We start from the raw sequence: 57,671 nt of genomic DNA, 5'->3' as shown, positions 1-57,671 counted from the left end.
ACCCGCGACATCCCCAGTTTCTGCCGCTTTATGGATCACACCCTGGTCGCCAGCGAGACAGAGCAGGCCCCCTACCGCTATCTGATCCGAAAGGGTCAATAAGCCCCCGTACCGGAGCACTCCATGACAACCATTACCCGAATCGGCACTACCCAGCGTTGGTCAGACGTGGTCATCCACAATGGCACCCTCTACGTGGTGGAAGTGCCCGTCAGCGACGAGGCCGACATCCACCAGCAGACCCGCGAAGTGCTGGCAAGCCTGCAGCGCCTGCTGGAAGCCAACGGCTCCGGCGTAGACAAAATTCTGATGGCCAATATCTATCTGAAAGACATTCAGGATATCGCTGCCTTCAACGAGCAGTGGGATGCCTGGATCCCGGCAGGCACCGCGCCGGTTCGCGCCTGCGTACAAGCCCGCCTCGCCCACGAAGGCTACAAGGTCGAAGTGCAGCTGACTGCGGCAGTCTAAGAGGCACTTATCCCCTCATCCCCGCCCCTTCTCCCACGAGAGGAGAAGGGAGCAAACAACAAGGCGTCATTGCTCGCAACGGCTCCAATAGAAAGGCCCCGCCATCACTGGCGGGGCCTTTTCGTTACCGAAACCTGAGCGACTTAGGCGGTCGGGGTCAGGGTAATGGTCACGCGGCGGTTCTGGGCTTTGCCAGCGGCGGTGCTGTTGGTAGCAACCGGCTGATCCGGGCCTACGCCGGTGGTGGAGATGCGGCTACCTGCTACGCCCTGACCAATCAGCTGGGCGGCAACGGCATCGGCACGATCGCGGGAGAGCTTCATGTTCAGATCGCGGGAACCGGTGCTGTCGGTGTGACCGACCACGTTCAGGCGGGTCTTGTCGAACTCGGCAACCACCATGGCCACGCCGGAGAGGGTGTTGGCACCGGCCGCTTTCAGCTGGGAGCTGGAGCTGTCGAAGGTCACGTTGTTCGGCATGTTGAGGATCAGCTCATTGCCATTGCGGGTCACGCTGACGCCGGTGCCCTGCAGCTTCTCGCGCAGCTTGGCTTCCTGCACGTCCATGTAGTAGCCGATACCGCCACCCAGCGCCGCGCCGGCAGCAACGCCGGTCAGGATGCCCTTCTTGCGGTCACCCTTGCTGGAGGAGAGCGCACCTACGGCCGCACCGGCTGCGGCGCCAGCCAGCGCGCCCCAGGCACCTTTGGAGGTCTGGGATTCACCTGTGTAGGGGTTGGTGGTACAGCCGCTCAGGGCAACGGTCAGTGCCAGAGCAGGCACCAGGATCTTGGCTCGCATGAAAAAACCTCTGTGAAAACAATCCGGCACCATGCCGGGGGCCGGATTGTAACGCGCTGGCACGCCATTGTCTGACGCAAGCCTGAACAGACGGCGAGAGTGGTGTTTTTTTGGCCAATCGGCGGGTCGTCAGCGCGGTAACTGACACTCGGCGTGGCAAGGACAGCTGACCAGATGATCGTTCACCATCCCCACCGCCTGCATAAAGGCGTAACAGATGGTGCTGCCGACGAAGTTGAAGCCGAGCTTCTTGAGCGCTTTCGACATGGCATCCGACTCCGGTGAGGTCGCAGGAATGTCGCCGTTGCCCTGCCGCTGGTTGACGATGGGGGCGCCGCCAACAAAGCCCCACAGGTAGTCGGCGAAGTCGATCCCCTGCTCCTGCAACGCCAGATAAGCGCGGGCATTTCTGATGATCGACTGCACCTTGAGCCGGTTGCGGATGATGCCGGTGTCCTGCATCAGCCGCTCTACATCCTGCTCGTCGAACCGGGCAATCTGCACCGGATCAAAGTCCGCATAGGCGCGGTAGTAGCTTTCGGTGCGCTTGAGGATGGTGATCCACGACAGCCCCGCCTGCTGGCCGTCGAGGCAGAGCTTGGCAAACAGCTCACGGGCGTCATAGACCGGCCTGCCCCACTGTTTGTCATGGTATTCAATATATTCCGGGTCCTTGGTCACCCAGGCGCAGCGCAGTTCCATTTCCTCTCCCTCGTTATTTCAGCGGGTTGCCCGACCCTGCCCACTCTGCAGGCGGCACTGCTCACATCATATACCGGACATCCCGCCCGACCAGCCAGGGCGCAGCACCATCCCGCGAATCCGCTGCAATTTCGCCTATTATCCGACCATGCCAGACGGTATACTCCCTCGGTTCACATTCAGCAAATCTTGCTCTGATTTTCACTTCGCGCGAAAAAAATTATGCAAAAATTCGATGTCAAAACCTTTCAGGGCCTGATCCTGCAGCTGCAGGACTATTGGTCCCGCCAGGGCTGTACCATCATTCAGCCGCTGGATATGGAAGTGGGTGCCGGTACTTCCCACCCCATGACCTGTCTGCGTGCCCTGGGCCCGGAGCCCATCGCCTGCGCTTACGTGCAACCGTCCCGCCGTCCGACTGACGGCCGCTACGGTGAAAACCCGAACCGCCTGCAGCACTACTACCAGTTCCAGGTGATCATCAAGCCTTCCCCCGACAACATTCAGGAACTCTATCTGGGCTCCCTGAAAGAGCTGGGCATGGACCCTGAAATCCACGACATCCGCTTCGTGGAAGACAACTGGGAAAACCCGACTCTGGGTGCCTGGGGTCTGGGTTGGGAAGTGTGGCTGAACGGCATGGAAGTGACCCAGTTCACCTACTTCCAGCAAGTTGGCGGCCTCGAGTGCAAGCCGGTCACCGGCGAGATCACCTACGGTCTCGAGCGTCTGGCCATGTACATTCAGGGCGTGGACAGCGTCTACGATCTGGTCTGGTCTGACGGCCCGCTGGGCAAGACCACCTACGGCGACGTGTTCCACCAGAACGAAGTGGAGCAATCCACCTACAACTTCGAACACGCCGATGTGGAGTTCCTGTTCCACTGCTTCGAGCAGTACGAGAAGGAAGCCCAGAACCTGCTGGCACTGGAAAAACCGCTGCCGCTGCCTGCCTACGAGCGCATCCTCAAAGCTGCTCACTCCTTCAACCTGCTGGATGCCCGCAAGGCCATCTCGGTCACCGAGCGTCAGCGCTACATCCTGCGCATTCGCACCCTGACCAAGGCCGTGGCAGAGGCATACTACGCCTCCCGCGAAGCGCTGGGCTTCCCTATGTGTCAGCGCAGTGAGAACAAGCAAGGTTAAGGAACGGACATGGCACAACATACATTTCTGGTAGAGATCGGTACTGCTGAGCTGCCGCCCAAAGCCCTGCGCTCCCTGGCCGAAGCCTTTGCCGACAACTTCAAAGCCGAACTGACCAAGGCCGATCTGGCCTTTGGCGACGTCGAGTGGTTTGCCTCACCGCGCCGTCTGGCGCTGAAGGTAAGCGAGCTGGCCGGCGAACAGCCGAGCAAGAGCGTCGAGAAGCGCGGCCCGGCCGTGGCACAGGCGTTCGATGCCGAAGGCAAGCCGACCAAGGCAGCCGAAGGCTGGGCCCGTGGCAACGGCATCACCGTTGAACAGGCCGAGCGTCTGGTCACCGACAAGGGCGAGTGGCTGGTTCACACCGCCAAGGTCGAAGGCCGTCCGGCCAAAGAATTGCTGGGCGAGCTGGTCGCCTCCGCACTGGCCAAACTGCCGATCCCGAAAATGATGCGCTGGGGCGACAAGACCATCCAGTTCGTGCGTCCGGTCTTCACCGTGACCCTGCTGCTGGATGGCGAGCTGGTTCCCGCCCACATTCTGGGTATCGACTCTGCCCGCACCATCCGCGGCCACCGCTTTATGGGCGAGAGCGAGTTCACCATCGACAACGCCAGCCAGTACCCGCAGATCCTGCAGGAGCGCGGCATGGTGATTGCCGACTTCATGGCGCGCAAGGCCAAGATCAAGGCTGACGTCGAAGCGGCCGCTGCCGCCTTCGGTGGCGTGGCTGATCTGGACGACGCCCTGCTGGAAGAAGTGACCGCACTGGTCGAGTGGCCTGTGGTGCTGACCGCCAACTTCGAAGAGAAGTTCCTGGCCGTGCCGGCTGAAGCGCTGGTTCACACCATGAAGGGTGACCAGAAGTACTTCCCGGTCTACGACAAGAACGGCAAGCTGCTGCCGAAGTTCATCTTCGTCACCAACATCGAGTCCAAAGACCCGAGCCAGATCATCAGCGGCAACGAGAAGGTGGTTCGCCCCCGTCTCTCTGACGCCGAGTTCTTCTTCAAGACCGACCTCAAGCAGACCCTGGCCTCCCGCCTGCCGCGCCTTGAAACCGTGCTGTTCCAGCAACAGCTGGGCACCGTCAAGGCCAAGGTCGAGCGCATCGAAACCGTCGCCGGCTTTATCGCCGAGCGTATCGGCGCCGATGTCACTCAGGCCAAGCGTGCCGGTCTGCTCTCCAAGTGTGATCTCATGACCAACATGGTCGGCGAGTTCACCGACACCCAGGGTGTCATGGGGATGCACTACGCCCGTCACGATGGCGAAGACGAAGCGGTTGCCGTGGCCCTCAACGAGCAGTACATGCCGCGCTTTGCCGGCGATGCCCTGCCGTCCGGTCTGGTTGCCTGCGCCGTTGCGCTGGCCGACAAGTTCGACACCCTGGCCGGTATCTTCGGCATCGGCATGCTGCCGAAGGGTGACAAGGATCCGTTCGCCCTGCGTCGCGCCGCCATCGGTGCCCTGCGCATCATGACCGAGAAGCAGCTGGACTTGGATCTGGTTGAACTGGTTGAAGAAGCGGTACGCGTCTACGGCGACAAGCTGACCAACAAAACCGTCGTCACCGACGTGGTCGACTTTATGCTGGGCCGCTTCCGCGCCGCCTATCAGGACGAAGGCATCGGTGCCGACGTGGTGCTGGCCGTACTGGCCCGCCGCCCGACCCGTCCGCTCGACTTCGATCGTCGCGTCAAGGCCGTCAGCCACTTCCGCACGCTGGATGCCGCACTGGCACTGGCTGCCGCCAACAAGCGCGTGAGCAACATTCTGGCCAAGGTCGAAGGCGAACTGCCGACCGCCGTCAAACCGGAACTGCTGGTCGATGCCGCCGAGAAGGCGCTGGCTACCCAGGTTGCCGAACTGCAAGCCGAACTGGCCCCGCTGTTCGCTGCCGGTGACTATCAGGCTGCCCTCACCCGTCTGGCCGCCCTGCGCGAGCCGGTCGATACCTTCTTTAACGAAGTGATGGTGATGGCCGACGACGAAGCCCTCAAGGCCAACCGTCTGGCACTGCTGAACAACCTGCGCAACCTGTTCCTGCAAGTGGCGGATATCTCCCTGCTGCAGTAATTGCGGTTTGTTAGCAATATCTCAAATTGGCGCCGAAAGGCGCCTTTTTTATTGCATTAATTGCTCGTTGGCGTATAAAAAAGTATTTCCTTCACTCATGGACTTAATCATGAAAATAAAACCAAACTTTATATCTATCCCCCCTGAAGATCCATTTAAGTTTGATAGCATTGATTTAAAAGATAGTATACAAAATATTTCTGCTCTTCTTCAAAAAATATCTAGCCCTATAACGTTCTCAATTAATTCTCCTTGGGGAACAGGAAAAACGACCTTCATCAACATGCTAAAAGCTGACTTACAATTAGCTCAATGCAGCACAGTACTATTCAGTGCATGGCACACTGATTTTGCAGGTGATCCATTATTAGCCTTTTTGGGTGAAATTGATAGTCAACTACACAAAGGCTCAGTTGAGCATAATCCCGCATGGAGCCTCACCAAAAGCGCTGGTGAGATATTATTAAAAAAAGGCATTCCTGCTGCGTTAAAAATTATGACTATGGGAGTTCTGGATACAAAAGATTTTGTCGAAGAAGCAATGGGGGAGCTTGCTAAAGATGCATCCTCCAGCACAATCGAAAAATATGAATCTGAAAAGGATCAAATTATAATATTTAAAAATGGTCTTTCTCAAACAATTCAAGAAGCACATAATGGAAAGCTATTCATATTCATAGATGAGCTTGACAGATGCAGGCCAACATATGCAGTTGAATTGCTGGAGAGAATCAAACACTTATTTGATATCGAAGGGCTCATATTCATTATTGCCATGGATAAAGAACAATTATCACATAGTGTAAGATCTATTTATGGAGAGGGTTTTGAGTCAATCGGATATCTTAAGAGATTTATTGACATTGAGTATCAACTTCCGAAGCCTAATCTAAAGAAATTTATTAATGGTTTATATCATAATCTAGAGCTGGAAGAGTACTTTCAGGCGAGAGGGAAACACTCTGGGGACAAAACAGACTGGGTTAACTTGTCAGATACGATTTCTTTCCTATCAGAGATAAAAAAACTATCATTAAGAGACATTGAGCAGTTATTTACAAAGATAACTCTAGTATTAAACTTAACCCCACCTAACTATCACCTTTACCCCGCATTAACCGCTTTTCTAGTCGTAGCTCATGAGTATCACTATCATGAATATAAAAATGCTTTAGAAAGTAAAAAGTATCCAAGTGGAATGATAGAAATCCTCTATGAGATTGTCCCAAAAGATGAACGGCTCGACAAGTACAAGGGCGAATGTGCGTTCATTGAAGCAAATCTAATGAATTCATACTTCAATATGGAGTCTCTTTCTAGTGAGAACTCTAATGAAATTGAGAACCGCCACACCAGCAATATTAGCAGTGGCAATGCCCAAGAAAAAAACTATTCAAATCGTGTAATGCAAATAAGCAATCGTTTCCATGACACAATAGATGTCAGTTACATTACAAAAAAAATTGAATTATTGAGCAGGTTCACTTTCTAAAAAATATGATCTCGTAGGTTCAATTAGCCGTCAGGCATAATCGGACATTCGCGTAAATCAACTCTCCCACCATAACGGCCAGCCGCACTTCCCCCTCCAGCTGGCCGATCCTGTTTCACGGCAACAGCCGTAATCAAAGCCTCTCGATCGTTCGATTACGCTGCGCTAATCGAACCTACAGGGGGGTAATGAGCTGTTATCATTTGAGACAGAGCCCAGCGCCGCCACGCCCAAGAGGAAAGTCATGGATATACCTGCCGCCCCGTCCCCCGCCATCTGCCAGCTGTGTCAGGAGAAAGCAGATCTCGACTTCGACTTCACCATGGCCTTTCAGCCCATCATCGATTGCAGCCAGCGCACCATCTTCGGCTACGAGGCGCTGGTGCGGGGGCTCAACAACGAGCCGGCGCAGAGCGTGATTGCCCGGGTCAACGATGGCAATCGCTACCGCTTCGACCAGCTGTGCCGGATCAAGGCCATCGCACTGGCCGCCCGGCTCGATATGCGGGGCATGCTCAGCATCAACTTTCTGCCCAATGCGGTCTACCGCCCGGAGCGCTGCATCCGCACCACCCTGCAGGCAGCCCGCGAGCATCTCTTTCCCATCGAGCAGATCATGTTCGAGCTGACCGAGGTGGAGCAGGTGCAGGATAGCCAGCATCTTCGCGGCATCGTCGATCACTATCAGGCGCTCGGCTTCAAGACGGCGATCGATGACTTTGGCGCCGGTTACTCAGGCCTCAACCTGCTGGCCGATTTTCACCCCAATATCGTCAAGCTCGATATGCACCTGCTGCGCGGCATCGACCAGGACCCAACCCGACAAGCCATAGTCCGCCACTGTCTGGCGCTGTTTGCGGAGCTGCAGATCACCCCGCAGGCGGAGGGGATCGAGACCCGCGAAGAGATGACCTGCCTGCGGGAGATGGGCGTCAGCCTGATGCAGGGCTATCTGTTTGCCCGTCCCGGCTTCGAAACCCTGCCCGAGGTGGATTTCGCCAGCCTCTAAGCCATATCGGCCTGCCCTGCCCCCCTCAACCCACTCCCGCCTGAATAAGAAAACGGACACCCGAGGGTGTCCGTTTTTATGTCATATCACCTTGCCCCGAGGGGCTGTGTGCTGACGGTTTACAGATAGCTCTCATCGACGCCGATATGAGCCAGCGCAGCCAGTTCGAGCGGTGTCAGCTGGCTGGCGGAGTCGATCATGGTCGGCTCGCCACGGGCGGACCCGGGCAGTTGCAGCCGCTCCTTGAGCGCATCGGTCAGGCTGCCCACCAGATTGCCCATGCGGGTCAGGCGGGAGACCAGCACGGCCTCAGGGCTGCTTTCGCTATCGGCAAAGCCGGAGACCTGAGCCACCGCGAAGTCGCAGATAGCCCTGGCCCGATCACCAAAAGCCCCTTCCAGCTGTTGCAGCACCTGCCGTGCCTCGCTGTCGCCGAGACGCCCCAGCTCCGCCTGCATATGGCCGGTGTCAAAGCGCAGTCGCGCCCCGGCATCGAGCCGTTCCTCTCGCGGCTTGAGCGCGGTATGGTCCACCCACGCCTGCTCGGTCTGACCGGCAAACTGCATCAGGCCGCCCAGCACCAACCGCTGGTTGGGACGCGCCGAGGCGAGGCTGTCGAGGGCATGACCAAGAGAAGAGCCCTTGGCGTCGCTGCCGCTGGCCAGCGAGAGCGCCAGAGTGCGCAGGGTTTGCAGGTCGCCGCGGGTCTGCAACTTGGCCATGTGGGAACTGTTGATGGAGCCATCGGCAATGTGTTGATGCAGGGCGTTGAGATCGCTGCTGCTCAGGGTCACCTCGGTCGAGGTTTGATCCCGCAGCAGGTAGCTGGCCTGATAGCTGATAAGATCCAGCGCCAGCTTGTAGCCGGTGGCCGGGGTCTGCCGCGCCATGGCGACCTGTTCGCGAGCAGCCCCTGTGCTCTCACCGCTTTGGACGGGTGCCGCATCCGCAGTGGTGGTCGCACTTTGCGCCGGTTCGCCAGCGATTTCAGCCTTGACGGCCCGCTGCAGGTCGGCTACTTCACCCATCGCGGTGTGCAGCTGGCTCATCGCCTCCTGCAGCAGTTCGGAGGTGGCGCTGGCGAGCAGGTCGGTCACCTTGCCCCCGACAGTGCCCCACTGCTGGAGCGGGATACCGGCGATGGGGCGGGCCAGCAGCCCGGCAGCCAATTCCCGGAGTTGCGGCTGCTGGGAGCCGACGACAACAGCCTGCAACGCGGTGCAGAGCGAGCGCAGTGGGCCGTTGCCGGTCGCCAGAGTGGCGTGCTCCTTGCCCAGTTGTTCGGCGGCGATGTTGTTCAACACGTCCGCCTTGGCAAAGCCACCCAGCGAGCTACCAAATGCAGCTTGTTTCATCAGACGCTGAAGATCCTCGGGGGAAGCTGCGGTTTGCGCCTTCGGCGCAGCGGCACTCTTGCCACTCCCCAGCAGGTTGCCAATCCACTCTTTGATGGCCACAAACGGACGGGCCAGTTGGGCCCCCAATCGCGAGAGCAGCCCCTGCCCTTTCTGCGGTTCGCTGCGGTTGCCCAGCAAGATCGCATCTTGCCCGGTAGCGACCTGACGCGCCTCCAGCTGGCCCATCCGGCCAACCCCTGTGGTTGCATCACTGTGGTGAGCGACGGCCTGTGTGCCGACGGTGTTTGCTTGAATCTGCATGATGATTGTCTTCTTGTGATGTTTCGCCGCCAGTCTAGGAGAGGCCATCAACAGGGACTATCGGGATTGGTCGCGATTTTTGTACTGAGCGCGGTGCGCTATCTCGCTGACCGAAAAGCTAAAAAAAGAGAGCCACCATTAACAGTGCCGCTGGCAGTGACCTGCTCTAATGGCGCCATCATCAATCTGGAGCCATCAATGAACTCTCTTTATCACGCCGCCATCCACCAGCTGTTTCTCTCCCTCTCCCTGCCTGCGCCGCAACAGGAGGAGAGCGTCACCAGCCTGCAGATCGGCGAACTGACCTGCCATCTGACCGAACACCCGGCCGACTATTTGCTGATGTTTACCCGCCTCGACGCAGCCACCAGCGCTCAGGCGGCCGCCCAGAACCTCTTCAGTCAGGACCCGTGCAAACCGGTACTGGGTTTCGATACCGAGAGCCTGACACCGGTACTGTGGAGTCGCCAGCCCTTGCAGCAACTGGATCGCACCCAGATCCACCACCAGCTGGAACAGCTGGTACACGCCGCCAGCGAGATCAACAAAGGCCAGGACGGCACTATCCGGCCTTGAGCCATTAGCGTGACCACACCCCACGTCACCATAGATGGATAACTACACCTCTGGCCTGAGCAAACTGGGCAGCGGGTCCCCGGACTGGTATGGTTTTGCCATCAATTCATCAACGACCGAGATATCATGAAACGCAAAACCATGGCCCTGCTGCTGGGCACCCATCTGCTGGTCGCGGCGGCAGGCTTTGCCGCCGGTGTCTACACCCTGCCGATCCTGATCGCGCCACCCGCCCCTGATCCCGAGCAGGTAGCGGCCAGCCAGCAGCAAGCGAGATTCCACGGCACCTTTCGCCGGGACCTGAAAGACAGCGATCGGCTGCACTGGGGGGAAGGCAAGGTGAGCATAGGGCCGGATGCCGTCAGCCTGATGGGCAAGCTGGCCCCCGGGCCGGACTACCAGCTCTACCTCTCCCCCGAGTTTGTCGAGACCGAAGCCGATTTTGCACGCCTCAAGGATCAGATGGTGCGAGTCGGGCCGGTGAAGACCTTCGACAACTTTATCGTGCCGCTGCCCGCCACGATCGATCCGGCCCGCTACAGCAGCGTGATCGTCTGGTGTGAAACCTTCGGCCAGTTCATCACCGCCGCCCGTTATCAGGATGAGAGTCAGGAGCAGTAACCTCGCCCCAGACCCGCACCATGAAAAAGGGCTGACATCGCTGTCAGCCCTTTGGCTATCCGATCCGCTCGTCATTAACGCTCCGGCTTGGTCATCTCCTGCAGCAGCTGATCAATGCAGCCCACTACCTGCTCTGAGTTCTGCTCGATCTCGCGGTAGAGCGCCTCTGCCTCTTCATGCTTGTGCTGATTTTTCAGCTCGATAATCTGCTGGATCACCTGATGCAATCTGGCATGCGGGGCGGCGATCGCCCTGAAGGCGGGTTGATCGCCACAGCATGCCTGCCCTTCGCTGAAGTACCAATGACCAAGGCGGCACTCCTTGTCGCTGACCGCCTCGCTGCGCGACAACCCCTCCTGCCCATCCAGATAGGCACGCACCCGAGTCTTCCAGCCCATATGAGCGGCGCGGGCGCGACTCAGCACCATCCGCACGTTGGAACCATCCTGGAACTGCCCGGCCAGATCCCCCAGCTTGTCCACCAGGGTCGCCACATGGCTGGCGATATGGGCGGTATCCCGCGCCACCAGCGTGGTGGCCTGGGAGATCTCGTGGACGCTGACGATATTGCGGGTGATCTCATCGCTCACCGAGGATTGCTCCTCCGAGGCGGCGGCGATCTGGGTGTTCATGTCGCGAATGCTGTTGACCGCCCCCTTGATCCGGCCGAGGGCTTCTCCCGCCTGATTGGCCCGCTCCACCGACTCCCCCGCCCGCGAGACGCTGTGTTCGATCATGGTCACCGTGGTGCCCACCGCCCGCTGCAACTGCTCTATGGTGCCGCGGATCTCGGCGGTGGAGTGCTGGGTGCGCCCGGCCAGCGAGCGCACCTCGTCGGCCACCACCGCAAAACCACGCCCCTGTTCACCGGCACGGGCCGCCTCGATGGCAGCGTTGAGGGCCAGCAGGTTGGTTTGCTCGGCGATGGACTGGATCACCGCCAGCACAGAGCCAATCTGCTCGCTGGCCTTGGCCACCTCTTTCACCGTGTTGCCCGCGCTGGCGATCTCCTCCGCCAGCTGTTCGATCATGTTGACGCTCTGCTGCACCACCTCATCGCCGGTGACCGCCTGATTGTCCGCTTCGTTGGCCGCTTCGGCCGCCTGTGCCGTGTTGTTGGCCACCTCGTGTACCGTGCTGGTCATCTCGGTCATGGCGGTGGCGAGCTGGGTGGTCTGCTCCTGCTGGCGCGTCATGCTGCCAAGGTTGCCGGCCGCACTGCGCGACAGCCGCTCGCTTTCACCAGCAAGTTCGCCCAGAGTGGCGGTGAGCTGGCTGATGGTGTCGCGGATCTTGGCAACAAAGCCATTGAACGCCGACCCGAGGCGGCGGATCTCCTCCGGCCCCGCCACCGGCAGCTTGCTGCCGAGATCGCCAGAGCCATTGGCCAGCGCCTCCAACGCCTTGACGCTGTCGAGCAGCGGACGGCTAAGACGCGCCAGCAGCAGCACCAGCGCCACCGCAATCAGAGCGGTGCCAAGTAGCACGATCATTACCATCTGCCAGCTCTGGCGTACCAGTGCGGCTGCAACCTCACTGTGATCACGCGCCAACTCGATCACCCCAACCGCCTTGCCGGAGAAGTCGCGCAACGGTGCCGCCATCACCAGAAAATCGCTCCCCTGCTGCTTGATGGTGGTGAAGCGGCTCTCTCCCGCCAATACCTCCTGATACCAGTCCATCGACTCACCAAGCATGGAGGTACCAGTCAGCATAACGGGCTTACCCTGTTCAAACAGATAGATGGCAAGGCGACTGTCCTTGCCCAGCAGATCGGCAAACAGCGAGGTGTCGAGGGCGCGGCCAAACTCCACCGAGCCGACCGACTGACCATTGAAAGTGACCGGCACTACGCCGCGGATCCCGGTGCCACCCTGACCGGTCTCCAACCCGCCGACCGGTTGATGATTGCGGTTCACCTCGACCACTGCCAACCGTGTAGTAGAGAGGTCGTCGCCATGATTTGCGGGCTTGTGTACCCGATAAAGGGAAGTAGCCGGGGGAATGTGAAAGTGAAACTGCTGGATCCCCTGCGCCTTGAGGGCGGGCCAGAGCGGATCAAACAGATTGGCGAGGGTCTGCCAATCCTTGTCGGCCACCGCCTTTGCTGCATCCGGCCGCTGGGCGATCAGGGTCGCCGCCAGCACGGTTTCATGGCTGGTGTTTTTGATCACCGCTTCCACGTTCTGGAGCTGGCTCCGCAGTGCAGCCTGCTCGGCCGCGAGCGCCCGCTGGCGATTTTCAAACAGATTAAAGGTAAGCAGCACCACGGCGAGCAATACGATGCCGCCGATTGCCAGCAGCGTGATCTGGTGACCCAGCTTGCGAGGGGGGAACATAAGACACCATCCTTGACAGTCATACCCAACCTACAGGATGGAACGGTTAAGTCGGGAGTCCATCAGAACTTAACCCTTTGTTGATATTGATCAAACGATTAACAGGCAAAATGCGAGGCAGCTCAAACGGGGGGAGTGTTTATCATATGGGCTGGAATTGGGTCTTGGTGCATACAACTGACAGTTTTCAGTCCAACACAACGATCACACAGCAAAATTTGGAGATCCCCCTTCAATCCCCCACCTTGGTTACCAAAGCACAACAAGGAGTTTTATTAAGGCTTCCAACTGAAACGGTTCCGTTGGGAGCTTTATTGGTATACGATACAGGCCCCACAAAAAACATTAATAATCATAAACTTAATAAGGCTGTCATGACAAAGTATCACATTGTTGCTGTGACTATCGCAGCAAGCTTGACACTTGCGGGTTGTGCAAGCGAATCCTCCCGAACACTTGAAGTTGCCAAAGTGACCTCTTACCAGACCCAATACCAAGGCACTCGCAGCCCCATTTCTGTGGGCAAGTTTGATAATCGCTCAAGCTACATGCGCGGTATATTCTCCGATGGTAACGACCGCCTGGGTAGCCAGGCCAAGACAATCCTGATCACCCACCTGCAACAAACTGGCCGTTTCAGTGTTCTGGATAGAGCCAACATGGAAGAGTTGCAAGCGGAAGCAGGGCTCAAGAAAGAGACTCAGACGCTGAAAGGCGCCGATTACGTCGTCACAGGCGATGTCACTGAATTTGGTCGAAAAGCGGTGGGAGATCATCAGCTGTTTGGCATTCTCGGCAGGGGTAAATCGCAGATCGCCTATGCCAAAGTCAACCTCAACATCGTCGATGTCAAAACGTCAGAAGTTGTTTTCTCGTCACAAGGGGCAGGCGAATTCGAGCTTTCCAACCGCGAAGTTATCGGTTTTGGTGGCACGGCCGATTATGACTCCACACTCAATGGCAAGGTGCTCGACCTGGCGATTCGTGAAGCCGTAAACAATCTGGTCTCTGGCATCCAGAACGGTGCCTGGCAACCGGCTCGCTAAGGGGGAATCAATGAACAAAATGCGTCAAGGACTCTGTCTGGCTTTTGCCCTCTTCAGCTACGGTTGTGCGACCCCACCCAAGCCCCTGTACAACTGGGGTGAATATCAGGATTCGGTCTACCAGAACCTTGAAGAAAAAGATAACGGTGAACAGATCGATCGGCTTGAGAAAAACCTGCAAGAAGCCAATGGCAAAGGGGAAAAGGTGCCGCCCGGTTTCCATGCTCATCTGGCCATGCTTTATGCCCAGCAAGGGCGTGACAACCTCGCACTGGAACACTTCGAGAAAGAGAAGCAACTCTTCCCAGAATCAACCACTTTCATTAATTTTCTGCTCACCCAGAAGCAAGGAGCAGCCAAATGAAAAAGTTACTGATTTCCATCATGGGCTCACTGCTACTGGCTGGTTGCGCATCCCAACAAGCTGCGTATGACTACACAGCATTTCGGGAAAGTCACCCTACATCGATTCTGGTTTTGCCTCCCGTAAACCACAGTCCAGATGTTAAAGCCGGCAATAGCCTGCTCTCCCAGAGCACCATGCCACTGGCCGAGTCTGGCTATTATGTTTTCCCGGTCTCACTGACCAACGAAACCTTCCGTCAGAACGGCATGACTGTTGCGGAAGATATCCACTCTTTGCCCATCAGCAAACTGCATCAGATTTTTGGTGCTGATACCGCGCTCTATCTGGACATCACCGAATATGGCACCAGCTATATGGTGGTCTCGAGTGAAACAGCCGTGACAGCGAAAGCAAAATTGGTGGACCTGCGTAACGGCAAAACCATATGGGAAGGTACAGCCCGCGCTTCAAGCGCAGAGCAAAAGTCCAATGGTGGTGGTAGCCTGGTTGGCATGCTGGTCGTCGCCGTCGTTGACCAGATCACCAACACTGTGATGGACAAGGGCCATGATATCGCAGGGATAACCAGTTTCAGACTGCTAAGCGCAGGTATGCCTAATGGCATCCTGTATGGCCCCTACTCACCGAAATACAACACACAAAAATAACCATTCCTGCTTCTGACAGAAGTGAGGATAAGCAGAGTTGCTTGGGGAAAATCCTCTTGTACTCCAGCCTGCGAAAACAAAAACCCCCTCGTGACAGAGGGGGTTTTTCGTGTTGGCAACGGGTGCGGATTAACGCAGCGGTTTGACCGAGCGACGGACAATCAGCTCGGGCTGTACCGTCATCGATTCCACTTCCAGCTCCTTGTTACGGATCCGGCTGACCAGATGCTTCACCGCCAGCTGGCCCAATTCGGCCTTCGGGTGACGGATGGTGGTCAGCGGCGGACTGGAGAAGCGCGCCATCTCCACATCGTCGTAGCCGATGATGGAGATATCGTCCGGCACCTTGACTCCGGCTTCCCAGGCAGCGCAAATCGCGCCGATCGCCATGGGATCGTCGAAGGCAAAGACCGCGGTCGGACGAGGCTGCAGGGCCAGGATGCGCTGCATGGCATCGAAGCCGCTCTGGCTCTCGTAGTCCCCTTCAAAGACCTGTTCATCTTTAAGGGTCAGACCGTGCTCGCCCAGCGCATCACGTACCCCGTCCAGTCGCTGCTGGGTGGTCGGCTTGGAGAGCTGGCCAGTGATGCAGACGATGTCGCGGTGCCCCAGCTCCAGCAGATGGCGAACGGCCATGCGGGCGCCGATGCGGGCGTTGTCGTTGATGACGTTGGCGAAATCGCACTCCGTGCCCCAATCCAGTACCACCTGCGGCACGTTCTTGTGGATGCGCAGCATGTCGCGCAACGGGGTGTCGATATCGGTACCCAATACCAGCAGGCCATCCACCCGTTTTTCCATCAGCATTCTCAGGTAATGCTGTTGGCGAGGCGGCTGGTTTTCGGTGTTGCAGAGGATCAGGCTGTAGCCCTGTTCGAAGCAGTACGCTTCAACCCCTTGCACCACTTCTGCGAAGAAGGGGTTTACGCTGGTGGTCACCAGCATACCAATGGTCTTGGTCGAATTTATTTTAAGACTGCGCGCTACCGAGTTGGGCGCGTAGTTGAGTTCTGCCACCGCCTCAATCACTTTCTGGGTCGCGTCTTCGCTGACCCGCCGAGTGTGGTTGAGCACATGTGAGACGGTGGAGATGGATACGCCTGCGCGCGAGGCGACATCCTTGATAGTGGCCATCTCTGTCTCCTGACTGTCAAAGGCGGAACATTAGCAGATTTCCCGAATAAAGGCTTGGTTTTAACGAGCTCTGCCACGGAATTGTCAATGCCGGCTAATTTAGGCGCTCATTTCTGTTTGCGCAAATGGATTCTGGTCAAAATGGGAGCGCTGTCAGAGTAAAATATCGCCAGATTAATCCTCTGGCGTTTGTCAGAATCGCCTCTCGTTACCAAGATGTTAAGTCAACAAGTCAAAATTAAGCTCTGATTGGCCGAAAATAACAGGTCATTTATTTCAAAATCCACCCATCCAACCCCCTCTGGTTAGTATCTTTAACAGCTTGTTATTGCCCCGTGAGGAATGATAGAACCATACCTATAGCCGGATGCACGGGATGTAGATCCGGAATGGCACACGGAAATGAAACAATCCACTGATTAAGGGACGAATCAATGCATAAGTTGAGCAAAATCACAGTTGGCGCAGCGGTTTCTTTGGCTCTGTTTGGATCGATCTCCATCGCCCACGCGGCAGACACCATCAAGATAGGTATCGCAGGCCCGGTCACCGGTCCGGTAGCCCAGTACGGGGACATGCAATTCACCGGCGGCAAGATGGCGGTAGAGCAGATCAACAAGGCTGGCGGCATCAATGGCAAGCAGATCGAAGCGGTCGTCTATGACGATGCCTGCGATCCCAAACAGGCGGTGGCCGTTGCCAACAAGGTGGTGAACGATGGCGTCAAGTTCGTGGTCGGCCACCTCTGCTCCGACAACACCCTGCCCGCCTCCGACATCTATGAAGACGAGGGGATCCTGATGGTCACCCCTGCCTCCACCAACCCCAAAATCACCGAACGCGGTTACCAGCTGACCCTGCGCACCATCGGCCTGGATAGCGATCAGGGCCCGACTGCCGCCAAGTACATCATCGAGCAGGTCAAACCCCAGCGCGTGGCCGTTATCCACGACAAGAAGCAGTATGGCGAAGGGATCGCTTCCAGCGTCAAAGCGGCGCTCGACAAGGCTGGCGTGAAAGTGGTGGCCTTTGAAGGGATCACCGCCGGTGACAAGGACTTCTCCGCCCTGATCGCCAAACTGCAGAAAGAGAACGTCGATTTCGTCTACTACGGCGGCTATCACCCTGAGCTGGGTCTGATCCTGCGTCAGGCTGGCGAGAAGGGGCTGAAAGCCAAGTTCATGGGCCCGGAAGGGGTGGGTAACAAGGATATCTCCGCCATCGGTGGCCCGGCTTCCGAAGGCCTGCTGGTGACCCTGCCGAACAAATACGATCTGGTACCTGCCAACGCCCCGCTGGTCGCTGCGTTCAAGGCCAAGGGTCAGGACTCCTCCGGCCCGTTCGTCTGGACTACCTATGCTGCGGTGCAAACCCTGGCAGCCGGTATCGCCAAGGCGGGTGAAGATGACCCGGCCGCCGTTGCCGCCGCCATCAAGGCTGCGCCGATCGATACCGTGATGGGCCCCCTGACCTGGGCACCGAACGGTGACCTGAAAGGCTTCGAATTCGGTGTGTTCCAGTGGCACGCTGACGGTACTTCCAGCCAAGTCAAATAATCTGCCGATCGGGGGTGAGTACGCTCACCCCCTCCTCTCTTTGCGGGCAAGTACAGGGAACGCAGTATGTCCGAACACCTCCTTTATCTCGTTCAGCAACTGCTGAACGGATTAACCATAGGCAGCACCTATGCGTTGATCGCCATCGGCTACACCATGGTCTATGGCATCATCGGCATGATCAACTTCGCCCACGGCGAGGTTTACATGATCGGCTCCTATGTCGCTTTTATGGTGATGGCGGGGCTCATGATGATGGGCATCGACAGCACCTTTCTACTGCTGGGGGGCGCCTTCCTGGTCAGTATTATCATCACAGGCACCTATGGCTGGAGCATCGAGCGGGTCGCCTACCGGCCGCTACGCGGTGGCAACCGGCTGATCCCCCTCATCTCCGCCATCGGCATGTCGATCTTCCTGCAGAACATGATGCGGATGGCTCAGGGCTCACGGGATATCGCCATGCCCAGCCTGATCTCAGGTGGCTGGACCCTGGGGGGGGAGGATGGTTTTCAGGCCAGTCTCTCCTATATGCAGCTGATCATTTTCGTGGTGACTTTCATCACCATGCTGGCGCTGACCCAGTTCATCGGCCGCTCCCGCATGGGCCGCGCCTGCCGCGCCTGTTCGGAAGATATCAAGATGGCCAACCTGTTAGGGATAGACACCCATGTAGTCATCTCCATCACCTTCGTGCTGGGGGCCGCGCTGGCCGCCGTCGCCGGGGTGCTGCTCGGCATGTATTACGGTGTCATCAACCCCTACCTCGGCTTTATGGCCGGTCTGAAGGCCTTCACTGCCGCAGTGCTGGGCGGTATCGGCAGCATTCCGGGCGCCGTACTGGGCGGCCTGCTGCTCGGCGTGGTTGAAGCGCTCACCGCCGGTTATCTCAGCACCGAATACAAGGATGTGATGGCGTTTGCCCTGCTCATTTTTGTGCTGCTCTTTATGCCGACCGGCATTCTGGGTCGTCCGGAAGTGGAGAAAGTGTGATGAAACATCAATTTATCCACGCCTGTATCGCCAGCCTGGTGCTGCTGGTGCTCTCTTTCTGGCTGCTCGGCTTCAAGCTGGAGACCGATGGCTCCAGCCTGCAGGTAGTGAGCCGCCTCGATGTGTCGCTGGCCTGGCTACTGGGGGGCGCCACCCTCGTTTTCTGGTTCCAGATGCTGCGCGGCCAGATTGCCAAGCTGTTTCAGGCCTCCATCAGCGGCTTCTCGGTCGGCTTCACCAAGCTGGTACTGCCGAGCCCGGAAGAGGCGCCCAAGCTCTATAACCTCACCGCCGTGCTGGTGCTGCTGTTTGCGGTGAGCTGGCCCTTTATGGCCTCTCGCGGCGCCATCGATCTTGCCACCCTCACCCTGATTTACATCATGCTGGGGCTGGGGCTGAACGTGGTGGTCGGCCTCGCCGGTCTGCTCGATCTCGGCTATGTCGGCTTCTATGCGGTCGGCGCCTACAGCTATGCCCTGCTCAACACCTACTTCGGGCTGAGCTTCTGGGAGTGCCTGCCCATCGCCGGGCTGATGGCCGCTACCTTCGGCTTCCTGCTCGGTTTCCCGGTGCTGCGGCTGCGGGGGGACTATCTGGCCATCGTCACCCTGGGTTTTGGCGAGATCATCCGCATCCTGCTCAACAACATGACCACCCTGACCGGCGGCCCGAACGGGATCTCCGGCATTCCCAAACCGACGCTGGGGGGGCTGGAGTTCAACCGCACCGTCAAGGATGGGGGCTTTGATACCTTCCACAACTTCTTCGGCATTACCTACAACGCCAACCACAAGGTGATCTTCCTCTACCTGATGGCGCTGGTGCTGGTGGTGGTGACCCTGTTCGTCATCAACCGCCTGCTGCGCATGCCCCTTGGCCGCGCCTGGGAAGCGCTGCGGGAGGACGAAATCGCCTGCAAATCGCTGGGGCTCAACCCCACCATCATCAAGCTGACCGCCTTCACCATAGGCGCTACCTTTGCCGGTTTTGCGGGCAGTTTCTTTGCCTCCCGGCAGGGCTTTATCAGCCCGGAATCCTTCGTCTTTATCGAGTCGGCCATTGTGCTGGCGATTGTGGTGCTGGGTGGTATGGGCTCCCAGATCGGGGTGGTGCTGGCTGCCATCGTGATGACGGTGCTGCCGGAGCTGGCCCGCGAATTCAACGAGTACCGCATGCTGATGTTCGGCCTCTTGATGGTGTTCATGATGATCTGGCGGCCACAAGGATTGCTGCCGATGACCCGTCCGCATCTGGAGTTGAAGAAATGAGTACACATCAGAAGTTAATGGAAGTCTCTGATTTGTCGATGCGCTTCGGGGGCCTGCTGGCCGTCAACGGGGTAAAACTGGATATCGACAAGGGCGAGGTGATCTCCATCATCGGCCCCAACGGCGCGGGCAAGACCACCATCTTCAACTGCCTGACCGGCTTCTACTGCCCGAGCGGCGGCACCATCCGCTACAAGGGTGAGGAGATCCAGGGGCTGCCCGGCCACCTCATCGCCCGCAAGGGGATTGTGCGTACCTTCCAGCACGTGCGGCTATTCAAGGAGATGACAGCGGTGGAGAACCTGCTGGTTGCCCAGCACCAGCACCTCAACACCAGCTTTATCGCCGGTCTGTTCAAGACCCCGGCCTTCCGCCGGGCGGAGCAGGAGGGGCTGGAGCGGGCCGCCTTCTGGCTGGATAAAGTGGGCCTCAAGGATCTTGCCAACCGCGCCGCCGGTAACCTGGCTTACGGTCAACAGCGCCGCCTCGAGATCGCCCGCTGCATGGCGACCCGGCCCGAGCTGCTGATGCTGGACGAACCGGCTGCCGGCCTCAACCCGAAGGAGACCGACGAGCTGGACGAGCTGATCATCAGCCTGCGGGACGAATTCGGGGTCTCGGTGCTGCTGATCGAACACGATATGAAGCTGGTGATGGGTATCTCCAACCGCATCTTCGTGGTCAGTCAGGGCACCCCGCTGGCCCACGGCAAGCCGGATGAGATCCGTAACAACCCGGCAGTGATCAAGGCCTATCTGGGCGAGTCGTAAGGAAAACAAGATGTTAGAACTTCGCAACGTATCGACCCACTACGGCAAAATTCAGGCACTGCACGATGTCAGCGTCGAGGTGAAAGAGGGGGAAATCGTCACCCTGATCGGCGCCAACGGCGCGGGCAAGACCACCCTGCTGATGACACTCTGCGGCGAACCCAAGCCCAGCAGCGGCTCCATCTGGTTTGAGGGGGAACAGATCAGCTCCCTCACCACCGCCCGCATCATGCGCAAGGATATCGCCGTGGTGCCGGAGGGGCGCCGCATCTTCGCCCGCCTGACGGTGGAAGAGAACCTGCTGATGGGCGCCTTCTTCGTCGACAAGGCAGAGCAGCATGGCCTGCTGGATCAGGTGTTCACCCTGTTCCCGCGCCTGCACGAACGCCTGCAGCAACGGGCGGGCACCATGTCCGGCGGCGAGCAGCAGATGCTGGCCATCGGCCGCGCCCTGATGAGCAAACCGCGCCTGCTGCTGCTGGATGAACCCTCGCTGGGGCTGGCCCCCATCGTCATCCAGCAGATCTTCGACACCATCGAACAGTTGCGGCAGAAGGGGATGACCATCTTTCTGGTGGAGCAGAACGCCAACCAGGCGCTCAAGCTGGCCGACCGCGGCTATGTGCTGGAGAACGGCCACGTGGTGCTGCAAGACACGGGCGCCGCCCTGCTGGCCAACCCAGCAGTGCGGCAGGCCTATCTGGGCGGTTAACCCACTGCCCCGCATGCCATATCCACAAGGGAGCCGCTGGCTCCCTTATCTTTTGTGGGGTTAGTTTGCGCCCGAGCTTGCGGTACACTGGCCCGTAATCAACCTATTCGCAGGACATCCCGATGGACCAGTTTGCCCATATCAGTGCCCATGATGCCCACCAGAAACTGAGCGCGGGTGAAGCCCGTCTGGTGGATATTCGCGACCCGCAATCCTTTGAAGCGGCCCACGCGGTCGGCGCCTTCCACCTCACCAACGGCACCCTGGTGCGCTTTATGAACGAAGTGGATTTCGATACCCCGGTCATCGTGATGTGCTATCACGGCAACAGCAGTCAAGGGGCGGCCCAATACCTGCTGCAACAGGGTTATGACGAGGTCTACAGTCTGGATGGCGGCTTCGAGGCGTGGCGCCGGGAGTTTCCCATCGAGGCAGGCGAGGCATGATCCAGCTGCTGGTGCTCGACAACGCCCGCATGGCGCAGGCGCTGGTGGACTATCTGGCGACCCTGGGCATCTCCTGCGAGCTGACCCAGTCCGAGCTGGGGGTCACCATCTGGTTGGCGGACGAGCTACGCCTCGCTCAGGCCCAGCTGGAGGTGAAGCGCTTTCTGGCCGAACCGGCCCACCCTCGCTACATGGAGGCCTCCTGGCAATCCGGCCGCGCCGATGCCCGCATCGACTACAGCAAGGGGATGACGGATCCCATCACCGATTTCCTCCATCAGGCAGGGCCGCTGACGTTGGTGGTGATCATCGCCTGTCTCGCCATCTACGGGATCGAGGCCATCGGCCTGCCCATCTACGATGAACTGGCATTCCACCCGACGCTTGCCCAGTTCACCGACTGGCAGGCATGGCGTTATTTCACCCCCGCCCTGATCCACTTCTCGGTGCTCCATCTGGTGTTCAACTTGCTGTGGTGGTGGTATCTCGGCGGCCAGATCGAGCAGCGCCTTGGCAGCGGCAAGCTGCTGATCCTGCTGCTGGTGGGCGCCGCCCTGCCCAATATCGCCGAGTTCTTTGCCAGCGGCCCGCTGTTTGGCGGCCTCTCCGGCGTGGTCTATGCCCTGCTCGGCTACTGCTGGCTGCGCAGCAAGCTGCAACCGGCCTGCGGCCTGACTCTGCCACCGGCGCTGATGGGCTTTATGCTGTTCTGGATGGTGCTCGGCTTCTTCGACATGCTCGGAACCAGCACAGCCAATATCGCCCACCTGACAGGTCTGCTGGTCGGCCTGCTGCAAGGCTGGCTGGATCGCAACCACCAGCCGACCTGATTTTTCAGCAGCCGCAGAAACGAGAACGCCGCCCCGAAGGGCGGCGTTTTTTTACGCGATTGGCAGTTACTGCTTGATCAGGGTGTCATCGGTTACCTTGACCGCCGCACCACCACTCATAAAGAAGCTGGCGAACTGGGTCTGGATCTCGGTGGTGACCGCGCCAGCCTGATCGAAATTCTCGTCAGGAGCCAGCAGCGAGCTATGGCCCCCTTTCAGGAAGCGCGCAGCATGGTGACCCGCCGGGAGCACGCCGGAACCCTTCAGCTCTTGCAAACCCAGCACCCGGAACAGCGGCTCGGTGCCACCCAGCGGCGCAGAGGCGATGCTGTTGGGGATCACTTGATCCGGCAGGTTGAAGGCGCCATCACCCACAATTTCGGAGGCGAACAGCGGGAAGATCTTGGCGACGCCACTGCCCAGATTGATCGGGTCCGCAGAGTCCAGCACTGACTGGGCGGCAAAGGTATAGCTCTGCAAGGTGCTCGCCGCACCCGCCTGCGTGGCCGCATCCAGACTGGGCAGGAACTCGTTGACGAAGCAAGTGGCGGCAGCTGTTTTGCAATTCGGTGCATAGGCGGTAAAGCCCGCTTTCAGCGCCGGACTACCCGAGGTAAGCACGCTCATCTTGATGGTCGGCCCGAAGCTCGGCGAGTTGAGCAACAGCGGCGCGATGCCGCCACCCGGCATTGCCAGACCACCGGTATCGAACTTGAACAGGGCATCAGCCTGAGCACTGCCGGTGGTCTGGTTGGCGACAGCCAGCAGATTGGCCCCGGTAATGGCACCGAGAGAGTGACCGAGGAAATGCACCTTCAGACCGGCACCACCCAATTGGCCACCCAATCCCTGGGTGTTGGCCAGACCGACAGCCAGTCGCAGTCCCAGCAGATCGGCCACGCTCTGTTTCAGGTTATCCCGCGCCACCGTCAGATAGCCCAGATTCAGGTAGGGCAGCGGATTGTCAGAAGTGGTGACGGTATCCATGCTGCCGCTCAAGGCGAAGCCACGCTCACCGTGCAGCGGGTGATCGATCACAACCACAGCGACCACCTTGTTCACTGATGGGTCTAACCCGGCACCTATCTGGCCCAGCGCCAGCGCATAGGCGTTCTCCTTGATGGAGGTGACTCCGTGCTGATAGATGATCACATCAGTGACAGTGCTCAAGTTGGTCGTCGGTGCGAAGATCCGCAGCGGTACCGATTGTACTTCGGTCAGGGTCGGCAACGGGTTGAAACGGCCGATATTGCGCTCGGCATCCAGCGGCTTGCCACCGGAGGTGAGAGTCACCCCGATCAGCTTGCTCGCCTCGGTCAGCAGTTCACTCTGACGGCTCGGGTCGGCGATCAGCTCCCCCAGCAATGCAGGGTCCACGCCCGCCCCGACCAGTCCACCGATCACCTCGGTATCGCCCGCTTTCAGCGCGTTGGCGATGGCATAGAGGCTGGGAATGGCGCCGTGCCAGGATTGGGTCTTGGCCTTGTCCCAGGAGCCGGCTATCGCCGGAGTAGAGAGGAAGTAAGGGAGTTTGACGGTACCGGTATAAACCTTGGTTAGCTGGGCAACCCCGTTAAGCGGCGTACCAACACCAAAGGCGGCAGTCAGTGCATCTTTCTGATCCTGCGGCAAGAATGGCTCATTCGCCAGCTGGGTCAGAAAATCCACCCCGCCATTAAGACTGTTGATGGTATAGGTTGCTGGCAGGCTGGTGTTGCCCTTGGCATCCTGTTTCCACAGCGCCGCGGCGTCCAGGCTCGGGCTCTTCAACACGGAAGCAGCAGCACTCTTCACTGCCAGCAGCACATCGGCACCAGATTGGGTGGCAAACCAGTCGGAGAAGATCACCCGATCGCTGGTGATCCCGGTGGCCGCTTTGAACAGACCTTCTTGCAGCGAGATCAGGCCATTGATGGTCTGCTCCTGAGTGGTTGCGCCAGCTGTCGATTTGAAGCTGCTGTAATCGCCGCCCGCCTTGAGCGGTGTGCCACGACTGTCCTTGAGGGCATCAGTCGCCACGATCATGTAGTAAGAAGAGGGATTAAGCGGCTTGAGCGGAACCAGATTGAGCTTGCCGTCCCCGCCAGTGACCACAAAGTCGGTCCCATAAACCAGTGGCTTGCCGCCCTTGACTCCGTTGGGTTGCAGAGTGACCGGATCCAGCGTGAGCTCGAGCAGGTAGAGGGGCGCAACGGCAGAGGCATACTCGCTGGCCGCCGGTGCCGGCACAGAGACACCGGTCACGGTCGCCGGTACCAGCTGGACGGGTTGGGTGGTTGACCAACCATCCAGAGTGGAGAGGGCAGATACCGGGTTCGACAGATCTGCAGTTTCTGTCGAAAACTTCAGGGTACCGTCGCTAGCACGGGGGGCCAGCACGCTCGGTCGAATACCGCTGGCGCCACTCAAGGCATAATCGAGGGAGCTGGTGGTGTCTCCCTTGTTGTCATCTCCACCACATCCGGCCAGCAGGGCGCTGACAACAGCTGCATAAATTAGCTTCTTCTTCATTTTTTATTCTCTTTTTATAAGGTTGTTATCCATCACAAGCCAACGGGGTCATCACGACCTCGACTGCAAAACGTTAACATAAAACCAACACCGAATAAGACTCATGCCGGACAGTTCTGGCTCAGCTTTGTGGTGCATGTCATGGTTTCAGGTTAACAAAGGGGCGCAAGGGTAGCAGTTGTAGCCCCATCACCAGACCCGACCAGCCAGCGGGCACCATCACGACTAAAAAGCCGCCGCGATCTCGGCAAAGTGAGGGAATTGTCGGTAGAATGTCCGCCAACGCTTAAGGAGGACATCATGATCGACCCGAAGAAACTGGAAGAGATCGCCAAGCAGGTGCACAACTCCCTGCCGCCCGGCATTCGCAGCATGGGTGAAGAGGCCGAGAAGAAGATGCGTCAGGTACTGCAAGCCCAGCTGGGCAAGCTGGATCTGGTCAGCCGCGAAGAGTTCGACGTGCAGACCAAGGTGCTGCTGCGTACCCGTGAAAAACTGGCCGCCCTCGAAAGCAAGCTGGCTCAGCTCGAGCAGCAGCTCGGCGCCAAAGGCGAATAACGAAAACCCCAGCTCGGCTGGGGTTTTTGCTTTGTATTGAACCTGTAAAAACCATCACACCTGAAGCAGATACCAGGCTCGCTTGCCGCGTGCCTTGGCCTCATACATGGCCCTGTCGGCCACCTCCAGCGCCTGCCGGAAGCTCAATGGCTCCTCCTCCCACAGGGCGATGCCGATACTCAGCCCCACCCGTTGCGGACAACCGGGTTTGGGCACATATCCGTGCATCCGGCTGATCAGGGCGTCGGCCAGTTGTGCCAGGCCATGGCTCGACACATCCCGATGCAAATGCACCACAAACTCGTCGCCGCCGTAACGGCCACATAGCGCCGAGCCAGGCATAATAAGGCGCAGCCAGTCCGCCATCTGCTGCAACACCAGATCGCCGCAGGCGTGCCCCAGCTGGTCGTTGATCCCTTTGAAATCATCCAGATCGATAAAGAGCAGCGCCCCCGCCCCTTGCGGCTGTAGCTGGGCAAACGCCTTGCCAAACCCCTGCCGGTTGAGCAAGCCGGTCAGCGCGTCGCTGTTGGCGCGCTCCGCCAGTCGCTGCTCATAAGCCTTGCGCTGGGTGATATCGATATGGGAGCCCATGATCCGCAGCGGTTTGCCATCTCCATCCCAATCGACGACTCGGCCCCGATCCCACAACCAGGTGATCTCCCCGGCCGGGCTGATGGTGCGGTATTCGGCTTCGTAGAAGGGAGTTTTCCCCTCAAGGTGGGCAAAGTAGCTGCCCATGGCATGGGCGCGATCGTCGGGATGGAGCTTGGCGCTCCACTGATCGAAATGAGGGGCCATGTCACCGGCCTGAAAGTTCTGCAGATTGAAGACCCGCAGCTCGCCGGTGGGAATAGTGCCCTGCCAGAGACAGATGCCGGTGCCATCGAGGGCGGCATTGAGCTTCTCCTGCAACAGGCCATTTTCATGCTGCAAAGCGGCGATTTCTGCCTGCAAACGGGCCATTTCACCGCCATGAGGGGACGGGATCAGTGTTGCGACCCGCTCGACAGAGCCGGTCTCACCCCTGTCATCCTCCGCAGATGCCCTGCCCTCTTCACTCAACACTGCGCCTCCTTGTGCTTGCTCTATGGATGATCTTGTCAATCCCTCACAAAGATGCCATCAGCTACGTTTGATTAGTAGCTATTCATAGTCAAAATATTGAAAAATAATGGGATAACGCCGCGATAATCCAACCATTCAGGGCGATCCGGTACTGCGGCAGCCACAAAAAAAAGCCCCCGGCAAAACCGGGGGCTGCGTCATCCAAGCGGGGATCCCGTCAGATAAATTCGTAGGCATCACCAAAGATGCGCTCCGGCTCGGCGCCGAGGATCTTGAACTCCTCCCGCGCGGCACCCGCCATCTCGAAACGGCCGGCGACATAGATGTCGTAGTCGTGGAGGCTGACGAAGTCATCCATGATCGCCTTGTGCACCAGCCCGCTCTTGCCGGTCCAGTCAGCCTCCGGCTCCTGCACCACCGGAATAAAGGTGAGCGGTGCATAGTCACGCTCCCACTGCTGCATCTGCTCCAGCTCATAGAGCCAGTGAGCCTGACGCACACCCCAGTAGAAGAACACCGGACGCTTGCTGCCCGTGTCGATCAGGTACTCCAGAATGGAGCGGGCGTAAGAGAAGCCGGTGCCGCCCGCCATCAGGATCAGCGGACGGGGAGATTCATCGCGCAGGAACGCCTTGCCAGCCGGCAATTCGACCTCGATCTCGCCCTGCTCGCGCATGCGGGCCAGCACCTGACCGGCGTAGGCGTTCTCGGGAGTGGCACCGATTTGCAGCTCCAGCACGCCCGGGCGGGTCGGCGAGTTGGCGATGGAGAAGGGGCGCTTGTCCGAATCGCTCATCACCACCAGCAGATACTGGCCCGGCTTGAAGCTGATCGCTTGCTGCGGCGTCAGGGCCACATGCCAGATGGTGTCGACATATTCGCGCAGTTCCTCTACGCGGCATTTGATACGTTGCATTCTTGTCCTTGTGGCGGGCTCGCTCGGCCCGCTTCGCTCATTGTTTCACTATGGAGTGACGACCAGCAGCCCTGGCCCCGTCAGTCGAGAATACTCAAATCAGTGCGGATCGCATCACTTTTTGCAGCAAAGCTGTCATGTTTGCCTCATCCGAGGATATTGAGCTCATCCCAGATGGCATCGACCTTCTGCTTCACCGCCTCATCCTGAACTATAGGCTGACCCCACTCCCGATTGGTCTCGCCCGGCCACTTGTTGGTGGCATCCAGCCCCATCTTGGAACCGAGGCCGGAGACCGGCGAGGCGAAGTCCAGATAGTCGATCGGCGTATGCTCGATCAAGGTGGTGTCCCTTGCCGGGTCCATCCGGGTGGTGATGGCCCAGATCACATCCTTCCAGTCGCGAGCGTTGACGTCATCGTCACACACCACCACGAACTTGGTGTACATGAACTGGCGCAGGAATGACCAGACTCCCAGCATCACCCGCTTGGCGTGGCCCGGGTAACGCTTCTTGATGGTCACCACCGCCATCCGGTAGGAGCACCCCTCCGGCGGCAGATAGAAGTCCACAATCTCGGGGAACTGCTTCTGCAGCAGCGGCACAAACACCTCGTTCAGCGCCAGACCCAGCACCGCCGGTTCATCGGGCGGACGGCCGGTATAGGTGCTGTGGTAGATGGCATCGCGCCGCTTGGTGATGTGGGTGATGGTGAAGACCGGGAACTCGTCCACCTCGTTGTAGTAGCCGGTGTGGTCGCCATAAGGCCCTTCCGGCGCCATCTCACCCGGCTCAAGATAGCCTTCCAGCACGATCTCGGCACTGGCGGGCACCTCCAGATCGCAGCTGATGGCCTTGATCACCTCGGTACGGCTGCCGCGCAGCAGACCAGCAAAGGCATATTCGGAGAGAGTATCCGGCACCGGCGTCACCGCGCCGAGAATGGTCGCGGGATCGGCACCGAGTGCCACCACCACCGGGAATCGCTCACCGGGATGGGCCTCCTGCCACTCGCGAAAATCGATGGCACCGCCACGATGATCCAGCCAGCGCATAATCAGCTTGTTTTTGGCGATCTTCTGCTGGCGATAGATGCCGAGGTTCTGGCGCTTCTTGTAGGGGCCACGGGTGATGGTGAGGCCCCAGGTGACCAGCGGCGCCACATCGCCGGGCCAGCAGTGCTGGATCGGGATCTGGTCGAGATCGACCGCATCGCCCTCCTGCACCACCTGCTGGCAGGGGGCGGAAGAGAGGCGCTTGGTCGGCATGTTGAGCACCTGCTTGAAGATCGGCAGCTTCTCCATCAGCTCCTTGAATCCCTTGGGCGGCTCGGGCTCCTTGAGATAGGAGAGCCAGACCCCGACCTGACGCAAGGCGCCCACATCGGGCTGGCCCATGCCCATGGCAACCCGATCAGGGGTACCGAACAGGTTGGTCAGCACCGGCATGGTGTAGCCTTTGGGATTTTCGAACAGCAGAGCCGGGCCACCCGCACGCAGGGTGCGGTCGCTGATCTCGGTCATCTCCAGATAGGGATCTATCTCGCGGGTAATGCGCTTGAGTTGTCCGTTTTGTTCCAGCTGCGCGATGAAATCACGCAAATCCTTGTATTTCATGCAAGTTCCCAACCGGGTTCAGGAGGTCACGCATTATAACCCTGGCTGCCCATCGGGTGTACCCGAATCGGGCAGCAGACTCGGTGCAATGGGTGGCATGTCACGCTGGCCGAGGCGTCTGGCTAGCGCAGAGAGCAGCTGGGGCTCGTCCACCTCCATCAACAGACCGGCCACCAGCGCCCCGTATTGACGGTTGGAGAGTTCCGCCAGCAGGTATTTCTGGGCTTGCGGCGGCAAGGGGGAGAGTGCGCTCAGTTGGCGCAGAGCGGCTCCCTTCAATCCCTCATTGCCACTGGCGGCAATCAGCAAATCGCTGGCGGCACTGCCATGATGGAAGCGGTTGATGGTAGAGAGTGCACGCAGCGCATCCTGATCTGCCGGCCGCCGCCACAGCATGCTATAGAGCGCCGGTTCCCCGGTGCGCTGCAACAGATGGAACAACAGGTGATTATCGGGCAGATAGATATTCTGGCTGGCCAGCGCTTGCGCCTCCCGCATCCAGATCGGTTGCGGCAAGGTATCGAGGGCCAGCAACAGGGCTTGCTGCTGCATGGCGAGATCGGGGTTACTGCTGTAGTAGATAGACTTTAGCTGGAAGCTGCCCTGGGCAAGCTGCTGCCGATAGCGCTGCATCAGTGATTGCAGCTGCCACTTCCCCAGCAACTGACGGGCCTGCGCGGCAAAATCATAAACCGGTTGCTGCACCAGAAAACCGTCGACCTGCTGCTCCATGAGCCACTCGGGTGCCTTGTCGGCCTGAGCCTCGACCCACTGTTGCAACGCAGGGGATGCAGGGGTGGTCGCGGGAATATCCCGCAGCAGCTGCAACAGCAGGAACTCCCGCCGCTCGCGACTCAGGGTCGCCAGCAGAGAGTCGATGGCTGCAAATTGCCCCTCCTTCAGACGGCCCGCCAGATAGCGTTGGTGCGTCTGCAACGTCTCGGCTGTCACCGCGACCGGTGTACTCTGCGCGCAGGCTGGCATTGCACTCAGCAACCCCAGCAATAACCAGAAAACAGGCTTCATGACGTCTCCATCCATGTGACATCGGGATCTCATACTACTAGGGCGACCGGAAAACAGATAAACAAAAACCGCGACCAGGGCCGCGGTTTCGTCATTTTCTGACCGGACTTACTTCTGCTGGCGCCGCATGGCGTCGAAGAACTCGTCGTTGGTCTTGGTCATCGCCAGCTTGTCGATGAGGAACTCGATACCGTCGATCTCGCCCATCGGGTGGACAATCTTGCGCAGGATCCACATCTTCTGCAGCTCGTCACCGGAGGTGAGCAGCTCTTCTTTACGAGTACCTGAGCGGGTGATGTCGATGGCCGGGTAGACGCGCTTCTCGGCAATCTTGCGCGAGAGGTGCAGTTCCATGTTGCCGGTACCCTTGAACTCTTCGTAGATAACCTCGTCCATTTTGGAACCGGTATCGATCAGCGCGGTAGCGATGATGGTCAGGCTGCCGCCCTCCTCAACATTACGCGCGGCGCCGAAGAAGCGCTTGGGACGGTGCAGGGCGTTGGCGTCCACACCACCTGTCAGTACCTTGCCGGATGACGGGATAACTGTGTTGTAGGCGCGAGCAAGACGGGTGATGGAGTCCAGCAGGATTACCACGTCTTTCTTGTGCTCGACCAGACGCTTGGCCTTCTCGATCACCATTTCGGCAACCTGAACGTGACGGGAAGCAGGTTCGTCAAAGGTGGAAGCGATCACTTCACCTTTCACCATGCGCTGCATCTCGGTCACTTCTTCCGGACGCTCGTCGATCAGCAGAACGATCAGTTCACAGTCCGGGTGGTTGTAGGCGATGCTCTGGGCGATGTTCTGCAGCAGCATGGTCTTACCGGCCTTGGGCGGCGCCACGATCAGGCCACGCTGGCCTTTACCGATGGGGGAAGCCAGGTCCAGTACACGGGCAGTGATATCTTCGGTAGAGCCATTACCCCGTTCCATTCGCAGACGTTCGTTGGCATGCAGGGGGGTAAGGTTTTCAAACAGGATCTTGTTGCGGGAGTTTTCCGGACGGTCGTAGTTGACCTCATTGACCTTGAGCAGTGCGAAGTAGCGTTCGCCCTCTTTCGGTGGCCGGATCTTGCCGGAGATGGTATCGCCGGTACGCAGGTTGAAGCGGCGGATCTGGCTCGGGGAGACGTAGATATCGTCAGGGCCTGCCAGATAGGAGCCGTCTGCACTGCGCAGGAAGCCGAAACCATCGGTCAGGATTTCCAGCACACCGTCGCCAAAGATATCTTCACCACCCTTGGCGTGCGCCTTGAGGATTGCAAAAATAATATCTTTCTTGTGCGCCCGAGCCAGATTTTCCAACCCCATGGATTCGCCAAGCTTGACCAGCTCGGACACAGGAGTGTTCTTTAATTCAGTCAGATTCATAGTGGTGAAAGTCTGTAAGCAAGGATTGAAATGAGGAGACAGTCTGCTGGATTGATGCTGATCGGATTTGATTGCCAGGCTGTGGTTAGCAAAGAGTCAGGCAAAAAGGTTAGCAAACGAGCGATAAACTAGCACCAATCGGGATGAGCGTCTAGGTGATAAAACACAAGGAGCGCATTATTGCAATGCGCTCCTCTTTAATTATTACAGGTTGCCGTCCAGGAACTCTTTCAGCTGAGTCTTGGACAGTGCACCGACCTTGGTCGCTGCCACTTCGCCATTCTTGAACAGCAAGAGGGTCGGGATACCACGAATGCCGTACTTGGGCGGAGTATCAGAGTTATGGTCGATGTTCAGTTTGGCTACGGTCACGCGACCTTCGTACTCTTGGGCAACTTCTTCCAGGATCGGGGCAATCATCTTGCACGGACCACACCACTCGGCCCAGAAGTCGACCAGAACGGCGCCATCGGCTTTGATTACATCTGCCTCGAAGCTGGCATCGCTCAGCTGAACAATCTTGTCACTCATCTCCAACTCCAGTCAGTAATTAAGGCTTTATTGACATATCAACAAAGGCAATAGTTGCCCTATTTGAAATGATCCTGTTTATTATTGCAAGCCTAACCTGATAACCTACCGCCATGAGCAAAACACACTTAACGACCGACAAATTCGCCCAAATGGGCCTCGAACCCGAAGTTCTGGCTGGTCTGGAATCAAAGGGATTTCACTATTGCACGCCCATCCAGGCACTGTCTCTGCCACTGCTGGTAGAAGGTCATGACCTCGCCGGTCAGGCCCAGACAGGAACCGGCAAGACCATTGCCTTCTTGGCCGCGACATTCAACTATTTGCTGACTCACCCGCTGACCAAGCCCCGTCTGGTTAACCAACCCAGAGCCATCATCATGGCACCCACCCGGGAACTGGCAGTACAGATCTATAACGATGCCGACAGCATCGCCGCCTCTACCGGCCTGAAACTCGGCCTCGCCTACGGTGGCGAAGGTTACGACAAGCAGCTGGCCGTGCTGGAGCAGGGCGTCGACATCCTGATCGGCACCACTGGCCGCATCATCGACTACTTCAAGTCCAAGGTGATCGATCTGAGCAACATTCAGGTCGTGGTACTGGACGAAGCTGATCGCATGTTCGATCTGGGCTTCATCAAGGACATCCGCTTCCTGTTCCGCCGCATGCCGCCCGCGACCGAGCGTCTGAGCATGCTTTTCTCCGCCACCCTCTCCCTGCGTGTGCAGGAGCTGGCCTACGAACACATGAACCACCCGGAACATGTGCAGGTAGAGCCGGAGCAGATGACCGGCGTGCGGATCAAGGAGGAGCTGTTCTACCCCTCCAATGAAGACAAGATGTTGCTGCTGCTCTCCCTGATGGAAGAGGAGTGGCCGGAAAAAGCGATCGTCTTCGCCAACACCAAGCACGTCTGTGAAGACGTCCATGCCTGGCTGGAAAACGACGGCCATCGCGTCGGTCTGCTGACCGGTGATGTGCCACAGAAGAAGCGGATGAAGATCCTCGAGGATTTCACCAAGGGTGCGCTCGATATTCTGGTCGCCACCGACGTGGCCGCCCGTGGTCTGCACATCCCTGACGTGACCCACGTTTTCAACTATGACCTGCCCGACGACGCCGAAGACTATGTACACCGTATCGGTCGTACCGGTCGTGCCGGCAAGAGCGGTCACTCCATCAGCCTGGCCTGTGAGGACTATGCCTTCAACCTGCCGGCTATCGAGGAGTACATTCACCACGCCATTCCGGTCAGCAAGTACGACCGTGAAGCGCTGTTGGATGACGTGACCCCGCCGAAACGGGTGTTCCGCAACCGTCAGCCGGTGAACCGCAACATGCGGGATCGTCAGGGCGGTGGCAACAGCAACAATCGTCGTCGTCCGCCGCGCAAGAGCTAAGGACAGGCCCGTTGCACAACTCGCCTCTCTATGCCGCTATCGACCTCGGCTCCAACAGCTTTCATATGCTGGTGGTGCGCGAGGTCGCCGGTGCTCTGCGCACCGTCGCCAAGGTCAAGCGCAAGGTTCGCCTCGCAGCCGGGCTCGATCCGGAATTTCGTCTCAGCCGTGCCGCCATGGAGCGGGGCTGGGACTGTTTGCGTCTCTTCTCCGAACAGTTGCAGGACATTCCGGCCGACAATATCCGGGTGGTGGGCACCGCCACCTTGCGGCTTGCCACCAACGTCGACGAATTCCTCAGTGAAGCGGAACGGGTTCTCAACCACAGCATCGAGATCATCTCGGGCGAGGAAGAGGCCAAGACCATCTATGAAGGGGTCTCCTGGACCTCTGCCGGGGAAGGCAACCGGCTGGTGATCGACATCGGCGGTGCCAGTACCGAACTGGTGATCGGCGAACATAGCGAAGCAAAACTGCTCAACAGCCTGCACATGGGCTGTGTTACCTGGCTCAACAATCACTTCGGTGATGGCGAGCTCTCCGAAGCCCGTTTCGAGCAGGCGATTGCCGCCGCCAAGGCGGTGCTGGAGAAGGTGGCGGAAGATTACCGAGCCCTCGGTTGGCGCACCTGCGTTGGCGCCTCCGGCACGGTACAGGCGCTGCAAGAGATCATGCTGGCGCAAGGGAAGAGCGAGCGGGTCACCCTGCCGAAACTGCAGGAGCTGATGGGTCAGGCCATCGCCTGCGGCAAGCTCGACCGGCTGCAACTGGAAGGGCTGGCGGCCGAGCGGCTGACCGTGTTCCCCTCCGGCCTCGCCATCCTGATTGCCATCTTCGAAACCCTCGACATCGAGAGCATGACCCTCGCGGGTGGCGCCCTGCGTGAAGGACTGATCTACGGTCTGCTTGGCAACAATCACGACTGTGATGCCCGGGATCGCACCGCCGACAGCCTGATCAGCCGCTATCAGCTGGATAAAGAGCACGCCGAACGGGTGCGCGATACCGCCGTCGAGGCGTTCAACCAGCTGCAACCGGCCTGGCGACTCTCCAAACGCTACGGTCGCCCGATTTTGCGTTATGCCGCCCTGCTGCACGAGATTGGCCTCTGTATCGAATACAAGAAGGCGCCGCAACACGCCGCCTACATCATCGACAACATCGACATGCCGGGCTTTACCCCTGCGCAAAAGAAGCTGTTGTCGGCCCTGCTGTTCAACCAGCGGGACGAATTCAAGCTGGAACCGCTGGAAAAACAGGGTGCAGTCACCGGTCGTCAGGCGATCCGGCTGGCCCGTATCCTGCGCATCGCGCTGATCCTCTGCATGCGCCGCACCCAGGGCACAGTGCCCAGCTTCACCCTGCAGGCAGAAGAGGAGTCACTGACCCTGACCCTGCCCAAGGGCTGGATGGATGAACACTACCTGCGCGCCAGCGAGCTGCGCTTTGAAGTGGAACGCCAGCAGAAGATGGGCTGGCCGACCCGCGTACAGGAAGCCTGACTCAGCAACCTGCCTGTTTTGGAGCCGATCATGCCGGATTATCAACCCATCAGCTGCGATCTCTACGACTGGCTCGAAATTGCTGCCAGCTGGCAACTGCCGGTGACCCTCACCAGCCGCGATGGTCGCCAGCGGGATGACAAGATCCGCACTATCGAAGCCAGCGAAGGGGTCGAGTATCTGCTGCTGCACAGTGGCGAGCGGCTCAGTCTGGCAGAACTGGCGACCCTGCGCCTGAACTGGCAAGGGGAAGAGAAGCTGATCAACTTCGCGCCAACCAACTGAATCCAATACGAAAAAGGAGGGCCAACATGACGTTGGCCCTCCTTTTTGCATCTGCGGCTCACACCGGCTGTTAACCCGCCGCCAGCGCCGCCATCACGTAGACATCGAAGCGGTTGCTCTTGGTTTCGATGGCCATGCTGGGCTTCTGTTCGTTGAGCCAGCCGGCGTAGTCCGGCCGCTTCACCACCACCCGCTTATCAGCCATCTTGAGCGCGGCAGGCAACAAGGCATCCGCATCGAGATCCGACCCCACCAGCGACTGGAATACCCGCATCTCTTTTTTTACCAGCGCCGACTTCTGCTTGTGGGGGAACATGGGGTCGAGGTAGATCACCTCGGGCCGCTCCGGCAGCGCCAGCAGGTTGTCCACCGCCGGGCCTTGCAGCAGGTGCATCCGCTCGCTGACCCAGGGGCCAATCTCGGGATCCTGTGCCGCCCGCGCCAGCCCGTCCTGCAACAGAGCAGCCACCACAGGGCTGCGTTCGATCAGGGTCACCTTGCAACCGAGAGAGGCGAGTACGAAGGCATCGCGCCCCAGCCCGGCTGTGGCATCCACCACGGTCGGTGTGGCACCGGCCTTGAGCCCCACCGCCTTGGCGATGGACTGGCCGCGACCGCCGCCAAACTTGCGGCGATGTGCCACCGCCCCTTCCACGAAGTCCACATAGACGGCACCCAGCTTGGGCTCGTCCAGCTTGCGCAGTTCCAGTCTCTCTTCAGTCAGTACCAGCGCAAACGGAGCCGGATACTCCACGTCGGCAAGGCGTAAACGCAGGGCGTCGAGCTCGCCATCACGGGCGGGGACTTCACTGAAAACCTGAATATGGGGCATAGGAGACAGACTCATGGCACGTACAGAAGCGGCCATGATAACAGAAGCGGTGGATCAGCTCACGACAGTGAGGTTCATCCCCTGACGGTTGAGAGCGAGGTAATCAATGAGATCGTCATAGGCTAGCGGGCGGCTGAGCAGATAACCCTGGGTAAAGGCGCACCCTTTCTGGCAAAGGAAGTTGAGTTGCTCGCGGGTCTCTACCCCCTCGATCACCACCTGCATGCCGAGGTTGTGCACTATGTTGATGATGCCGTCGAGCAGCATCCTATCCTGCTCGTTGAAGGGGATATGGCGCACGAAGGAGCGGTCGATCTTGACCAGATCTACCGGGAAGGTGCGCAGATAGTTGAGGGCCGAGTAGCCGGTACCAAAATCGTCGATGGCCAGCTTGCAGCCCGCCTCGCGCAGGGCATCGATCCGCACCCTGTGCTGATCGCTGCTCTCCATCAGCAGAGATTCGGTGATTTCGATGACGATGTCGGCAGGATCGAGCCCGAAGTGCTGGATCACCTTGAGCCACTCGCTCGCCTCGGGGTCAATGGTCTGGAACTCCATGGTGGAGCGGTTGATCGACATCTGCAGATCCGGAAAACCGGACTGCTGCAACCGCGCCAGATCCCGGCACGACTGCCACAATACCAGCGTCCCCAGCCCCTGAATCAGACCTGCCTCTTCCGCCAGCGGAATAAACTCGGCAGGGGATACCTGCCCCCAGTGGGGGTGATACCAGCGCACCAGCGCCTCCAGCTTGGCGACCCGTCCGCTGCGGTTGTCCCAGATGGGCTGGTAGGCCATGGTCAGCTGCTCCAGCTTGATCGCTTCGGCCAAATCCTGCTGCATCTGGTGGCGCTGGCGCACCTCTTCCCGCATGGATGAGCAGTAGGCACCGAGCAACCTTCCCTGCCGCTTGGCCGCAAACAGCGCCTGTTCGGCGTTGCGCAGCAGCTCGTCGCTCTCGCTGCCATCGACCGGGCAGAGGGTCATGCCGATGGTCGCGGTCACATAGAGATGCTGGTTGGCCAGCATAAAGGGACGGGCAAAGCTGCCGATCACCTGCTTGGCAAACACCTCGGCCTGACGGCGGGTGACGATGCCGGGCACCAGGAACGCGAACTCATCGCCACCGATACGGGCCACCAAATCTTCGGTGCGCACCCGGCTCACCAGTCGATCCGACACCTCCCGCAACAGGGCATCGCCAGCATGGTGATCCATGCTGTTATTGACCGCCTTGAAGTTGTTGAGGTCGAGCACCATAAGCGCGAAGCGCTCGCCCCGCTCGCAGAAACGGGTGAGGCAGCGGCCAAACAGCCAGCGGTTGGGCAAGCTGGTGAGGTTGTCGTAGTTGGCCTGGGTCGCGATCTTCTGCTCGGCCACCTTGGTCTGGGAAAGATCGCTGAAAATGGCGATATATTGCTGGATTTTGCCCGCTTCGCGCAGGGTGCTGATCATCAGCTGCTGCGGATAGAGCTTGCCGTTCTTGCGCTTGTTCCACACTTCGCCACGCCACACCCCCACCCGCTCCAGCGCGTGATACATGTCGGCATAAAAGGTCTGATCGTGCAGCCCGGACTTGAGCATGCTGGGACGCTGGCCCCGCACCTCGTCGCTGCTGTAGCCGGTGATCTGCTCGAAGGCCGGGTTGACCGAGATGATGCGGCTGTCGGCATCGCACACCAGAATCGCTTCGGAGAGGTTGTCGTAGACCCGGTGAGAGAGCTTGAGCTGCTCCGCATGGCGCTTGAGGGGATCGATATTCTCCAGCAGCACCATCAGGTAGTCCGGCTGCTGCTGCTCGTCGCGGATCAGGGTGACAGTTACCCGCCCCCACAGGATCTCGCCCCCCTTGCAGAAGTAGCGCTTCTCCTGGGTGAAACTGCTGCGCTCGCCGCGCCGGATCTCTTCGTAGCACTCAAGGCTGCGCTGCCAATCCTCCGGGTGATTGATGTCGGAGATGGAGCGATGAAGCAGCTCGTCGAGGGGATAACCCAGCATCTTCTCGATGGCCGGGTTGGCCCAGAGAATACGGCCGGTGAGATCGAGTTTGCCGATCCCCACCGGGGCCTGAAACAGCATGCTCTGCAGCACATGAGGGGTATCAGGCAAGAGTTGCGGCAGCTGGCGTTGCAGCATCAGCGCCAGTTCGCGACCGGCCAGCGGCCCCAGCAACCGGAGCAGCCCCATCACCTTGGTCATATTGGCCTGCGGCTGACGATAGAGCAGGCAGCAGATGCCTATGGTCTCGCCATCCGCATCCTTGAGGGCGATCCCGGCGTAGGCTTGGGCTTGCCACGCATCGGCAAGCGGCATCGCGGGGAACAGCTGCAACAGACGATCGCTGAACCAGGCTTCCCCCTCCTGCCAGGTAATGGCATCGGGAGAGTCAGTGATTGGCAGCGTCAGGGTATCGGGGTCAAGAGAGGAGGGATGGGCAGCCTGAACCGTAAGATGGGAAGCATTTGATTCCCTGCTGGCGATCAGGACGACATCAGCCATCACAGCAGCGGCGATTTCACTCACAAAGGTATCGAAATATCCCTGGCCGCTCGAATGAGCCAGACTGGAGATGATTTGATAGACGGAATCGAGTGCTCGCCTCATGGCAAGTGGCTTTCTCTCCTTGAAGGTTAGAACACGACTCTACTGAAGAGCCGTGGGCAGTGCAAATATGCAATCAGCAAGATATTAAAAAGCCTTGAAAAAAGGGACCAAAAGGTCCCTTTTTGTCGCAGAAATCACGACTCGATCCCACTATGCCGCAAAACAGTGTACCTGCTTGAAGCTCACACAGGCGGCGGGTCAGGAATCTCAGGCGGCAATACCGCTGTGTCGCAACAGCGCATCGACCTTTGGCTCCCGGCCACGGAAGGCTCGGAACAGCTCCATCGGCTCCTTCGAGCCCCCCTTCTCCAGAATATTCTTCAGGAAGGATTGGCCGGTCGCAGGGTTGAAGATCCCCTCCTCCTCGAAGCGGGAGAAGGCATCGGCAGAGAGCACCTCGGCCCACTTGTAGCTGTAGTAGCCCGCCGCATAGCCGCCCGCGAAGATGTGGGAGAAGCTGTGCTGGAAGCGGTTGAACGCCGGTGGCGTCATCACGGCCACCTGACTGCGCACCTCGTCCAGCAGCGCCGGAAGCTGCGCCGGATTGGCCGGATCAAACTCCTGATGGAGACGGAAGTCGAACAGGGCGAACTCCAGCTGGCGCAGCATCTGCATGGCGGCCTGGAAGTTGCGGGCGGTCAGCATCTTCTCCAGCAGATCGGCAGGCAGAGGCTCGCCGGTCTCGTAGTGGCCGGAGATAAAGGCCAGCGCCTCGGACTCCCAGCACCAGTTCTCGAGGAACTGGCTCGGCAGCTCGACCGCATCCCAGGCCACGCCGTTGATACCGGCGACACCGGCCACATCGATGCGGGTCAGCATGTGGTGGATGCCGTGGCCAAACTCATGGAACAGGGTGACCACTTCGTTGTGGGTGAACAGCGCAGGCTTGCCATCCACCGGGCCGTTGAAGTTGCAGGTCAGGTAGGCCACCGGCTTTTGCAGCGAGCCATCCTGACGGTAGCGACGACCCAGGCAGACATCCATCCAGGCGCCGCCCTGCTTGTGCTCGCGGGCATAGAGGTCTAGATAGAAGCTGCCGCGCAGCTCGTCGTCGGCATCAAAGATATCGTAGAAGCGCACGTCCGGGTGCCAGGTGTCGATGCCGAGGCGCTCGCGCACCTTCATGCCGAACACCCGCTTCACCACTTCGAACAACCCCTTCACCACCTTGCTGGCGGGGAAGTAGGGGCGCAACTGCTCATCGGAGATGGAGAACTTGTGCTGCTTGAGCTTCTCGGCGTAGTAGGCGAGATCCCAGGCGGCCAGCTCGCTCTGACCATGCTGCTCGGCGGCGAAGGCGCGGATCTCCTCCAGCTCGGCCTTGCCTTGTGGCAGGGATTTGGCCGCCAGGTCGGTGAGGAAGCTCACCACCTGTTCGGTCTTGTCCGCCATCTTGGTGGCCAGGGAGAGCTCGGCATAGTTGGCGAACCCCAGCAGCTGAGCCAGTTCGCGGCGCAGGGTGAGCAGCTCGCTCATGATGGCGGAGTTGTCCCACTTGCCCGCATTGGGGCCCTGATCGGAGGCGCGGGTGGTGAAGGCTTCGTACATCTCGGCGCGCAGCTCGCGGTTGTCAGCATACATCATCACCGGCAGATAAGAGGGGATATCCAACGTGAACAGCCACCCCTCTTTGCCTTTAAGTTCAGCCATCTGACGGGCAGCGGCACGCACGCTCTCGGGCAGACCGGCCAATTCGGCTTCATCGGCCACCAGCTTGTGCCAGCCCTGGGTTGCGTCCAGCACGTTGTTGCTGAAACGGGAGGCCAGCTCGGAGAGGCGGGCCTGAATTTCGCCGTAACGCTGCTGCGCCTCGGCAGGCAGACCGATGCCGGAGAGGCGGAAGTCACGCAGGGTATTCTGGATCTCCTTGCGCTGGGCGCCGCTGAGCAGCGGGAAATCATCGCTCTGGGAGAGGGCCAGATAGGCCTGATAGAGCCCTTCATGCTGACCAACATAGGTCTGGAATTCGGAGAGCAGCGGCAGGCAGGCATCATGGGCCTCGCGCAGCGCTTCGCTGTTGAGTACGGAGTTGAGGTGGCTGACCGGTGACCAGATCCGTGACAGGCGGTCATTTACCTCTTCCAGCGGGGCAATCAGGCTATCCCAGGTATGGGGATCACGCTGGGCCAGCACATCGCTGATCTTCTGCTTGCAGTCAGCAATCGCCTGAATCACGGCAGGCTGAACCTGCTCCGGCTTGATCTGGCTGAAAGGGGGCAGCGAATCCATTGTCAGCAAAGGGTTATTCATCCCGGTTACCTCTTGTTTGGTCTTGAACAGACCGCTTTAGCAGCTCTGTATGGCTTTCTAACATGTGGCCAAGCCACGCAATAATCAAGCGGGAATCCGCCGCAACCCTGTACTTTTCCAGCCATTGCGACCCGGATCTCTGCCGTTGCTGCAGTTTTGCTATCAACAGCCAGTAACAGAATGAATCTGTGGGCCTTTTTCGGCTCTTACCGCTACTTTCAAGGGGCAAAAAGTCGCCATTTACCGGCGCCACAGCTGCCAGCCAAGTACCGTCATGCTCAATCATGGAAACGGACAAAATGTGGTGACTGTAACAAATTATCAATATTTTTCAGTGAATTAGAATCAAAACCAGCTATTGATTAATTTATTTTCAAGCATCTATCATAGGCAACCTGCCATGCAGGTCACTTGATTCTCTGCGCTGCACAGAAATCGGGTGAAAAAGGCAAAGTGACCCGAAAGGGCGCGACGCAAAGCCACCGGTCTAAGGGAAAACACCTATGACAGCGGGGCTGCCCCCGAGGACGTCCGGTCACAACCGACGCCCCATTTGCACCGTACGGAGAGACGATGAACAAACTCAAATTATCCCTGCTTGGCTGCCTGCTCGGCATGGGCGCCCCCATGGCATATGCCGCCAGTGCCGGTCAGGCGATGGTCAACCCCCAGTCCGGCGTAGTGGTCGGCTACTGGCACAACTGGTGTGACGGCTCGGGCTACAAGGGCGGTATCGCCCCCTGCGTCAAGCTCGATCAGGTCAACCCGCAATACAACGTGGTCGATGTCTCCTTCATGAAGGTTTATGGCAGCGATCCCATCCCCACCTTCAAACTCGACCCGGCCATCGGCATGAGCGAAAGCCAGTTTATCGAGCAGATCGCCGAGCTGAACCGTCAGGGCCGTTCCGTGCTGCTGGCGCTGGGCGGTGCCGATGCGCACATCGAGCTGCGCAAGGGTCAGGAGCAGGCCTTTGCCGACGAGATCATCCGTCTTGTGGAAACCTATGGCTTCGACGGGCTGGATATCGACCTGGAACAGGCCGCCATCACTGCCGCCGACAACCAGACCGTGATCCCGGCGGCCCTGCGTCTGGTCAAGGATCACTACCGTGCCCAGGGGAAAAACTTCCTCATCACCATGGCGCCGGAGTTCCCCTATCTGACCCAGACTGGCGCCTACATCCCCTATATCCGCAATCTGGAAGGCTACTACGACTGGATCAACCCCCAGTTCTACAACCAGGGTGGCGACGGTATCTACATCGATGGCATCGGCTGGATTGCCCAGAACAACGATGCCCTGAAAGAAGAGTTCATCTACTACATGGCGGATTCGCTGAGCAACGGTACCCGCGGCTTCTACAAGATCCCCCATGACAAGCTGGTGTTCGGCATTCCGACCAACATCGACGCCGCCGCCACCGGCTATGTGCAGGATCCGCAGAAACTCTACAACGCCTTCAACCGCCTGAAGAGCGAGGGGCAACCGCTGCGTGGCGTGATGACCTGGTCCATCAACTGGGACATGGGCCGCAACGCCGCCGGTCAGTCCTACAACGAATCCTTCATCAAGAGCTACGGCCCCTTCATCCACGATCAGGAGATCACGCCCCCGGTCGACAACGGCAAGCCGGTGTTCAGCGGCCTGAGTGATACCCGCATCAAACAGGGCACCGCCTTTGATCCGCTGGCCGGTGTCAGCGCCAACGACAAGGAAGATGGCGACCTGACTGGCCAGATCCAGGTAGAAGGCTCGGTAGACAGCCAGCGTATCGGCCTCTACCCCCTCACCTACAAGGTGAGCGATCGCGACAACAACGTCACCGAGCAGGTACGTACCATCGAGGTCTACAGCATGAAGCCGGTATTCAGCGGCGTCACAGACACCACGCTGGAGCTGGGTACCCCCTTCGATCCGATGGCTGGCGTCAGCGCCCATGATGAAGAAGATGGCGACCTGACCGCCCAAGTCAAGGTCAGCGGCAGCGTCGACAGCAGCAAGGTCGGCCGCTACACCCTCACCTATCAGGTGAGCGACAGCGCCGGTCAGCAGGTAACCCAGCAGCGCAACGTGACCGTCAGGGAGCAGGGCGCCGTCTGTGAAAACAGCTGGGATGCCAAGAAGGTCTACGTGGGCGGCGACATCGTCAGCCACAACGGCAAGAACTGGCTGGCTGGCTGGTGGACCCAGAACGAAGAGCCGGGCACCACGGGTGACTGGGGCGTCTGGCGCGTACAGGGCGACAGCGACTGCGGCGGCACAACGCCCCCCGCCGAAGGCAGCAGCGACTTCACCGTCAGCGCCATGGGCTCCGACTACACCATAGTCAACGGTCAGGTCAGCATCCGTTTCAACGTGACGACCGCCAACCCGGTACAGATCACCGCGACCCTGGAGCAGAACGGCCGCAGCCACGGCACCACCAGCAGCAAGGTGAACGGCACCAGCACCCTGGTGCTGCAGGGCAGCAATGTGACCGACGGTAGCTACGAAGTAGTCATCACCGGTCTGGCAGATGGCCAGCAGCCGGTGGTGCAGCGCTTCCCGGTTGCGCTGACCGAAGAGAGCAACGGCGGTAGCGAAGGTGACTACCCGGCCTATGCCCCCAACACCAGCTATCAGGCCGGTGATCGGGTCAGCAATGCCGGTGGCAACTACGAGTGCAAACCCTGGCCCTACAGCGGCTGGTGTGGCGGCTCGATCAGCCACTATGCACCGGGTACCGGCTCTGCCTGGAGCGATGCCTGGATCAAGCTCTGACCTTGCCCCAACCACTAACGGGGGCCGACAGGCCCCCGCCCATATCCTGCCCGTCGGCCACGCTGCCGATGGGCAGGATGCACTGACCCGGACGGGTTAGCCCCTCTCTTTTACATGCTTGCCAACCACCAAAAAACATCCAACAACAACCAAGATAAGGAAATCACCATGCCAAGAACCACCAAGCTTGCCACCCTGCTCGGTCTGCTGCTGTCGGCCCATGTTGTGGCCGATGAGCGCGAACAAGCCTATTTCAAACAAACCTATCAGGAGCACTACGAGCAGATGACGGCGCGCCTCGCCGCGCTGCACCAGAGTGCGGCTGACGAGCAGAACGTGATCATCAAGGATGGCAAGCGCCACCTTGCCATCAACGGCCTGCTCTACCCGCTGACAGCGGATAACCACATCCTGTTCGATCTGCCCAAACCCCACTTTTTCGACGAAACAGCCATTCGTAACGTCTTTGATTTCTTCGATGAGGAGTGGGAGCTGACCTGGTACGACGGTGGGGTCGTAGCGGTCAACAAACGCTTTGGCAACTATGACTACGGCAACGGCTGTCTGCTGGAGTACTTCCCCCACGGCCAGATCCAGAATGGCGAACGCACCCGGGTGGTGATGGAGACCAGCTCCTGCAGCGTCAACTCGTTTGCCACCTCGCTGCAATATCTGGACAAAGGCGAGGAGCTGACGGCCGACCAGCTGGGGCTGGACGCCAGCCTGATTACGGCGGTCGAGCGCTATCAGGATCGGCTCTATGTCAGCCAGAACGGCAATCCGGGCCATGTGGCCATTGTCGATATCCCGAGCCGCCAGCAGATTGGCGAGATCCGCGGCACCGCAACCGGCAGTGCCACGGCCTACAACCAGGTCAGCGAACTGTTTGTCCGCAACAACCTGCTCTACGTGGTCTCGCGCTACTCGCACCGGGTCGATATCTTCGATCTGGCCGACGAGCATCGCCATGTCACCACCCTGGGAACCGGTCGGGATTCCGGCAGCAACAGCCTGCACCGCGCCCAGGCCGTCTTTGCCAATCAGGATTACGTGCTGGTGGCCGATGCGCTGAGCGAGATCAAGGTCTACCGCCAGCAGGATGTGACGCCGGAGAACAGTCTCAAGACCCCCATCGCCGGTCGGCTCGCCTTTGAAGGAAAATACAGCCACCGTCTGGTGCAACTCCATCAGGTGGGTGACTATCTCCTGGCCCACACCGCCGGCAAAAACTACTACATCTATGACCTGCGCAAACTGGCTGATGCCATCGCCAGCAACATCCCGCTGGCGCCTGAGCAGGTGATCGCCGACAGCAATCTGCAAAAAATCGACATGGATGGCGATCGGCTGGTGGTGAACTTCAAGGACCGCATCGAGTGGCATGATGCCGATACCCTGATCGCCAACGACTTTCAGTTCAAGAACCCGACCTTTACTGTCCGGGAGATCAACCAGCAGCCCGTGGCGGCGCTGAAAGATCTCCAGCTGGCGGGCTCGGCGCTTGTCACCGCCAACGAACGCGGCCTGGGTTTCAACCAGCTGCTGAGCAAGGAGATCAGCTTCACGGCCGACGAGCAGTTGCCGGCTCGCCCGCTGATCTTCGATCAGCTGATGCCGGCCGCAGTCAGCTACATACTGCGCAATGACGAACCCTACGAGGTGCTGATCGATCGCGCCCAGCGTTCGGTCAACATCAATTCGCTGGTCAAGACCGAGCTGCTTGATAACGACACGGTGCGCATTACCAACTATGCCGCCAGAGAGCTGCATGACATCAATATCGAGTCACGCCTGAACGGTATCAACAAGTGGCTGATCCTGGGCCAGCTCGATCGCCTGCCCGCCCATGCCCAAATCACCCTGCCACTGAGCGCCTTTGGCGAGCAGGGACGCTTCAACAGCGCCAGCCGCGACGGAGTGTTTGATCTCAACAACCTGCTCGACAACAGCATCAATCTGCCTGCCCAGTTCGAGCACAGGTTCAGCTCCAACTCGGATCCGTTTGCCCAGAAGCTGGCACGCCTCAAGCCAAGCTGGAACGTGCGCTTCGCCACCAACACCAGCGGCTCCTGGCGCCCCATCAATGCCCTCTACGCCCGCGAGTGGCTGATCATCGCCACCAACCTGGCCTACATGGTCTCGACCGAGGAGTTCAAACACGTCTGGTACAACTTCAAGGCGGTGAACGGCTACGAGATGTTCGGCAATGGCGGCAACAGCTATGTGCCGAACGGGATCTTTACGGCCGCCGATTATGACTACTACTACCACAGCCTGATGAAGCGCCCCTACCTCAACCTGGGGATCACCGCCATGGGGGGCGGGCTGGGGAGTGGTGGCATCACCGGGGTCGATACCTTTAACTTTGTCAGCCACTACTACGGCAGTTGGGGCATCATTGCCCACGAATTTGGCCACGGCTTCGATGGGAAGTCCTACAGCCATGAGAGCGCGTTTGCCCGTGGCAGCCACGGCTGGCATCCCCTGATGACGGGTATGGCCAACTACCATATCCGCAAGGGCGACCTGCCCTATCTGGACGATGATCTCAACGGTTTCCACAAGCCGGAAAACGACATCTATCGCTACAACTCGGTCAGCCAGGGGGCTCGCAAGCACCGCGCTGACAGCCACATGTACTATACCGACCACTACTTCATGCAATTCTCCACCATGCCGCAAGGCTGGGTAGCCAACGGCAGCGATTTCAGTGCCGGGCAGCTGGCGGCCCTGACCAATCAGGAGCGATTGCTGATGGGCTGGATCCCCAAGGAGTCGGAGAAAGGCAATCTCTGCCGGTTCACCTTCCAGGATGGCGAGCAGTACTACGGCTACGTCGAACAGCAGGCTGAGGGTCTGCTCTGTGATGCCGGATCCCTGATCCGTTATCGTCAGCCCGATGGCCAGTTTGTGCCGCTGGTCTCGGCCATCAACCAGTTTGACTGGCTGTCACTCCACCACAAGGGCAAGCTGGATCAGCCAGTGCTGCACCAGAATGGACGCCAGCTCTGCTACAAGAATGTGGCGGGCTTTTACGGTATCGGCTTCGTTAATGACAACAAACAGTGCACCCAGTTGCCCAACGTCTATCAGACCAATGGCAAGCACTGGCTGACCAGCTCCGGCTGGACCGGTCTCACCTACCTGAGCGGAGACTTCATTCTGCCCACTACCGGTAGCAACAGTGACTTCACCGTCACCGATCTGGCGGCCGAATATCTCATCGTCAACGGCGCGCTCGACTTCAGTCTGACGCTGACCACCGCCAACCCGGTGACCATCACCGCGACCCTGTTGCAGGATGGCAATCCGGTCGCCACCGGCAGCGCCCTGATCGATGGTCAGGGTTCCCTGCAGCTGGCACAGTCTGGCCTAGCGGCCGGCAGTTACGAGCTGTTGCTGGCGGGCATGGCTGAGGGGAGCAAGCAGGGCTTCGAGCGCCGCTTCACCCTGGCATTGGTGGAACAGGCTCCGGGTGGTGACAGTGACGGTGGTAACGGCAGCTACCCGGCCTATGTTGCGGGCACCGCTTATCAGAGTGGCGAACGGGTCAGCAATGCCGGTGGCGACTACGAGTGCAAACCCTGGCCCTACAGCGGCTGGTGTGGCGGCTCGACCAGCCACTATGCGCCGGGTACCGGCACTGCCTGGAGCGATGCCTGGATAAAGCTGTAATCAGCTATCAGTAACGAAAGAGGGGAGCCATCGGCTCCCCTCTTTTCTATCCGTTACACGCTCGGATACATCAGCTTAGCGGGCATCTTCCTTCAGCCACTGCGCCACGCGCTTGGCGAAGTAGGTGAGGATGCCATCGGCACCGGCCCGCTTGAAGCAGAGCAGGGACTCCATGATGGTCTCCTTCTCTTTCAGCCAGCCATTCTGGATCGCCGCCATGTGCATGGCGTACTCGCCGCTCACCTGATAGGCGAAAGTCGGCACGCCGAACTGATCCTTCACCTGACGAACCACGTCCAGATAGGGCATGCCTGGCTTGACCATCACGCTGTCGGCCCCTTCCTGAATATCCAGCGCCACTTCGTGCAGGGCTTCGTTACTGTTGGCCGGATCCATCTGATAGGTGGCCTTGTTGCTCTTGCCGAGGTTGCCGGCAGAGCCAACCGCATCACGGAACGGGCCGTAGTAGCAGGAAGCGTACTTGGCGGAGTAGGCCATGATCTGGGTGTTGATGAAGCCGTTCTCCTCCAGCGCCGCGCGGATGGCGCCGATGCGGCCATCCATCATGTCGGACGGCGCGACTATATCGACTCCGGCCTCGGCGTGGGAGAGCGCCTGCTTGATCAGGATCTCGGTGGTGATGTCGTTCAGCACATAGCCTTCGTCATCGATAATGCCGTCCTGCCCGTGGGTGGTGAACGGATCGAGCGCCACGTCGGTGATCACCCCGAGCTCCGGGAAGCGGGCCTTGAGGGCACGCACGGTGCGCTGGGCCAGTCCGTTCGGGTTGTATGCCTCCTCCGCCATCAGGCTCTTGCTCTCCAGCGGAGTGACCGGGAACAGGGCGATGGCAGGTACGCCCAGCTCCACCAGCTCGGCTGCCTCTTCCAACAGCAGATCGATGGAGAGACGCTCCACCCCCGGCATGGAGGGAACGGCTTCCCGACGGTTCTCCCCCTCCAGCACGAACACCGGATAGATGAGATCGTTGACGGTCAGTACGTTCTCGCGCACCAGACGACGGCTGAAATCATGTTTGCGCAGACGGCGCAGGCGGCGGCCCGGAAAGGCGCCCGGAAGAGTTGTAGCCATGAATCACTCCTGGAGAGGAAGTTGGAAGAACGCGGCGGAGGTGGCCCGGGTATGGGCCAGCAAGGCCTCGGGCGCTTCACCACGACAGGCCGCCACCACCTGGGCGATGTGCGGCAAAAAAGCAGGTTCGTTGCGTTTCGGGCGCGGTTTCAGATCTCGCGGCACCAGATAGGGGGCATCGGTCTCGATCATCAGCCGACCGGCCGGAATACGCGCTACCTGTTCGCGCAGCAGCTGACCACGGCGCTCATCGCAGAGCCAGCCGGTCACCCCGATATGCAGCCCCAGCGCCAGACACTCGTCCAGCTCCTCATCGGAACCGGTGAAGCAGTGCAGCACGGCACCCGGCAGTCTGGGCAACCAGGGACGAAGGATCTCGATGAAACGGGCGTGCGCATCACGACAGTGGAGAAACACCGGCATCCCGAGCTCGGCAGCCAGTGCCAGCTGGCCGTCGAATACCGCATCCTGCACCGGACGGGGGGAGAAGTCGCGGTTGTAGTCGAGACCGCACTCACCGATGGCGACCACCTGCGGCAAGGCTGCCAGCTCGCGCAAGGTGGGCAGGGTCGCCGCAACGACACTCTTGGCGTCGTGGGGATGGACCCCGGCGGTGGAGAAGCAGTAGCCCGGCCAGCGGGCGGCCAACTCGGCGCTCTCGCGGCTACCAGCCAGATCGGTACCGGTGAGGATCAGCGCGTCCACTCCGGCGGCGCGGGCACGGGCCACCAGCTCAGGCTGTTCACCGACGAACTGGCTGCTGGTCAGGTTTAAACCGATATCGATCATGGGATGAGACGTTCCGAACAAAAGGAATACATATCAGGTATTTGAAAACCATCTACCGAATGGGGTCTTACCATACGCCTCGAACGGGAGCATGAAAAGAGGAAGGGAGCCTCAGCTCCCCTCGTTCTGCTATTCCTGCGGACGTCGTCATCCTCTCGCCGTCCGGCAAACAGGTGACGAACAGAGCCTCAGCTCTCCCCATCCGGTTGTTCCTGTTGCTCTTCATCCTCTTTCTTCACGTAGAAGCGGGCGAAGAACAGACCTATCTCCCACAGCGCCCACATCGGGATGGCGAGCAGGGTCTGGGAGAAGACATCAGGCGGCGTCAGCAGCATGCCGACCACAAACACCCCGACGATAACGTAGGGACGTTTCTCCTTCAGGTTTTGCGGTGTGGTCACGCCAGTCCAGCAGAGCAGTATGGTGGCCACCGGAATTTCGAACGCCACCCCGAACGCGAAAAACAGGGTCAGTACGAAGTCCAGATAGCTGGCGATGTCGGTCGCCACTGTCACCCCGGCGGGTGCGGTACTGGTGAAGAAACCGAACACCAGCGGGAACACCACGTAGTAGGCGAACGCCATGCCCGCATAGAACAGCAGGGCACTGGAGACCACCAGCGGCATGATGAGGCGCCGTTCGTGCTGGTACAGGCCGGGGGCGATAAAGGCCCAGGCCTGATAGAGCAGATAGGGGATCGCCACGAAGAAGGAGACCACCAGGGTCAGCTTGATCGGCGTCAGGAAGGGGGTCGCCACATCCGTCGCTATCATGCTGGTCCCTTCCGGCAGCTGGCTGAGCAGCGGCTGGGCCACGAAGTCGTAGATGTTGTTGGAGAAGTAGATCAGCGCCAGAAACACCACGAGGATGGCGGTAATGGAGCGCAGCAAACGGGTTCTCAGCTCAACCAGATGGCTGATCAGGGGTTGTTCGGCCTGACTCATGGCTTCACCTCCCCTTTTACTGCGGAATCGCTGACCGGCACCGGCTCACTCTCCCGCTGGCTATTGACCGGAGGCACGTCGTGGCTCAGCTGCACCGCAGGCTCAACCGGCGTGGCAGGCTCAGCCTGGGCGACCGGCTCGGGGCGCGGCGGACGGATCTCGTTCTCAACCTGATAGGGGCGATTGACCGACTGGGCCGCCGCTTTGAGCTGTTCGATGGACTCCTGCAGCTCGGGGCTCAGGTTGCTCATCTGCAACTGTTCGGCCTTCTTGAGGTCGTTGTGCAGCTCTTGCAACTTGAGCTCCTGCTCCAGCTCGGACTTGACCGAGTTCGCGGTCGAACGAATGAGGCGGATCCAGTGGGTAGCCGTGCGGATAGCAACCGGCAGCCGCTCGGGCCCCAGTACCACCAGTGCTACCACACCGATAACGACCAGCTCCCAAAAACCGATATCGAACATGGCTTAGGCCTGGTCTTTGTCTTTCTGCTTGGCGGTCTCACTGCTCTGAGTGGCCGCTTCGTTCAGCTGTTTCGGGGGAAACTCGGCATCTTTCTGCTCGGCCTTGGCATCAGCCGGCTCGTCGGAGAGGGCTTTCTTGAACCCTTTGACCGCCGCGCCTAGATCACCGCCAATGCCTCGCAGTTTCTTGGTACCGAACAGCAGCACGACGATGACTGCAATGATCAACAATTGCCAAATACTGATACCACCCATGATTTTCTCTCCAGAACAGGCGCCTGACGGCGCGGTTGTTGATTAATGGGAACGGGTTCGCAACCAGCCGACCAGCCAGCAGAGGGCTGCACCGGCGAGACTGGCTTGTCCCCACTCAATGTGTTGTTTTTGGGTCAGCAAGAATACACCCGCCAATAGCAGGCTGGCTCCAACCCCTAAGAGGTAGCGGGCCTGCCCCTGCCGACGGCTGTGACGGCGGAACTCGGCAAACATCTGGTCGAAATGACGCTGCTGATGACGGGTCTGACGCAAAGTCTCATATACCAGCTCCGGCAGCTCCGGCAGCTTCTCCGCCCAGAATGGCGCCTTCTCCTTGATGGCGTTCAATACCGACTTGGGCCCGACCTGTTCGTGCATCCAGTTTTCGAGGAACGGCTTGGCGGTCTGCCACAAATCGAGCTGCGGGTAGAGCTGACGCCCCAACCCTTCCACATAGAGCAGGGTCTTTTGCAGCAGCACCAGTTGCGGCTGCACCGTCATATGGAAGCGACGCGCGGTGTTGAACAGGTTGAGCAGCACGTGACCGAACGAGATCTCGGAGAGCGGCTTCTCGAAGATAGGCTCCAGCACGGTGCGGATGGCGAACTCGAACTCGTCCACCTTGGTGTCTGCCGGTACCCAGCCCGACTCCACGTGCAGCTCCGCCACCCGACGATAGTCTCGGTTGAAGAAGGCGAGGAAGTTCTCCGCCAGATAGCGTTTGTCTTCCCGATTGAGGGTACCGACGATGCCGCAGTCGATGCCGATCCAGAGCGGGTTTTCCGGATGTTCGTAAGAGACGAAGATGTTGCCCGGGTGCATATCGGCGTGGAAGAAGCTGTCGCGGAACACCTGGGTGAAGAAGACCTCCACCCCGCGCTCGGCCAGCAGCTTCATATTGGTGCCGTTGGCTTCCAGCGCCGGTATATCGGAGACCGGAATACCGTAGATGCGCTCCATCACCAGCACCTGCTCGCGGCAGAGGTCGGTGATGATTTCAGGCACATAGAGCGCCTCGGAGCCGGTGAAATTGCGGCGTAGCTGGATGGCGTTGGCCGCTTCGCGCATCAAATTCAGCTCGTCGAGGATGGTCTTGCGATACTCCTCCACCACCTCGATGGGGCGCAGTCGCGCACTCTGGGGCACGAAGCGGGCCACCAGACGGGCCAGCGCCTGCATCAACCGCAGGTCAGCCTCGATAACCGGCTCGATGTCGGGACGGATCACCTTGATGACGATCTCGCGGCCACTCTCCTTCAGGCGGGCGGTATGCACCTGCGCGATGGAGGCCGACGCCAGCGGCGTCTCGTCGAAGTCGTCAAACAGGGTTTCGATGGGACAACCCAAGCTCAGCTCGATCTGCTGGCGCGCCGCCTGACCACAGAAGGGGGGCACTCTGTCCTGCAACAGGGCCAGCTCTTCGGCGATATCCGGCGGCAGCAGGTCGCGGCGGGTCGAGAGCATCTGGCCAAACTTGATGAAGATGGGGCCAAGGGCCTCGAAGGCGAGGCGGATGCGGGCACCGCGGCTGAGATCCGGTTGTTTGTTCTTGAGCCAGAACAGGGAGCGACGGGCCAGACGACCCGGCCAGGGTTGATAGCGGGCGGGCACCAGTTCGTCGATGCCCTGCTCCAGCAGGATGGTGATGATGCGATAGAGGCGTTTGAACTCCTTCGGGGTCATCAGGTCACCTGCTGTTCGAAGCGGGCCAGCCGCAGTTCGACGGCCTTGAGCTGCTGGGCCAGCACCTCGACGTCATCGTTGAAACTCGCCACCTCCAGCGGGCCGGGGGCGAGGCGGGCCTCTTCGGTCAGATATTCCGCCAGCTGGCTGCGGGTGCGGCACAGCTCGCGACCGACCAGGCGACACGCCTGACGGGCACCGCTGAACAGGGTGTGGGCCAGCACATCGCCGGTATAGCGCGACAGCTCCTCTTCCCAGTCGATATCCAGCTCACCCAATAGCACGCTGAATGCCTGTACCAGCTGGGGATCACCGCTCAGATCCAGCTTCTCCTCGCGGATATAGCGGGTCAGGGCGGACGGGTCTTTCAGCAGACCGAGGGCGGTCAGCGACAGGCTGAGCACCGCATCGGCCTCCCCTTCATGCTGGGCCAGCACATCCAGCCGACGCTCGGAGAAGACAAACCAGAGTGGCTTGAGTTCACGCAGCTCCAGCTTGAGCACCTTGCCCACCAGTTTGCGCAGCCGCTCCGGGCTCTGTTTGTCCAGCGCCAGCAACTGGTTGAGGCTGGTTTCGATCACCGCGGTGACCATGGCATCCATCGGCATAGGCAACCTTAAAACTTGTAACCGCGGTGCAGGGCGACCACACCCTGGGTCAGATTGAAGTATTCCACCTGCTCGAAACCGACATTTTCCATCATGCCAGCCAGGGTCTGCTGATCCGGGTGCATGCGGATGGACTCTGCCAGATATTTGTAGCTTTCACTGTCGTTCGCGACGATTTCGCCCATTTTCGGCAGCAGTTTGAAGGAGTAGAGGTCATAGAGCTTGGCGATCACTTCGCTGACCGGCTTGGAGAACTCCAGCACCAGCAGACGGCCACCCGGCTTGAGCACCCGGAACATGGAGGCGAGCGCCTTGTCCTTGTCGGTGACGTTGCGCAGGCCGAAGCCGATGGTGATGACGTCGAAGTGGTTATCGGGGAAAGGGAGCGCCTCGGCATTGGCCTGCACGTAGGAGACGTTGTTGGCGACCCCCAGATTGCGCAGCTTGTCGCGGCCCACTTTCAGCATGGAGTCGTTGATATCCGCCAGCACCACCTGACCGGTCTCGCCGACGATGCGGGAGAACTTGGCTGTCAAGTCACCGGTACCACCGGCCAGATCCAGCACCTTCTGGCCCTTGCGCACACCGGAACAGTCGATGGTGAAGCGCTTCCACAGGCGGTGGATGCCGAACGACATCAGATCGTTCATCAGATCATACTTGGCTGCCACCGAATGGAAGACACCTGCTACCAGAGTTTCCTTCTCGGTCGCGGCCACGGTTTTAAAGCCAAAATGCGTTGTCGTTGCTTGTTCTGACATCCCTTAAACACCCATAGAGCAAAGAATGGCCGCCAGTTTACCAGAGCCACTGGCGTCCGGACACCTTAAACCCGGCTCGCAACCAACTGCATGCCCAGCACCACCATGGCCAGACAGAGGAAGAGATTGAGACCGATATTGAGCAGCGCTTTCAGATAGGCCCCATGTTGAGCCAGCACCACCGTATCGAGGGCAAAGGAAGAGAAAGTCGTCAGGGCTCCGAGGATCCCCACCATCAGCAGCGGCTTCATCGGGTGTTCTACCACATGACCATGACTGATGAGGGCGAACGCCACCCCCATGATGAAAGAGCCCACCACGTTGACCACCAGAGTCCCGTAAGGAAAGTGGCGCCCCAGCAGCAAGGCCATCAGTTCGGCAATCCCAAAACGAAGGCAGGCGCCGATGGCGCCCCCTGCAGCAACATAGAACCAGGTTTGCATGGTGTCACTCCCTCAGGGTCAGGCCGCCATTATGTCGCAATGGCGGCCCTTGTGCCCAGAGGCGGAACTAATCGACATCCAGCCTGATTGAAATCTCAGCGGCGAAAATCGATGGGCTCTGGCTCACCCAGCACGATCTCGGTCTGGGCCGGGCGGGTCTGGGCAATCACCTTGCCGTGGCGGATCGAGTAACGCACCGGCACCTGACGGCGCACCGCATCGAAGCCGTTGTCGGCAGGCAGGATCAACAGGTTGGCCGGTTTGCCCACCTCTATGCCATAACGATCCTGCACGTTCAGGGTGCGGGCGCTGTGGCTGCTGATCAGCTTCAGACCGTCGTTGATCTGCTCGTAGCCCATGATCTGGCAGACATGCAGCCCCATGTGCAGCACCTGCAACATGTTGGCGGTGCCCATGGGGTACCAGGGATCGAACACGTCGTCGTGACCGAAGCAGACGTTGATGTTCGCCTCCAGCATCTCCTTCACCCGGGTAATGCCGCGGCGTTTGGGATAGGTATCGAACCGCCCCTGCAGGTGAATGTTCACCAGCGGATTGGCCACGAAGTTGATGTCCGCCATCTTCAGCAGCCGGAACAGGCGGGAAGCATAAGCGCCGTTGTAGGAGTGCATGGCGGTGGTGTGGCTGGCGGTGACTCTATGACCGATACCCCGCTCGTAGGCCAGGGTCGCCAGCGTCTCGATGAAACGGGACTGCTCGTCATCGATCTCGTCGCAGTGCACATCGACCAGAACCTGATACTTCTCCGCAAGATCGAAGATGTAGTGCAGACTTTCGACCCCATATTCCCGGGTAAACTCGAAGTGGGGGATCGCGCCAATCACGTCAGCCCCCAGCTTGAGCGCCTCCTCCAGCAGTGCCTTGCCGTTGGGGTAGGAGAGGATCCCCTCCTGCGGGAAGGCGACGATCTGCAGCTCGACCCACTCCTTCATCTCCTCCCGCACCTCCAGCATCGCCTTGAGCGCCACCAGATTGGGGTCGGAGACATCGACATGAGTACGCACAAACTGGATGCCGTTGGCGATCTGCCACTTCAGCGTCTGGATGGCACGCTGTTTCACATCCTCATGGGTCAGCAGCGCCTTGCGCTCGGCCCAGCGCTCGATCCCCTCGAACAGAGTGCCGGAGAGATTCCAGCTCGGCTCGCCCGCCGTCTGGGTGGTATCGAGGTGAATGTGGGGTTCGATAAAGGGGGCAATCGCCAGACCGCCCTCCCCGTCCAGCACCCGACCGGCGACGGCATGTTCGTCATGGGGTTCGATGGCGGTGATGACCCCATCCTGACAGCGGATCTGCCAAAACCCTTCCCGATCGGCCAAACGAATATGTTGAATCAGCATTTGTTAGCTTCCTGTACCAGAACCGGCCGCTGGGTGAGGCGAACCAGAATGAAATAGGTGAAGGCGGCGCCCAATACCGCGTTGAGTGGCACTATGCCCGGCAACCACTTGCCGACAGCCACCCCGACTGCCGTGGCGACCAGCGCCTGCCAGCGCACCGTCTCGAACTGCTGATCGGCAAATTGACGGTAACGCTCACGATTGAGCAGGAAATCCATGATGATAATGCCACCGATCGGCGGAATTGCCGTACTCAAAAAGGCCAGCCAGCCGACAAAGTTGTTGTAAAGCCAGAGGGCGCAAGCCGTACCGATGAGGCCGTTGATCACGCTGAGGGGCTTGCTCTTGAGACCGGTAATATTGGCAAAACCGAGGCCGGAGGCGTAGAGCGCGTTGTCGTTGGTGGTCCAGATATTGAGACCCAGCACCAGAATGGCGGGGATCAACAGCCCCTGCATCAGCATCACTTCCGAGATATCGGCCTGCACCGTTACCGCCGCACCAGCTGCACCGAAGACGAACATTAGCGTGTTGCCCAAAAAAAACGCCACCATGGTAATCATGACGGCGCCCCAGGGTTTGCGACCAAAGCGGACAAAGTCGGCGGTCAGGGTTCCTGCACTGATAAAGGAACCGACCACCATGGTCAACGCCGTGGTGAACTCGATGGGATTGCTTGGTTGTACCTGCTGCAGTGCAGCCATGCCACCGGTCGAGGTCACCGCCAGCCAGACCGAGTAGCCACCGAGCAGGGCGATAGCCGGCACGGCCACAAAGCTCAGCACCATCAGGGCGGAGATGCCGAAGTAGACGGTCACCGTCATCAACATGCCCGAAATGGCGATCAGCCAGTTCACATCTATGCCGGTCGCCTTCTGCACCGGCAGGGCAAACATCGCCACGCCAACGCCAAACCAGCCGACCTGAGTACCGCCGAGCAGCAGGGATGGCAGCCAGGAACCTTTCACCCCAAAGGAGTAACGAGCCAGCAGATGGGTAGAGAGGCCGGTTGAGGCACCGATATAACCGAGACAAGCGGTGTAGATACCCAGCAACAGGTTGCCAATCAGTACCGCCTTGATGAAGTCATCGAATACCAGCCCGGTACCAAGCGCACCACCGGTCCACATGCTGGCAGAGAAGAAGGTCAGGCCGAGCATCACCAGCATCAGCGAAAGCCCCCCCTTTGCGCCCTTTGGCGGGTACCGCCCCCAAACAGTATTCGTTATCCTGCGCCATGCTCTCTCTCCACGTAATAGGCAAAACGCGCCGGACTTTACATGTAAAACGTTTTACGTCAATCAATCATGGTTAAATCTCTGGATAAAACCATCAATAGCAGTCAAATGAGTAACACATTAGGACTCAAACCAGCAGATAAACAGTGTCGACTGCAAGCAGAGGGGGTTGCGGGAATGGGAATGTAAGGGGATATCACAAAAATGACAGATGCAAAAAAGCCTCCCTTTTCAGGGAGGCTTTCTATTTAATGGTGCTGATACCCAGAATCGAACTGGGGACCTCATCCTTACCAAGGATGCGCTCTACCGACTGAGCCATATCAGCACACTAACCGGTAAAGACCACGCTGGGCGTAATCTTGAAATTGGGTGCCTGGCAGTGTCCTACTCTCGCATGGCGAATGCCACACTACCATCGGCGCTACCGCGTTTCACTTCTGAGTTCGGCATGGGATCA

Annotated in this window: 50 protein-coding genes, 1 tRNA gene and 1 riboswitch (1 of these 52 running past the window's edge); of the genes, 24 read left to right on the top strand and 27 right to left on the bottom strand. The window is 59.3% G+C overall.

Annotated elements, in window-relative coordinates; genetic code table 11:
* Both tusA and AB5Z09_RS15750 read left to right on the top strand, forming a co-directional pair.
* A protein-coding gene (tusA, locus tag AB5Z09_RS15755) for a sulfurtransferase TusA (protein WP_005339470.1) crosses the window boundary here: on the top strand, positions 1–102 show its 3' end. Its footprint begins 144 nt before the window's first position; 102 of the gene's 246 nt are visible here — the last part of the coding sequence; the start codon falls outside the window, past its left edge; its stop codon occupies positions 100–102.
* 21 nt (positions 103–123) lie between these two features.
* The gene (locus AB5Z09_RS15750) at positions 124–471 is read left to right on the top strand and encodes a RidA family protein (protein WP_263718978.1); all 348 of its coding nucleotides are present in this window, start codon (positions 124–126) and stop codon (positions 469–471) included.
* 143 nt (positions 472–614) lie between these two features.
* Here AB5Z09_RS15750 and AB5Z09_RS15745 read toward each other — a convergent pair whose 3' ends face one another.
* Both AB5Z09_RS15745 and AB5Z09_RS15740 read right to left on the bottom strand, forming a co-directional pair.
* Positions 615–1,271 (bottom strand): OmpA family lipoprotein, encoded by a 657-nt coding sequence (locus AB5Z09_RS15745; RefSeq protein WP_005339468.1) that lies wholly within the window; start codon positions 1,269–1,271, stop codon positions 615–617.
* 129 nt (positions 1,272–1,400) lie between these two features.
* A complete protein-coding gene (locus tag AB5Z09_RS15740) occupies positions 1,401–1,973 on the bottom strand; it encodes a DNA-3-methyladenine glycosylase I (protein ID WP_107683489.1) in 573 nt (190 codons plus the stop codon).
* 222 nt (positions 1,974–2,195) lie between these two features.
* Between AB5Z09_RS15740 and glyQ the strand changes: the two genes are divergently transcribed.
* From glyQ to AB5Z09_RS15720, 4 genes are all read left to right on the top strand, one after another.
* Positions 2,196–3,119 (top strand): glycine--tRNA ligase subunit alpha, encoded by a 924-nt coding sequence (glyQ, locus tag AB5Z09_RS15735; RefSeq protein WP_005339464.1) that lies wholly within the window; start codon positions 2,196–2,198, stop codon positions 3,117–3,119.
* A 9-nt stretch (positions 3,120–3,128) separates the two neighbouring features.
* Positions 3,129–5,198, top strand: coding sequence for a glycine--tRNA ligase subunit beta (glyS, locus tag AB5Z09_RS15730; RefSeq protein ID WP_257687999.1), 2,070 nt, complete (start codon positions 3,129–3,131; stop codon positions 5,196–5,198).
* A gap of 109 nt (positions 5,199–5,307) precedes the next feature.
* On the top strand, positions 5,308–6,690 hold the full coding sequence (locus tag AB5Z09_RS15725; protein ID WP_368195686.1) for a P-loop NTPase fold protein: 1,383 nt from the start codon (positions 5,308–5,310) through the stop codon (positions 6,688–6,690).
* Between the two features lie 244 nt (positions 6,691–6,934).
* The gene (locus tag AB5Z09_RS15720) at positions 6,935–7,699 is read left to right on the top strand and encodes an EAL domain-containing protein (protein WP_368195685.1); all 765 of its coding nucleotides are present in this window, start codon (positions 6,935–6,937) and stop codon (positions 7,697–7,699) included.
* 119 nt (positions 7,700–7,818) lie between these two features.
* On the opposite strand, the gene AB5Z09_RS15715 is transcribed toward AB5Z09_RS15720, so the two are convergent.
* Positions 7,819–9,357 (bottom strand): ADP-ribosyltransferase, encoded by a 1,539-nt coding sequence (locus AB5Z09_RS15715; RefSeq protein ID WP_368195684.1) that lies wholly within the window; start codon positions 9,355–9,357, stop codon positions 7,819–7,821.
* A gap of 198 nt (positions 9,358–9,555) precedes the next feature.
* Between AB5Z09_RS15715 and AB5Z09_RS15710 the strand changes: the two genes are divergently transcribed.
* Both AB5Z09_RS15710 and AB5Z09_RS15705 read left to right on the top strand, forming a co-directional pair.
* Positions 9,556–9,933, top strand: coding sequence for a CesT family type III secretion system chaperone (locus AB5Z09_RS15710; protein WP_019446305.1), 378 nt, complete (start codon positions 9,556–9,558; stop codon positions 9,931–9,933).
* Between the two features lie 126 nt (positions 9,934–10,059).
* Positions 10,060–10,554: a DM13 domain-containing protein gene (locus AB5Z09_RS15705; RefSeq protein ID WP_368195682.1), complete on the top strand. Its 495-nt coding sequence runs from the start codon at positions 10,060–10,062 to the stop codon at positions 10,552–10,554.
* Between the two features lie 74 nt (positions 10,555–10,628).
* Here the strand turns inward: AB5Z09_RS15705 and AB5Z09_RS15700 are convergent, their stop codons facing one another.
* A complete protein-coding gene (locus AB5Z09_RS15700) occupies positions 10,629–12,893 on the bottom strand; it encodes a methyl-accepting chemotaxis protein (protein WP_368195681.1) in 2,265 nt (754 codons plus the stop codon).
* A gap of 146 nt (positions 12,894–13,039) precedes the next feature.
* On the opposite strand from AB5Z09_RS15700, the gene AB5Z09_RS15695 reads away from it, so the two are divergent.
* The 3 genes from AB5Z09_RS15695 to AB5Z09_RS15685 are packed head-to-tail and all read left to right on the top strand — an operon-like array spanning position 13,040 to position 14,953.
* On the top strand, positions 13,040–13,939 hold the full coding sequence (locus AB5Z09_RS15695; RefSeq protein WP_234781306.1) for a CsgG/HfaB family protein: 900 nt from the start codon (positions 13,040–13,042) through the stop codon (positions 13,937–13,939).
* Between the two features lie 10 nt (positions 13,940–13,949).
* A complete protein-coding gene (locus tag AB5Z09_RS15690) occupies positions 13,950–14,303 on the top strand; it encodes a DUF4810 domain-containing protein (RefSeq protein WP_050498494.1) in 354 nt (117 codons plus the stop codon).
* Positions 14,300–14,953, top strand: a complete 654-nt coding sequence (locus AB5Z09_RS15685) for a DUF799 domain-containing protein (RefSeq protein ID WP_019446311.1) — start codon at positions 14,300–14,302, stop codon at positions 14,951–14,953. Before AB5Z09_RS15690 ends, AB5Z09_RS15685 begins: the two co-directional genes overlap by 4 nt.
* Before the next feature lie 129 nt (positions 14,954–15,082).
* On the opposite strand, the gene AB5Z09_RS15680 is transcribed toward AB5Z09_RS15685, so the two are convergent.
* Complete coding sequence (locus AB5Z09_RS15680) at positions 15,083–16,087, bottom strand: substrate-binding domain-containing protein (protein ID WP_005355925.1); 1,005 nt, start codon at positions 16,085–16,087, stop codon at positions 15,083–15,085.
* A gap of 434 nt (positions 16,088–16,521) precedes the next feature.
* Here AB5Z09_RS15680 and AB5Z09_RS15675 point away from each other — a divergent pair, with 434 nt between their 5' ends.
* From AB5Z09_RS15675 to glpG, 7 genes are all read left to right on the top strand, one after another.
* A complete protein-coding gene (locus AB5Z09_RS15675) occupies positions 16,522–17,643 on the top strand; it encodes a branched-chain amino acid ABC transporter substrate-binding protein (RefSeq protein ID WP_005339442.1) in 1,122 nt (373 codons plus the stop codon).
* 66 nt (positions 17,644–17,709) lie between these two features.
* Complete coding sequence (gene livH / locus AB5Z09_RS15670; RefSeq protein ID WP_005339439.1) at positions 17,710–18,636, top strand: high-affinity branched-chain amino acid ABC transporter permease LivH; 927 nt, start codon at positions 17,710–17,712, stop codon at positions 18,634–18,636.
* Positions 18,636–19,904, top strand: a complete 1,269-nt coding sequence (locus AB5Z09_RS15665) for a high-affinity branched-chain amino acid ABC transporter permease LivM (RefSeq protein ID WP_005355922.1) — start codon at positions 18,636–18,638, stop codon at positions 19,902–19,904. Before livH ends, AB5Z09_RS15665 begins: the two co-directional genes overlap by 1 nt.
* Positions 19,901–20,674, top strand: coding sequence for a high-affinity branched-chain amino acid ABC transporter ATP-binding protein LivG (gene livG / locus AB5Z09_RS15660; protein ID WP_064335051.1), 774 nt, complete (start codon positions 19,901–19,903; stop codon positions 20,672–20,674). Before AB5Z09_RS15665 ends, livG begins: the two co-directional genes overlap by 4 nt.
* Positions 20,675–20,684: 10 nt before the next feature.
* Positions 20,685–21,386 (top strand): ABC transporter ATP-binding protein, encoded by a 702-nt coding sequence (locus AB5Z09_RS15655; protein WP_005342433.1) that lies wholly within the window; start codon positions 20,685–20,687, stop codon positions 21,384–21,386.
* A gap of 122 nt (positions 21,387–21,508) precedes the next feature.
* Positions 21,509–21,832 carry a thiosulfate sulfurtransferase GlpE gene (glpE, locus tag AB5Z09_RS15650; protein ID WP_021229253.1) on the top strand — a complete coding sequence of 108 codons (324 nt, stop codon included), beginning with the start codon at positions 21,509–21,511 and terminating at the stop codon, positions 21,830–21,832.
* A complete protein-coding gene (glpG, locus tag AB5Z09_RS15645) occupies positions 21,829–22,662 on the top strand; it encodes a rhomboid family intramembrane serine protease GlpG (RefSeq protein ID WP_368195680.1) in 834 nt (277 codons plus the stop codon). The genes glpE and glpG overlap by 4 nt, the downstream gene beginning before the upstream one ends.
* Before the next feature lie 66 nt (positions 22,663–22,728).
* Here glpG and AB5Z09_RS15640 read toward each other — a convergent pair whose 3' ends face one another.
* Positions 22,729–25,173 carry a VolA/Pla-1 family phospholipase gene (locus tag AB5Z09_RS15640; RefSeq protein ID WP_368195679.1) on the bottom strand — a complete coding sequence of 815 codons (2,445 nt, stop codon included), beginning with the start codon at positions 25,171–25,173 and terminating at the stop codon, positions 22,729–22,731.
* Positions 25,174–25,473: 300 nt separating this feature from the next.
* Here AB5Z09_RS15640 and AB5Z09_RS15635 point away from each other — a divergent pair, with 300 nt between their 5' ends.
* Positions 25,474–25,731 (top strand): accessory factor UbiK family protein, encoded by a 258-nt coding sequence (locus AB5Z09_RS15635; protein ID WP_005339429.1) that lies wholly within the window; start codon positions 25,474–25,476, stop codon positions 25,729–25,731.
* 54 nt (positions 25,732–25,785) lie between these two features.
* On the opposite strand, the gene AB5Z09_RS15630 is transcribed toward AB5Z09_RS15635, so the two are convergent.
* From AB5Z09_RS15630 to trxA, 6 genes are all read right to left on the bottom strand, one after another.
* Complete coding sequence (locus tag AB5Z09_RS15630; protein WP_236326705.1) at positions 25,786–26,799, bottom strand: sensor domain-containing diguanylate cyclase; 1,014 nt, start codon at positions 26,797–26,799, stop codon at positions 25,786–25,788.
* Between the two features lie 217 nt (positions 26,800–27,016).
* Entirely contained in the window at positions 27,017–27,715 is a 699-nt protein-coding gene (fre, locus tag AB5Z09_RS15625; protein ID WP_005339423.1) for an NAD(P)H-flavin reductase, read from the bottom strand.
* Between the two features lie 146 nt (positions 27,716–27,861).
* Positions 27,862–29,331 (bottom strand): 4-hydroxy-3-polyprenylbenzoate decarboxylase, encoded by a 1,470-nt coding sequence (gene ubiD, locus AB5Z09_RS15620; RefSeq protein ID WP_005339421.1) that lies wholly within the window; start codon positions 29,329–29,331, stop codon positions 27,862–27,864.
* A gap of 33 nt (positions 29,332–29,364) precedes the next feature.
* On the bottom strand, positions 29,365–30,357 hold the full coding sequence (locus AB5Z09_RS15615; protein WP_106844558.1) for a hypothetical protein: 993 nt from the start codon (positions 30,355–30,357) through the stop codon (positions 29,365–29,367).
* 108 nt (positions 30,358–30,465) lie between these two features.
* A complete protein-coding gene (gene rho / locus AB5Z09_RS15610; protein WP_005339417.1) occupies positions 30,466–31,731 on the bottom strand; it encodes a transcription termination factor Rho in 1,266 nt (421 codons plus the stop codon).
* A gap of 204 nt (positions 31,732–31,935) precedes the next feature.
* Positions 31,936–32,262 carry a thioredoxin TrxA gene (trxA, locus tag AB5Z09_RS15605; protein ID WP_005339416.1) on the bottom strand — a complete coding sequence of 109 codons (327 nt, stop codon included), beginning with the start codon at positions 32,260–32,262 and terminating at the stop codon, positions 31,936–31,938.
* Between the two features lie 113 nt (positions 32,263–32,375).
* On the opposite strand from trxA, the gene rhlB reads away from it, so the two are divergent.
* The 3 genes from rhlB to AB5Z09_RS15590 are packed head-to-tail and all read left to right on the top strand — an operon-like array spanning position 32,376 to position 35,452.
* On the top strand, positions 32,376–33,665 hold the full coding sequence (gene rhlB / locus AB5Z09_RS15600) for an ATP-dependent RNA helicase RhlB (RefSeq protein ID WP_005339414.1): 1,290 nt from the start codon (positions 32,376–32,378) through the stop codon (positions 33,663–33,665).
* 11 nt (positions 33,666–33,676) lie between these two features.
* Positions 33,677–35,167: a guanosine-5'-triphosphate,3'-diphosphate diphosphatase gene (gppA, locus tag AB5Z09_RS15595; RefSeq protein WP_005355894.1), complete on the top strand. Its 1,491-nt coding sequence runs from the start codon at positions 33,677–33,679 to the stop codon at positions 35,165–35,167.
* Positions 35,168–35,197: 30 nt separating this feature from the next.
* Positions 35,198–35,452, top strand: coding sequence for a Rho-binding antiterminator (locus tag AB5Z09_RS15590; protein ID WP_158111269.1), 255 nt, complete (start codon positions 35,198–35,200; stop codon positions 35,450–35,452).
* Positions 35,453–35,522: 70 nt separating this feature from the next.
* Here AB5Z09_RS15590 and AB5Z09_RS15585 read toward each other — a convergent pair whose 3' ends face one another.
* The 3 genes from AB5Z09_RS15585 to prlC form a co-directional block, all read right to left on the bottom strand.
* Positions 35,523–36,275: a class I SAM-dependent methyltransferase gene (locus tag AB5Z09_RS15585; RefSeq protein ID WP_368195691.1), complete on the bottom strand. Its 753-nt coding sequence runs from the start codon at positions 36,273–36,275 to the stop codon at positions 35,523–35,525.
* 63 nt (positions 36,276–36,338) lie between these two features.
* The gene (locus tag AB5Z09_RS15580) at positions 36,339–38,888 is read right to left on the bottom strand and encodes a bifunctional diguanylate cyclase/phosphodiesterase (protein ID WP_236382608.1); all 2,550 of its coding nucleotides are present in this window, start codon (positions 38,886–38,888) and stop codon (positions 36,339–36,341) included.
* Positions 38,889–39,095: 207 nt separating this feature from the next.
* A complete protein-coding gene (prlC, locus tag AB5Z09_RS15575; RefSeq protein WP_139741731.1) occupies positions 39,096–41,138 on the bottom strand; it encodes an oligopeptidase A in 2,043 nt (680 codons plus the stop codon).
* A gap of 437 nt (positions 41,139–41,575) precedes the next feature.
* A riboswitch (cyclic di-GMP riboswitch) is annotated at positions 41,576–41,661 on the top strand.
* 50 nt (positions 41,662–41,711) lie between these two features.
* Here prlC and AB5Z09_RS15570 point away from each other — a divergent pair.
* Both AB5Z09_RS15570 and AB5Z09_RS15565 read left to right on the top strand, forming a co-directional pair.
* Positions 41,712–43,901, top strand: a complete 2,190-nt coding sequence (locus AB5Z09_RS15570; protein WP_368195678.1) for an immunoglobulin-like domain-containing protein — start codon at positions 41,712–41,714, stop codon at positions 43,899–43,901.
* A gap of 168 nt (positions 43,902–44,069) precedes the next feature.
* Complete coding sequence (locus AB5Z09_RS15565) at positions 44,070–47,576, top strand: hypothetical protein (protein ID WP_368195677.1); 3,507 nt, start codon at positions 44,070–44,072, stop codon at positions 47,574–47,576.
* 75 nt (positions 47,577–47,651) lie between these two features.
* On the opposite strand, the gene hemB is transcribed toward AB5Z09_RS15565, so the two are convergent.
* The 12 genes from hemB to AB5Z09_RS15505 all read right to left on the bottom strand — a co-directional run bounded on the left by hemB (position 47,652) and on the right by AB5Z09_RS15505 (position 57,539).
* Positions 47,652–48,668 (bottom strand): porphobilinogen synthase, encoded by a 1,017-nt coding sequence (hemB, locus tag AB5Z09_RS15560; protein WP_005357271.1) that lies wholly within the window; start codon positions 48,666–48,668, stop codon positions 47,652–47,654.
* A gap of 3 nt (positions 48,669–48,671) precedes the next feature.
* A complete protein-coding gene (locus AB5Z09_RS15555; protein ID WP_368195676.1) occupies positions 48,672–49,457 on the bottom strand; it encodes a TatD family hydrolase in 786 nt (261 codons plus the stop codon).
* 188 nt (positions 49,458–49,645) lie between these two features.
* On the bottom strand, positions 49,646–50,401 hold the full coding sequence (tatC, locus tag AB5Z09_RS15550) for a twin-arginine translocase subunit TatC (protein WP_058058793.1): 756 nt from the start codon (positions 50,399–50,401) through the stop codon (positions 49,646–49,648).
* Entirely contained in the window at positions 50,398–50,862 is a 465-nt protein-coding gene (gene tatB, locus AB5Z09_RS15545) for a Sec-independent protein translocase protein TatB (protein WP_005342398.1), read from the bottom strand. The genes tatC and tatB overlap by 4 nt, the downstream gene beginning before the upstream one ends.
* 3 nt (positions 50,863–50,865) lie before the next feature.
* The gene (gene tatA, locus AB5Z09_RS15540; protein ID WP_005339385.1) at positions 50,866–51,117 is read right to left on the bottom strand and encodes a Sec-independent protein translocase subunit TatA; all 252 of its coding nucleotides are present in this window, start codon (positions 51,115–51,117) and stop codon (positions 50,866–50,868) included.
* A 42-nt stretch (positions 51,118–51,159) separates the two neighbouring features.
* Positions 51,160–52,800 carry a ubiquinone biosynthesis regulatory protein kinase UbiB gene (ubiB, locus tag AB5Z09_RS15535; protein WP_005339383.1) on the bottom strand — a complete coding sequence of 547 codons (1,641 nt, stop codon included), beginning with the start codon at positions 52,798–52,800 and terminating at the stop codon, positions 51,160–51,162.
* Positions 52,800–53,408 (bottom strand): SCP2 domain-containing protein, encoded by a 609-nt coding sequence (locus tag AB5Z09_RS15530; protein ID WP_236399679.1) that lies wholly within the window; start codon positions 53,406–53,408, stop codon positions 52,800–52,802. The genes ubiB and AB5Z09_RS15530 overlap by 1 nt, the downstream gene beginning before the upstream one ends.
* Before the next feature lie 8 nt (positions 53,409–53,416).
* A complete protein-coding gene (gene ubiE / locus AB5Z09_RS15525; RefSeq protein WP_005342396.1) occupies positions 53,417–54,169 on the bottom strand; it encodes a bifunctional demethylmenaquinone methyltransferase/2-methoxy-6-polyprenyl-1,4-benzoquinol methylase UbiE in 753 nt (250 codons plus the stop codon).
* A gap of 65 nt (positions 54,170–54,234) precedes the next feature.
* Entirely contained in the window at positions 54,235–54,612 is a 378-nt protein-coding gene (crcB, locus tag AB5Z09_RS15520; RefSeq protein ID WP_005339378.1) for a fluoride efflux transporter CrcB, read from the bottom strand.
* Between the two features lie 95 nt (positions 54,613–54,707).
* A complete protein-coding gene (locus tag AB5Z09_RS15515; RefSeq protein ID WP_307895848.1) occupies positions 54,708–55,973 on the bottom strand; it encodes a cytosine deaminase in 1,266 nt (421 codons plus the stop codon).
* On the bottom strand, positions 55,967–57,142 hold the full coding sequence (gene codB / locus AB5Z09_RS15510) for a cytosine permease (RefSeq protein ID WP_368195675.1): 1,176 nt from the start codon (positions 57,140–57,142) through the stop codon (positions 55,967–55,969). Before codB ends, AB5Z09_RS15515 begins: the two co-directional genes overlap by 7 nt.
* Before the next feature lie 321 nt (positions 57,143–57,463).
* Positions 57,464–57,539 (bottom strand) — tRNA-Thr (locus tag AB5Z09_RS15505).
* Positions 57,540–57,671: the final 132 nt, after the last annotated feature.

The sequence above is a fragment of the Aeromonas sp. R2-2 genome (assembly GCF_040908355.1).
Classification (GTDB): domain Bacteria; phylum Pseudomonadota; class Gammaproteobacteria; order Enterobacterales; family Aeromonadaceae; genus Aeromonas; species Aeromonas veronii.
This window is presented reverse-complemented; position numbering and strand designations above follow the sequence as displayed.

Bases quoted from the DNA above. Each gene is read 5' to 3' on its own strand.
- AB5Z09_RS15750 (WP_263718978.1), top strand. From the start codon at position 124: ATGACAACCATTACCCGAATCGGCACTACCCAGCGTTGGTCAGACGTG.
- AB5Z09_RS15745 (WP_005339468.1), bottom strand. From the start codon at position 1,271: ATGCGAGCCAAGATCCTGGTGCCTGCTCTGGCACTGACCGTTGCCCTG.
- AB5Z09_RS15740 (WP_107683489.1), bottom strand. From the start codon at position 1,973: ATGGAACTGCGCTGCGCCTGGGTGACCAAGGACCCGGAATATATTGAA.
- glyQ (WP_005339464.1), top strand. From the start codon at position 2,196: ATGCAAAAATTCGATGTCAAAACCTTTCAGGGCCTGATCCTGCAGCTG.
- glyS (WP_257687999.1), top strand. From the start codon at position 3,129: ATGGCACAACATACATTTCTGGTAGAGATCGGTACTGCTGAGCTGCCG.
- AB5Z09_RS15725 (WP_368195686.1), top strand. From the start codon at position 5,308: ATGAAAATAAAACCAAACTTTATATCTATCCCCCCTGAAGATCCATTT.
- AB5Z09_RS15720 (WP_368195685.1), top strand. From the start codon at position 6,935: ATGGATATACCTGCCGCCCCGTCCCCCGCCATCTGCCAGCTGTGTCAG.
- AB5Z09_RS15715 (WP_368195684.1), bottom strand. From the start codon at position 9,357: ATGCAGATTCAAGCAAACACCGTCGGCACACAGGCCGTCGCTCACCAC.
- AB5Z09_RS15710 (WP_019446305.1), top strand. From the start codon at position 9,556: ATGAACTCTCTTTATCACGCCGCCATCCACCAGCTGTTTCTCTCCCTC.
- AB5Z09_RS15705 (WP_368195682.1), top strand. From the start codon at position 10,060: ATGAAACGCAAAACCATGGCCCTGCTGCTGGGCACCCATCTGCTGGTC.
- AB5Z09_RS15700 (WP_368195681.1), bottom strand. From the start codon at position 12,893: ATGTTCCCCCCTCGCAAGCTGGGTCACCAGATCACGCTGCTGGCAATC.
- AB5Z09_RS15695 (WP_234781306.1), top strand. From the start codon at position 13,040: ATGGGCTGGAATTGGGTCTTGGTGCATACAACTGACAGTTTTCAGTCC.
- AB5Z09_RS15690 (WP_050498494.1), top strand. From the start codon at position 13,950: ATGAACAAAATGCGTCAAGGACTCTGTCTGGCTTTTGCCCTCTTCAGC.
- AB5Z09_RS15685 (WP_019446311.1), top strand. From the start codon at position 14,300: ATGAAAAAGTTACTGATTTCCATCATGGGCTCACTGCTACTGGCTGGT.
- AB5Z09_RS15680 (WP_005355925.1), bottom strand. From the start codon at position 16,087: ATGGCCACTATCAAGGATGTCGCCTCGCGCGCAGGCGTATCCATCTCC.
- AB5Z09_RS15675 (WP_005339442.1), top strand. From the start codon at position 16,522: ATGCATAAGTTGAGCAAAATCACAGTTGGCGCAGCGGTTTCTTTGGCT.
- livH (WP_005339439.1), top strand. From the start codon at position 17,710: ATGTCCGAACACCTCCTTTATCTCGTTCAGCAACTGCTGAACGGATTA.
- AB5Z09_RS15665 (WP_005355922.1), top strand. From the start codon at position 18,636: ATGAAACATCAATTTATCCACGCCTGTATCGCCAGCCTGGTGCTGCTG.
- livG (WP_064335051.1), top strand. From the start codon at position 19,901: ATGAGTACACATCAGAAGTTAATGGAAGTCTCTGATTTGTCGATGCGC.
- AB5Z09_RS15655 (WP_005342433.1), top strand. From the start codon at position 20,685: ATGTTAGAACTTCGCAACGTATCGACCCACTACGGCAAAATTCAGGCA.
- glpE (WP_021229253.1), top strand. From the start codon at position 21,509: ATGGACCAGTTTGCCCATATCAGTGCCCATGATGCCCACCAGAAACTG.
- glpG (WP_368195680.1), top strand. From the start codon at position 21,829: ATGATCCAGCTGCTGGTGCTCGACAACGCCCGCATGGCGCAGGCGCTG.
- AB5Z09_RS15640 (WP_368195679.1), bottom strand. From the start codon at position 25,173: ATGAAGAAGAAGCTAATTTATGCAGCTGTTGTCAGCGCCCTGCTGGCC.
- AB5Z09_RS15635 (WP_005339429.1), top strand. From the start codon at position 25,474: ATGATCGACCCGAAGAAACTGGAAGAGATCGCCAAGCAGGTGCACAAC.
- fre (WP_005339423.1), bottom strand. From the start codon at position 27,715: ATGCAACGTATCAAATGCCGCGTAGAGGAACTGCGCGAATATGTCGAC.
- ubiD (WP_005339421.1), bottom strand. From the start codon at position 29,331: ATGAAATACAAGGATTTGCGTGATTTCATCGCGCAGCTGGAACAAAAC.
- AB5Z09_RS15615 (WP_106844558.1), bottom strand. From the start codon at position 30,357: ATGAAGCCTGTTTTCTGGTTATTGCTGGGGTTGCTGAGTGCAATGCCA.
- rho (WP_005339417.1), bottom strand. From the start codon at position 31,731: ATGAATCTGACTGAATTAAAGAACACTCCTGTGTCCGAGCTGGTCAAG.
- trxA (WP_005339416.1), bottom strand. From the start codon at position 32,262: ATGAGTGACAAGATTGTTCAGCTGAGCGATGCCAGCTTCGAGGCAGAT.
- rhlB (WP_005339414.1), top strand. From the start codon at position 32,376: ATGAGCAAAACACACTTAACGACCGACAAATTCGCCCAAATGGGCCTC.
- AB5Z09_RS15590 (WP_158111269.1), top strand. From the start codon at position 35,198: ATGCCGGATTATCAACCCATCAGCTGCGATCTCTACGACTGGCTCGAA.
- AB5Z09_RS15580 (WP_236382608.1), bottom strand. From the start codon at position 38,888: ATGAGGCGAGCACTCGATTCCGTCTATCAAATCATCTCCAGTCTGGCT.
- prlC (WP_139741731.1), bottom strand. From the start codon at position 41,138: ATGAATAACCCTTTGCTGACAATGGATTCGCTGCCCCCTTTCAGCCAG.
- AB5Z09_RS15570 (WP_368195678.1), top strand. From the start codon at position 41,712: ATGAACAAACTCAAATTATCCCTGCTTGGCTGCCTGCTCGGCATGGGC.
- AB5Z09_RS15565 (WP_368195677.1), top strand. From the start codon at position 44,070: ATGCCAAGAACCACCAAGCTTGCCACCCTGCTCGGTCTGCTGCTGTCG.
- hemB (WP_005357271.1), bottom strand. From the start codon at position 48,668: ATGGCTACAACTCTTCCGGGCGCCTTTCCGGGCCGCCGCCTGCGCCGT.
- AB5Z09_RS15555 (WP_368195676.1), bottom strand. From the start codon at position 49,457: ATGATCGATATCGGTTTAAACCTGACCAGCAGCCAGTTCGTCGGTGAA.
- tatC (WP_058058793.1), bottom strand. From the start codon at position 50,401: ATGAGTCAGGCCGAACAACCCCTGATCAGCCATCTGGTTGAGCTGAGA.
- tatB (WP_005342398.1), bottom strand. From the start codon at position 50,862: ATGTTCGATATCGGTTTTTGGGAGCTGGTCGTTATCGGTGTGGTAGCA.
- tatA (WP_005339385.1), bottom strand. From the start codon at position 51,117: ATGGGTGGTATCAGTATTTGGCAATTGTTGATCATTGCAGTCATCGTC.
- ubiB (WP_005339383.1), bottom strand. From the start codon at position 52,800: ATGACCCCGAAGGAGTTCAAACGCCTCTATCGCATCATCACCATCCTG.
- AB5Z09_RS15530 (WP_236399679.1), bottom strand. From the start codon at position 53,408: ATGCCGATGGATGCCATGGTCACCGCGGTGATCGAAACCAGCCTCAAC.
- ubiE (WP_005342396.1), bottom strand. From the start codon at position 54,169: ATGTCAGAACAAGCAACGACAACGCATTTTGGCTTTAAAACCGTGGCC.
- crcB (WP_005339378.1), bottom strand. From the start codon at position 54,612: ATGCAAACCTGGTTCTATGTTGCTGCAGGGGGCGCCATCGGCGCCTGC.
- AB5Z09_RS15515 (WP_307895848.1), bottom strand. From the start codon at position 55,973: ATGCTGATTCAACATATTCGTTTGGCCGATCGGGAAGGGTTTTGGCAG.
- codB (WP_368195675.1), bottom strand. From the start codon at position 57,142: ATGCTGGTGATGCTCGGCCTGACCTTCTTCTCTGCCAGCATGTGGACC.